49 protein-coding genes (2 of these 49 cut by a window edge) are annotated in these 57671 nt (G+C 72.6%); 17 read left to right on the plus strand and 32 right to left on the minus strand.

The window, feature by feature from the left end; translation table 11 throughout:
- Positions 1-137: the start of a stage II sporulation protein M gene (locus ACICHK_RS16735; protein ID WP_151475026.1), read on the minus strand. Its footprint begins 871 nt before the window's first position; the window shows 137 of its 1008 coding nt (coding positions 1-137); it begins with the start codon at positions 135-137; the stop codon falls past the left edge of the window.
- A gap of 130 nt (positions 138-267) precedes the next feature.
- Here ACICHK_RS16735 and ACICHK_RS16740 point away from each other — a divergent pair, with 130 nt between their 5' ends.
- Positions 268-1176 (plus strand): RDD family protein, encoded by a 909-nt coding sequence (locus tag ACICHK_RS16740; RefSeq protein WP_406837536.1) that lies wholly within the window; start codon positions 268-270, stop codon positions 1174-1176.
- 41 nt (positions 1177-1217) lie between these two features.
- Here ACICHK_RS16740 and ACICHK_RS16745 read toward each other — a convergent pair whose 3' ends face one another.
- The 8 genes from ACICHK_RS16745 to ACICHK_RS16780 form a co-directional block, all read right to left on the minus strand.
- Entirely contained in the window at positions 1218-1874 is a 657-nt protein-coding gene (locus tag ACICHK_RS16745) for a hypothetical protein (RefSeq protein ID WP_406837537.1), read from the minus strand.
- A gap of 100 nt (positions 1875-1974) precedes the next feature.
- A complete protein-coding gene (gene ahcY / locus ACICHK_RS16750; protein WP_151475023.1) occupies positions 1975-3432 on the minus strand; it encodes an adenosylhomocysteinase in 1458 nt (485 codons plus the stop codon).
- Positions 3433-3819: 387 nt separating this feature from the next.
- Complete coding sequence (locus ACICHK_RS16755; RefSeq protein ID WP_406837538.1) at positions 3820-4800, minus strand: cation diffusion facilitator family transporter; 981 nt, start codon at positions 4798-4800, stop codon at positions 3820-3822.
- Positions 4801-4946: 146 nt separating this feature from the next.
- Entirely contained in the window at positions 4947-6098 is a 1152-nt protein-coding gene (gene manA, locus ACICHK_RS16760) for a mannose-6-phosphate isomerase, class I (RefSeq protein ID WP_406837539.1), read from the minus strand.
- A 128-nt stretch (positions 6099-6226) separates the two neighbouring features.
- Positions 6227-7354: an SIS domain-containing protein gene (locus ACICHK_RS16765; protein WP_406837540.1), complete on the minus strand. Its 1128-nt coding sequence runs from the start codon at positions 7352-7354 to the stop codon at positions 6227-6229.
- 306 nt (positions 7355-7660) lie between these two features.
- The gene (locus ACICHK_RS16770; RefSeq protein ID WP_103553626.1) at positions 7661-7831 is read right to left on the minus strand and encodes a Trm112 family protein; all 171 of its coding nucleotides are present in this window, start codon (positions 7829-7831) and stop codon (positions 7661-7663) included.
- Positions 7832-8465: 634 nt separating this feature from the next.
- A complete protein-coding gene (locus ACICHK_RS16775; protein WP_406837541.1) occupies positions 8466-9827 on the minus strand; it encodes a phosphomannomutase/phosphoglucomutase in 1362 nt (453 codons plus the stop codon).
- Positions 9828-10104: 277 nt separating this feature from the next.
- Positions 10105-10581: a DUF3499 domain-containing protein gene (locus ACICHK_RS16780; RefSeq protein WP_192582539.1), complete on the minus strand. Its 477-nt coding sequence runs from the start codon at positions 10579-10581 to the stop codon at positions 10105-10107.
- A 261-nt stretch (positions 10582-10842) separates the two neighbouring features.
- Between ACICHK_RS16780 and ACICHK_RS16785 the strand changes: the two genes are divergently transcribed.
- The gene (locus tag ACICHK_RS16785; RefSeq protein WP_151471235.1) at positions 10843-11286 is read left to right on the plus strand and encodes a metallopeptidase family protein; all 444 of its coding nucleotides are present in this window, start codon (positions 10843-10845) and stop codon (positions 11284-11286) included.
- Between the two features lie 49 nt (positions 11287-11335).
- Here ACICHK_RS16785 and ACICHK_RS16790 read toward each other — a convergent pair whose 3' ends face one another.
- The 3 genes from ACICHK_RS16790 to ACICHK_RS16800 form a co-directional block, all read right to left on the minus strand.
- Entirely contained in the window at positions 11336-12823 is a 1488-nt protein-coding gene (locus ACICHK_RS16790) for a DUF5719 family protein (protein ID WP_406837542.1), read from the minus strand.
- A complete protein-coding gene (locus ACICHK_RS16795; RefSeq protein WP_406837543.1) occupies positions 12820-16566 on the minus strand; it encodes a glycosyltransferase in 3747 nt (1248 codons plus the stop codon). Before ACICHK_RS16795 ends, ACICHK_RS16790 begins: the two co-directional genes overlap by 4 nt.
- 231 nt (positions 16567-16797) lie before the next feature.
- Positions 16798-17061: a WhiB family transcriptional regulator gene (locus tag ACICHK_RS16800; protein ID WP_003975777.1), complete on the minus strand. Its 264-nt coding sequence runs from the start codon at positions 17059-17061 to the stop codon at positions 16798-16800.
- A 730-nt stretch (positions 17062-17791) separates the two neighbouring features.
- Between ACICHK_RS16800 and ACICHK_RS16805 the strand changes: the two genes are divergently transcribed.
- The 4 genes from ACICHK_RS16805 (at position 17792) to ACICHK_RS16820 (ending at position 21927) form a co-directional block, all read left to right on the plus strand.
- Positions 17792-18280, plus strand: a complete 489-nt coding sequence (locus ACICHK_RS16805) for a cysteine dioxygenase family protein (protein ID WP_151471239.1) — start codon at positions 17792-17794, stop codon at positions 18278-18280.
- Positions 18281-18367: 87 nt separating this feature from the next.
- Positions 18368-19351: a 2-phospho-L-lactate transferase gene (gene cofD, locus ACICHK_RS16810; protein ID WP_151471240.1), complete on the plus strand. Its 984-nt coding sequence runs from the start codon at positions 18368-18370 to the stop codon at positions 19349-19351.
- A 5-nt stretch (positions 19352-19356) separates the two neighbouring features.
- The gene (locus tag ACICHK_RS16815; RefSeq protein WP_406841243.1) at positions 19357-20673 is read left to right on the plus strand and encodes a coenzyme F420-0:L-glutamate ligase; all 1317 of its coding nucleotides are present in this window, start codon (positions 19357-19359) and stop codon (positions 20671-20673) included.
- A gap of 240 nt (positions 20674-20913) precedes the next feature.
- Positions 20914-21927 carry a DNA-3-methyladenine glycosylase family protein gene (locus ACICHK_RS16820; protein ID WP_406837544.1) on the plus strand — a complete coding sequence of 338 codons (1014 nt, stop codon included), beginning with the start codon at positions 20914-20916 and terminating at the stop codon, positions 21925-21927.
- Between the two features lie 219 nt (positions 21928-22146).
- Here ACICHK_RS16820 and ACICHK_RS16825 read toward each other — a convergent pair whose 3' ends face one another.
- Positions 22147-23229 carry a sugar phosphate nucleotidyltransferase gene (locus ACICHK_RS16825; protein WP_406837545.1) on the minus strand — a complete coding sequence of 361 codons (1083 nt, stop codon included), beginning with the start codon at positions 23227-23229 and terminating at the stop codon, positions 22147-22149.
- A 197-nt stretch (positions 23230-23426) separates the two neighbouring features.
- On the minus strand, positions 23427-24824 hold the full coding sequence (locus ACICHK_RS16830) for a peptidoglycan recognition protein (RefSeq protein WP_406837546.1): 1398 nt from the start codon (positions 24822-24824) through the stop codon (positions 23427-23429).
- A gap of 128 nt (positions 24825-24952) precedes the next feature.
- Between ACICHK_RS16830 and ACICHK_RS16835 the strand changes: the two genes are divergently transcribed.
- The 4 genes from ACICHK_RS16835 (at position 24953) to ACICHK_RS16850 (ending at position 31077) form a co-directional block, all read left to right on the plus strand.
- Complete coding sequence (locus ACICHK_RS16835) at positions 24953-25708, plus strand: TIGR03089 family protein (RefSeq protein WP_151471245.1); 756 nt, start codon at positions 24953-24955, stop codon at positions 25706-25708.
- A 221-nt stretch (positions 25709-25929) separates the two neighbouring features.
- Positions 25930-27219 carry an LCP family protein gene (locus ACICHK_RS16840; protein WP_406837547.1) on the plus strand — a complete coding sequence of 430 codons (1290 nt, stop codon included), beginning with the start codon at positions 25930-25932 and terminating at the stop codon, positions 27217-27219.
- 246 nt (positions 27220-27465) lie between these two features.
- Positions 27466-29241: an LCP family protein gene (locus ACICHK_RS16845; protein WP_406837548.1), complete on the plus strand. Its 1776-nt coding sequence runs from the start codon at positions 27466-27468 to the stop codon at positions 29239-29241.
- 120 nt (positions 29242-29361) lie between these two features.
- Complete coding sequence (locus ACICHK_RS16850; protein WP_406837549.1) at positions 29362-31077, plus strand: LCP family protein; 1716 nt, start codon at positions 29362-29364, stop codon at positions 31075-31077.
- A gap of 112 nt (positions 31078-31189) precedes the next feature.
- On the opposite strand, the gene ACICHK_RS16855 is transcribed toward ACICHK_RS16850, so the two are convergent.
- A complete protein-coding gene (locus tag ACICHK_RS16855; RefSeq protein WP_406837550.1) occupies positions 31190-32221 on the minus strand; it encodes a glycosyltransferase family 2 protein in 1032 nt (343 codons plus the stop codon).
- A gap of 305 nt (positions 32222-32526) precedes the next feature.
- Between ACICHK_RS16855 and ACICHK_RS16860 the strand changes: the two genes are divergently transcribed.
- Positions 32527-33894, plus strand: coding sequence for an LCP family protein (locus tag ACICHK_RS16860; protein WP_406837551.1), 1368 nt, complete (start codon positions 32527-32529; stop codon positions 33892-33894).
- A gap of 66 nt (positions 33895-33960) precedes the next feature.
- Here the strand turns inward: ACICHK_RS16860 and ACICHK_RS16865 are convergent, their stop codons facing one another.
- Positions 33961-34509 (minus strand): acyl-CoA thioesterase, encoded by a 549-nt coding sequence (locus tag ACICHK_RS16865; RefSeq protein WP_103550675.1) that lies wholly within the window; start codon positions 34507-34509, stop codon positions 33961-33963.
- Positions 34510-34627: 118 nt separating this feature from the next.
- Here ACICHK_RS16865 and ACICHK_RS16870 point away from each other — a divergent pair, with 118 nt between their 5' ends.
- Complete coding sequence (locus ACICHK_RS16870; protein ID WP_406837552.1) at positions 34628-35929, plus strand: LCP family protein; 1302 nt, start codon at positions 34628-34630, stop codon at positions 35927-35929.
- Positions 35930-36026: 97 nt separating this feature from the next.
- On the opposite strand, the gene ACICHK_RS16875 is transcribed toward ACICHK_RS16870, so the two are convergent.
- The 5 genes from ACICHK_RS16875 to ACICHK_RS16895 are packed head-to-tail and all read right to left on the minus strand — an operon-like array spanning position 36027 to position 40938.
- Positions 36027-36974 (minus strand): hypothetical protein, encoded by a 948-nt coding sequence (locus ACICHK_RS16875; RefSeq protein WP_406837553.1) that lies wholly within the window; start codon positions 36972-36974, stop codon positions 36027-36029.
- Positions 36971-38266 (minus strand): protein phosphatase 2C domain-containing protein, encoded by a 1296-nt coding sequence (locus ACICHK_RS16880; protein ID WP_406837554.1) that lies wholly within the window; start codon positions 38264-38266, stop codon positions 36971-36973. The genes ACICHK_RS16875 and ACICHK_RS16880 overlap by 4 nt, the downstream gene beginning before the upstream one ends.
- 10 nt (positions 38267-38276) lie before the next feature.
- The gene (locus tag ACICHK_RS16885; RefSeq protein WP_151471253.1) at positions 38277-38942 is read right to left on the minus strand and encodes a VWA domain-containing protein; all 666 of its coding nucleotides are present in this window, start codon (positions 38940-38942) and stop codon (positions 38277-38279) included.
- Between the two features lie 17 nt (positions 38943-38959).
- Positions 38960-39436 (minus strand): hypothetical protein, encoded by a 477-nt coding sequence (locus tag ACICHK_RS16890; protein ID WP_406837555.1) that lies wholly within the window; start codon positions 39434-39436, stop codon positions 38960-38962.
- The gene (locus ACICHK_RS16895) at positions 39433-40938 is read right to left on the minus strand and encodes a methyl-accepting chemotaxis protein (protein ID WP_406837556.1); all 1506 of its coding nucleotides are present in this window, start codon (positions 40936-40938) and stop codon (positions 39433-39435) included. The genes ACICHK_RS16890 and ACICHK_RS16895 overlap by 4 nt, the downstream gene beginning before the upstream one ends.
- A gap of 203 nt (positions 40939-41141) precedes the next feature.
- Here ACICHK_RS16895 and ACICHK_RS16900 point away from each other — a divergent pair, with 203 nt between their 5' ends.
- The gene (locus ACICHK_RS16900) at positions 41142-41816 is read left to right on the plus strand and encodes a tellurium resistance protein (protein WP_406837557.1); all 675 of its coding nucleotides are present in this window, start codon (positions 41142-41144) and stop codon (positions 41814-41816) included.
- A gap of 90 nt (positions 41817-41906) precedes the next feature.
- Here ACICHK_RS16900 and ACICHK_RS16905 read toward each other — a convergent pair whose 3' ends face one another.
- Positions 41907-43064 carry an acyl-CoA dehydrogenase gene (locus ACICHK_RS16905; protein WP_151471257.1) on the minus strand — a complete coding sequence of 386 codons (1158 nt, stop codon included), beginning with the start codon at positions 43062-43064 and terminating at the stop codon, positions 41907-41909.
- A gap of 191 nt (positions 43065-43255) precedes the next feature.
- Between ACICHK_RS16905 and ACICHK_RS16910 the strand changes: the two genes are divergently transcribed.
- Entirely contained in the window at positions 43256-44599 is a 1344-nt protein-coding gene (locus ACICHK_RS16910) for a UDP-glucose dehydrogenase family protein (protein WP_406837558.1), read from the plus strand.
- Between the two features lie 282 nt (positions 44600-44881).
- Here ACICHK_RS16910 and ACICHK_RS16915 read toward each other — a convergent pair whose 3' ends face one another.
- The gene (locus ACICHK_RS16915; protein ID WP_151471259.1) at positions 44882-45400 is read right to left on the minus strand and encodes a CGNR zinc finger domain-containing protein; all 519 of its coding nucleotides are present in this window, start codon (positions 45398-45400) and stop codon (positions 44882-44884) included.
- Between the two features lie 104 nt (positions 45401-45504).
- Here ACICHK_RS16915 and ACICHK_RS16920 point away from each other — a divergent pair, with 104 nt between their 5' ends.
- A complete protein-coding gene (locus ACICHK_RS16920) occupies positions 45505-45864 on the plus strand; it encodes a VOC family protein (RefSeq protein ID WP_406837559.1) in 360 nt (119 codons plus the stop codon).
- A gap of 94 nt (positions 45865-45958) precedes the next feature.
- Here the strand turns inward: ACICHK_RS16920 and ACICHK_RS16925 are convergent, their stop codons facing one another.
- Genes ACICHK_RS16925 through ACICHK_RS16935 form a run of 3 tightly spaced genes read right to left on the minus strand, consistent with a single transcriptional unit; the run spans position 45959 to position 48839 of the window.
- Positions 45959-47152 (minus strand): dipeptidase, encoded by a 1194-nt coding sequence (locus tag ACICHK_RS16925; RefSeq protein ID WP_406837560.1) that lies wholly within the window; start codon positions 47150-47152, stop codon positions 45959-45961.
- Between the two features lie 5 nt (positions 47153-47157).
- Positions 47158-47682, minus strand: a complete 525-nt coding sequence (gene purE, locus ACICHK_RS16930) for a 5-(carboxyamino)imidazole ribonucleotide mutase (RefSeq protein ID WP_151471261.1) — start codon at positions 47680-47682, stop codon at positions 47158-47160.
- Positions 47679-48839 carry a 5-(carboxyamino)imidazole ribonucleotide synthase gene (locus ACICHK_RS16935; protein ID WP_192582533.1) on the minus strand — a complete coding sequence of 387 codons (1161 nt, stop codon included), beginning with the start codon at positions 48837-48839 and terminating at the stop codon, positions 47679-47681. The genes purE and ACICHK_RS16935 overlap by 4 nt, the downstream gene beginning before the upstream one ends.
- A 209-nt stretch (positions 48840-49048) precedes the next feature.
- Here ACICHK_RS16935 and ACICHK_RS16940 point away from each other — a divergent pair, with 209 nt between their 5' ends.
- Positions 49049-49588 (plus strand): GtrA family protein, encoded by a 540-nt coding sequence (locus ACICHK_RS16940; protein ID WP_151471262.1) that lies wholly within the window; start codon positions 49049-49051, stop codon positions 49586-49588.
- Positions 49589-49619: 31 nt separating this feature from the next.
- Here the strand turns inward: ACICHK_RS16940 and ACICHK_RS16945 are convergent, their stop codons facing one another.
- Together ACICHK_RS16945 and ACICHK_RS16950 are read right to left on the minus strand one after the other, a co-directional pair.
- Complete coding sequence (locus ACICHK_RS16945; RefSeq protein ID WP_406837561.1) at positions 49620-50903, minus strand: ATP-binding protein; 1284 nt, start codon at positions 50901-50903, stop codon at positions 49620-49622.
- Positions 50904-51168: 265 nt separating this feature from the next.
- Positions 51169-51846, minus strand: coding sequence for a response regulator transcription factor (locus ACICHK_RS16950; protein ID WP_406837562.1), 678 nt, complete (start codon positions 51844-51846; stop codon positions 51169-51171).
- 524 nt (positions 51847-52370) lie between these two features.
- Here ACICHK_RS16950 and ACICHK_RS16955 point away from each other — a divergent pair.
- Complete coding sequence (locus tag ACICHK_RS16955; RefSeq protein WP_406837563.1) at positions 52371-53867, plus strand: oligopeptide:H+ symporter; 1497 nt, start codon at positions 52371-52373, stop codon at positions 53865-53867.
- Positions 53868-53984: 117 nt separating this feature from the next.
- Here ACICHK_RS16955 and ACICHK_RS16960 read toward each other — a convergent pair whose 3' ends face one another.
- From ACICHK_RS16960 to ACICHK_RS16975, 4 genes are all read right to left on the minus strand, one after another.
- On the minus strand, positions 53985-55256 hold the full coding sequence (locus ACICHK_RS16960) for a hypothetical protein (protein ID WP_406841244.1): 1272 nt from the start codon (positions 55254-55256) through the stop codon (positions 53985-53987).
- Positions 55257-55318: 62 nt separating this feature from the next.
- The gene (locus ACICHK_RS16965) at positions 55319-56422 is read right to left on the minus strand and encodes a hypothetical protein (protein ID WP_406841245.1); all 1104 of its coding nucleotides are present in this window, start codon (positions 56420-56422) and stop codon (positions 55319-55321) included.
- Positions 56423-56427: 5 nt separating this feature from the next.
- Positions 56428-57393 carry a hypothetical protein gene (locus ACICHK_RS16970; protein WP_406837564.1) on the minus strand — a complete coding sequence of 322 codons (966 nt, stop codon included), beginning with the start codon at positions 57391-57393 and terminating at the stop codon, positions 56428-56430.
- Between the two features lie 30 nt (positions 57394-57423).
- On the minus strand, positions 57424-57671 hold the 3' portion of the coding sequence (locus tag ACICHK_RS16975) for an LPXTG cell wall anchor domain-containing protein (protein ID WP_406837565.1). Its footprint extends 484 nt past the window's final position; only the last 248 of its 732 coding nucleotides appear in the window; its start codon lies beyond the right edge, outside the window; the stop codon is at positions 57424-57426.

The raw sequence follows: 57671 nt of genomic DNA on the forward strand, positions 1-57671 counted from the left end.
AGATGGGTGGCGGTGCGCTGGTACAGGGTGATGAGTTCGTCGGCCTCCGCCCCGGTCAGACGGCGTTGACGGCGCAGCAGGGCGTCGAGTCTGTCCCACTCGGACCGGTGGGCGGAGACGAAGACGTCGAGGTCCATCGGTTTGCCTGCTCCTCGGCTGCGCATCGGGGGCTCATCGTGGATGTCAGCTTGTCCTACTGGGGCGCGATGTGACCTCAGCTTGGCAGACTGGCGGTTGTCGGGGCAGGTCGGGGGAAGGGCGGCGGGCGTGAGTGAGCTGGTGACGGGCGAGGCCGTGGCACTGGAGCTGCGGCCCGCGAAACTGCCGAGCCGGGCGCTCGCCGTGGTGCTCGACCTGGTCGTGGCGTTGACGGTCTACATCGTCGTGACCATCGGTCTGGTCGCCGCGACCGCGGCGCTGGACGACGCGGCGCAGATCGCCGTCTCGATAGCGAGCTTCCTGCTGGTGCTGGTCGGCGGTCCGATCGCCGTGGAGACACTCAGCCACGGCCGCTCCCTGGGGAAGCTGGCGTGCGGGCTGCGGGTGGTGCGGGACGACGGCGGGCCGATCCGGTTCCGGCACGCTCTGGTGCGCGGTGCCGTGGGCGTGGTCGAGATCCTGATGACGTTCGGGATCGTCGCGTGCGTCGCCTCGCTGGTGTCGGAGCGCGGGCGGCGGCTCGGTGACGTGTTCGCGGGGACGCTTGTCGTGCGGGAGCGGATTCCGGTGGAACGCGTGCCGTACGTTCCCCCGCCGCCGCCGCCGTGGCTGGCGGGGCGGTTCGCGGAGCTCGACCTGTCCGCCGTGCCGGACGGACTGTGGCTGGACATCCGGCAGTACCTGACGCGGATGCGGCAGCTGGATCCGCAGATCGGTGGGGCGATGGCGGAACGGCTCGCCGTGGATCTCGCCGCTCGTACCGGTGCTCCGGCGCCGCAGGGTGTACCGGCCGGCGCGTATCTGGCGGCCGTCGTGCACGAGCGCCAGACGCGGGAGGTCCGTCGGACGTTCGGTGCCGCCCCGGACGGTTTCGCGTCCCCCGCACCCGGTGGCCGCCCCTTTCCCCAGCCCGGCGGTCCTGTCGGCAACGCCTTCCGGCCTGCCGACCCTGTTGGGCCGGGCCGGCAGGCCGGTCGGGAGGAGCGTCCGTCGACCGGCTTCGCGCCGCCCGCGTAGCCGCGTGGCCGCCCTCGGTGCCGGCCCTGGACGGCCCTCCGTCAGGTGAACACCGACGGCGGTGATTCGAGGTGCTCCAGTTCGATGCCGGGGGCCGCGAGCACCACGTCCCCCGCGATGTGCACGGCGTGCTGTTCCCCGGTGTCCAGCGCTGTGACCTGGTATTCGTCCACGGTCAGCGGGCCGTTGTCGGTGGCGTGTGTTTCGCTTGCGATCAAGGCCCAGGACTGGTCGAGGGTGCGCGGGGCGAGGACCGGGTCGGTGAAGGCGACGAGGCGGACGCGGGTCGCCGCGGCGGGGGCGGAAGCGGTGAGGCGCAGGAGGCGGGCGGTGGCGACGAGGAAGGCGGGGGAGGTGCCGGTGAAGGCGTGGGCGGGCACGTTGCCTTCGGTCGCCCCGGTTCCGGTGGGGTCGGTGCGGACCCAGGTCACGCCGTCGAGGGCGGCGCCCCTGACCTGCCAGCCCCCGGCGTGCAGTTCGAGCCGGATGGGGCGGCCGAGACCGTCGAGGGCGAGATCGACGGAACCGGTGACGGTCGGCTTTCCGGGCTCGGGGAGGCCGTCGGGCGCGGTGCCGGACGGGGTCGTGAGCTGGGAGACGTAGCGCCAGCCGGAGGGGCCGGGCGCGCAGTTGAAGTGTTCGTCGGCGAGGGGGGTGTGATCGTGCGGGTCATGGAGCGAATAGCGGCCACGGGGCATGGGCGTTCAGGTCCTCATCGGGGACAGGCCCCCGCCGGGAGGGCGGGGGCCTGCTGACATCCGGACGCCGAGCGGTGGTACCGCTGCTCGGCGGGCGTGCTCAGTAGCGGTAGTGGTCCGACTTGTACGGGCCCTCGACCTCGACACCGATGTACGAGGCCTGCTCCGGGCGGAGCGTCGTCAGCTTGACGCCGAGGGCGTCGAGGTGGAGGCGGGCGACCTTCTCGTCGAGGTGCTTGGGCAGCACGTAGACGTCGGTCGGGTACTCCTCGGGCTTGGTGAACAGCTCGATCTGGGCCAGGGTCTGGTCCGCGAAGGAGTTGGACATCACGAACGAGGGGTGGCCGGTGGCGTTGCCCAGGTTCAGCAGGCGGCCCTCGGACAGCACGATGATGACCTTGCCGTCGGGGAACTTCCAGGTGTGGACCTGGGGCTTGACCTCGTCCTTGACGATGCCGTCGATCTTCGCGAGACCGGCCATGTCGATCTCGTTGTCGAAGTGACCGATGTTCCCGACGATCGCCTGGTGCTTCATCTTGGCCATGTCGGCGGCCATGATGATGTCCTTGTTGCCGGTCGTGGTGACGAAGATGTCGGCCTTGTCGATGACCTCGTCCAGCGTCGTGACCTGGTAGCCGTCCATCGCCGCCTGCAGGGCGCAGATCGGGTCGATCTCGGTGATGATCACGCGGGCGCCCTGGCCGCGCAGCGACTCCGCGCAGCCCTTGCCCACGTCGCCGTAACCGCACACGACGGCGGTCTTGCCGCCGATCAGGGTGTCGGTGGCACGGTTGATGCCGTCGATCAGCGAGTGCCGGCAGCCGTACTTGTTGTCGAACTTCGACTTCGTCACCGCGTCGTTCACGTTGATCGCCGGGAACAGCAGGGTGCCGTCACGGTGCATCTCGTACAGACGGTGGACACCCGTGGTGGTCTCCTCCGTCACGCCGCGGATCTCCGAGGAGAGCTGGGTCCACTTCTGCGAGCCGTCCGTGATGGTGCGGTGCAGGAGTTCGAGGATGACGCGGTGCTCGTCGGACTCGGCGGTGTCGACCGAGGGGACCTTGCCGTCCTTCTCGTACTCGACGCCCTTGTGGACGAGGAGGGTGGCGTCACCGCCGTCGTCGAGGATCATGTTCGGGCCGCCGGTGGGGCTGTTCGGCCAGGTCAGCGCCTGCTCCGTGCACCACCAGTACTCCTCCAGGGTCTCGCCCTTCCAGGCGAAGACCGGGACGCCCTGCGGGTTCTCGGGCGTGCCGTTCGGGCCGACCGCGATGGCGGCGGCGGCGTGGTCCTGGGTGGAGAAGATGTTGCAGGAGGCCCAGCGGACCTCGGCGCCCAGGGCGACGAGGGTCTCGATGAGGACGGCGGTCTGCACCGTCATGTGCAGGGAGCCGGTGACGCGGGCGCCCGCGAGGGGCTGCGCCTCGGCGTACTCCTTGCGGATCGACATCAGGCCGGGCATCTCGTGCTCGGCGAGGGTGATCTCCTTGCGGCCGAACGCGGCCAGGGAGAGGTCGGCGACCTTGAAGTCCTGTCGGTTGTCGACAGTCGTCATTACGAGCTGCTCCTCAGGATCGGGGGCGAGGTGGGTAGGGCTGTTCTGCGCGGCGGCGGCACGGCGCGTGCCCGACCGGGGCACGGACGTACACCGGCGGGACACAGGTGTGCCCGGTGCGCGCAGCGCAGTCCGTCGGAGGCCCTCTCTCCCTCGGCCGGTCCGCGGTGGGACCGCCCGACCGCCATCAGCAGCGACGTCTGGCTCAGTCACCAAGCTACACCGGTGGACCTGTCCCTCCCCAGTCCACCTCCGGACAAAGCGGCCTCCACCGGCCTGAACGGAAGGGGTCGGCGCAGGTCACGGCCGTAGGACCTGGACGCCGGAACGCCGCCGGGGCCCGTCCGGGTTCTCGGACGGGCCCCGGCGGCGCGGGAGCGACCGGGATCAGTGACCGGCCGGCGACGGCGTCGGGCCGCCGGGGGTCGCGGCGGGGTCCGGGCCCTTGGCCGCCTCGGCCTCGCTGTAGATGTCCGGCTCCAGGTAGATCACCCGGGCGATCGGGACGGCGGCGCGGATGCGGGCCTCGGCGGCGTCGATCGCCTTGGCGACCTCGGCGGCCGTGTCGTCGTGCTGGACGGCGATCTTCGCGGCGACCAGCAGTTCCTCGGGGCCGAGGTGGAGCGTGCGCATGTGGATGATGCCGGTGACGGTGTCGCCGTCGACCATCGCCGCCTCGATCTTCGCGGTCTCCTCCGGGCCCGCCGCCTCGCCCAGCAGGAGCGACTTGGTCTCCGCGGCGAGCACCAGCGCGATCAGGATGAGCAGGACGCCGATGCAGACCGTGCCGATGCCGTCCCAGACGCCGTCGCCCGTGAGCAGGGCGAGGCCGACGCCGCCGAGCGCGAGGACCAGACCGATGAGCGCGCCGAAGTCCTCCAGGAGGACGACCGGCAGTTCGGGGGCCTTGGCGCGGCGGATGAACTGGGACCAGGAGTGCGAGCCGCGCAGCTCGTTGGACTCCTTGATGGCCGTGCGGAAGGAGAAGCCCTCGGCGATGATCGCGAACACCAGCACCCCGACCGGCCAGTACCAGTGCTCGATCTCGTGCGGGTGCACGATCTTCTCGTAGCCCTCGTAGACGGCGAACATGCCGCCGACGGAGAACAGGACGATCGAGACGAGGAAGGCGTAGATGTAGCGCTCGCGGCCGTATCCGAAGGGGTGCTGCGGGGTCGCCTGGCGCTGGGCCTTCTTGCCGCCGATCAGCAGCAGCGCCTGGTTGCCGGAGTCGGCGACCGAGTGGACGCCCTCGGCGAGCATCGAGGAGGAGCCGCTGAACGCGAACGCCACGAACTTCGATGCCGCGATCGCGAGGTTGGCGCCGAGTGCCGCCACGATCGCTTTGGTGCCGCCTGAAGCGCTCATCTGCTCCTGCTGTCCCTTCGTACGCCGTCCGGACCCGTTCGTACCCTCGTACCCCGCCCGGTCCGGACTTTGCCCGCCCTTTGCGGTGGGCCATTCTTGCAGCCCGGTGCGGGGGCGGGGCGCCTCAGGTGGGTGCAGTCGTCCCGTCAGGCGACCACTGTCGCACGGAAGATCGTGCCGGACCCCGACACTTCGGCCTTTTCGCCCGCCGGTACGAAGACCGAGGTGCCGGGGGTCAGGTCGATGCCGTCGGCGCGCACGGAGCCCGCGGTGCAGAGCAGGATCTGCGGGGTCCCGCGGGTGAGGTCGCGGGGATCGGCGCCCTCGGCGACGACGTACCGGGAGAGGCGGAACTCGTCGATGGGGGTCGCGTAGACCTCCTCGCCGTCGGGGGCCGCCTCCGGACGCAGGACGCCGGGGTCGGACGCCTCGAAGCGGACCACGCGCAGGAGTTCGGGGACGTCGACGTGCTTGGGGGTCAGACCGCAGCGCAGGACGTTGTCGCTGTTGGCCATGATCTCGACGCCGAGGCCGTCCAGGTAGGCGTGCGGGATGCCGGCGCCCAGGAAGAGGGCCTCGCCGGGCTGGAGCCGGACGTGGTTGAGGAGCATCGCGGCGATGACCCCGGGGTCGCCCGGGTAGTGGTGGGCGAGGCCGGCGTACGGGGCGTGGTCGCCGCCGAGGCGTTCGCAGGCGGCCGTGGTCTCGGCGACCGTGCGGGCCATGTCCTCGGGGTCGGCGCTCAGCACCGCCGTGAGGACCTCGCGCAGCGCCGCCTCCTCCGGGTGGGCGCGCAGCAGGTCGACGTACGGCTTGAGGGAGTCGACCCCGAGGGCTTCGAGGAGCGCGGCCGCCTCCTCGGGGGCGCGGAAGCCGCACAGACCGTCGAACTCGGTGAGCGCGCAGATCAGTTCGGGCTTGTGGTTGGCGTCCTTGTAGTTGCGGTGCGGGGCGTCGACCGGGACGCCCCGGCGCTCCTCGTCCTCGTAGCCCTCCCGTGCCTGTTCGAGGTCGGGGTGCACCTGGAGGGAGAGGGGGGCTCCGGCGGCGAGGAGCTTGAGGAGGAACGGCAGGCGGGGGCCGAACTTGGCGACGGCGGCGCGGCCGAGTTCCTTCTCCGGGTCCTCGGCGACGACCTCGTTGAGCGGACCGCGCCCGGTGCGCGAGGGTGCGCCCGGGTGGGCGCCCATCCACATCTCCGCCTGCGGTTCGCCGGTCGGCTCGACGCCGAGCAGCCGGGGGATGGCGGTGGTCGAACCCCAGGCGTAGGGGCGGACGGTGTTGTCGAGGCGGTCCATCGGTGTCTTCTTCTCCATACGTGCGCTGCGCGGCCCGCCGGGTGCGGGTGCCGGTCGGGAGGCGTGGTGTCAGGGGCCCGGGCCGCGGGGTCCGGCGACGGGCGCCGGGCGCGGGGTCCCGCCCAAGATCAGGCCCCCGAGGCGAGCGCCAGGTAAACGGCGGCGAAATCCGTGATGGCGATCAGCTCGGCGAGGGTCTCCAGTTCGCCGCCCTCCTCCGGTTCGAGCTCGCTGATCGCGGTGTCGTGGCTCAGGGCGAGTTCCCGGGCGGCCGGTGCGGCGCTGATCCCGCCGATGGGACGGTCGCGGAGCAGCACCACGCGCGCGTGCAGCGCCTGTGCCTCCTCGACGCGGTCCCGGAAGAAGTCGTCGGGGTCCGCGCCGGCGGCGAGCGCGCCCGCGAGGAGCACGCTGTGCGAGGCGAGCGCCTCGGGGAGTTCGGCGGTGAGCGCGGGGCGGCCGGCGAGTTCGGCGAGCGCGGCGGTGAAGCGGCGGCCGGCCGGTCCCGCCGAGGTGCCCTCCGTCCAGATCACCGGGAGCGCCTCGGCCAGATCGGCGGCGAGCGTCTTGGCGGGGTTGTGGTACGCCGCGATGGCGGGGCCGCAGCGCTCGGCCACGCGGTCGAGGCGGTCGGCGACCTTCTGCAGCGCCTGCGGCGGGGCGGAGACCAGGCCGGTGCGGTCGAGGAGGGCGAGCAGCGGGGTGAGCAGCGCCCAGAGCACGCCGGGGGCCGAGGCTCCCAGGGGCTCCTCCTGGTCGTAGGGGGCGGTCGCCATGGGGACGAAGAGGCCGTGGCTGCCCTGCACCCACTCGGCGAGGGGGGCTCCGGCGGGGGCGACGGCGGCGACGGTGCTGCCGCGCCGGTAGGCCTGCTCGATGAGCAGTTCCAGACCGGGTTCGCTGCCGTCGGGGGTGGCGATCAGCAGGAGGTCGACGGGGCCCGCCCAGCCGGGCAGGTCCCAGCGCAGGGCGCCTCCGGCGGGGGCGACGCCCGTGGGGGTGAGCCGGGTGAGGGGGCAGCTCGCGCCGGCGAGGGTGCCGAGGAGTTCGGCGACGCCGGTGGCGGCCATGCCGGGGCCCGCGATCAGGACGGCACGCGGGCGGCCGTCCGGCTTCAGCTCGGAGATGCCGGCCTCGGTGGCGTGCCGGACCGCGGTGCGCACCCGGGCGCCGGCCTCGGCGGCGCCGCGGAGCAGGGCCCGCCGGTCGGCCCGGGTGAGCGCGTCGGGATCGTCGAGGAGCGATTCGTCGAGCATGGGGTCGGTAGCCTCCGATCACCGGGGCACTTGCGAGTGGGCCGCCGGGTCGCTTGCACGGGGTCGCTCGCGCGAGGTGCCGAGCGGCGCTGGGTCGGACCGGGGCCGGCCGGGTGTGCGCCGGTCACCGGTCGGGACGGCCGCGTCGCCGTGGTCCGTGCGGGTGGCGGTGCCGCCGCTCGTCGTCGGGCGCGTGGCTCGTCGTCGTGCCTGCCGCGCCGTCGGTACGCCCGTGGGCGGGGACGGCGCCGCCTGCGCCTCGCGGGCGGCGGTCGCGGGCCGCTGTGCGCGAGGCGGGCGCGTCGGTTACGCGGGGCGCCGGGCCTCGTCGACCAGGAGTACGGGGATGCCGTCGCGGACCGGGTAGGCGAGGCCGCAGTCCGCTCCCGTGCAGATCAGCTCGCTCTCCTGCTCCTTGAGCGGGGCGTGGCAGGCCGGGCAGGCGAGGATCTCCAGGAGGCCGGCTTCGAGCGGCATGGGGTGTCCTTCCGAAACGGTGGATGCGGCCTGGTCAGGGTACCGCTGCGGGAAGCGGGGCGCCGGGGCGCGCCCACGGTTCGTGAGGCGCGCGGAGCGGGTGCACGGGCCTCCGCGACCGGTGTCCCCGGCCGTGTCCGCGTCCGTCCCGGCCGCCCGGCCACCGCCCGCCGTCCGCCCGTCGGCGGGCCCGGCGTCCGCGGGACGCGGCGCGCGCCAGCGTCCGGCGGCCGGGTCCCCGCCTCCGGGTCCGTCCACGCCGACCGGCCGCCGGCCCGATGGCGACGGCCCGCCGCCCGCGGCACCGCCTGATGACGCCCCGACAGGTGCGACGGCCTCGTCGTCGTGCGGTCGCGCGACGGGGACGGCGGTACGCGGGTGGAGGCATCCCGCGGTGCACCGTGACCCGGCGCGGTGGCGCGGGCGGGGGTGAACCGGGCGCGGGTGGACCAAGCGCGGGTGGGCCGGGCACTGCCGCTCGGGTCTCGCACGGGCCGGGCCTGTCAGCCCCTGCACGGCGGGCCGGCCGGGGGCGCCGGGTTCGCTCCGGCCCGGCGCGGCGGGCGGGATCGGGCCCGGCGGGCCGGGCCGGGTCGGGCGGGAGGCCGGGGCGGCCCGGTCCGCGTGGTCCGGCTCAGCCTCTGATGATCTCCAGGACCTCGTCCCGGAGCCTCGTCATCGTCGCCTCGTCGCGGGCCTCGGCGTTGAGGCGGAGGAGGGGTTCGGTGTTGGAGGGGCGGACGTTGAACCACGCGTCCCCGACGGTGACCGTCAGGCCGTCGAGCTCGTCGATGACGACGCCCTCGCGGCCCTCGTAGGCGGCCCTGACGGCGGCGAGTCGGGCCGTCTGGTCGTCGACCGTGGAGTTGATCTCGCCCGAGCCCGCGTAGCGGTCGTACTCCGCGACGAGCCCGGAGAGCGGGCCGTCCTGGCCGCCGAGGGCGGCGAGGACGTGGAGGGCGGCCAGCATGCCGGTGTCGGCGTTCCAGAAGTCGCGGAAGTAGTAGTGCGCGGAGTGTTCGCCGCCGAAGATCGCGCCGGAGGTGGCCATCTCGGCCTTGATGAAGGAGTGGCCGACGCGGGTGCGGACCGGGGTGCCGCCGTGCTCGCGGACGACCTCCGGGACCGACCAGGACGTGATGAGGTTGTGGATGACCGTGCCGCCGCCGTGCTTGGCCAGTTCGCGGGCGGCGACCAGCGCGGTGATCGCGGACGGGGAGACCGGCTCGCCCCGCTCGTCGACGACGAAGCAGCGGTCGGCGTCGCCGTCGAAGGCGAGGCCGAGGTCGGCGCCCTCCTCGCGGACGCGCTTCTGGAGGTCCACGATGTTCGCCGGGTCGAGCGGGTTGGCCTCGTGGTTCGGGAAGGTGCCGTCCAGTTCGAAGTACATCGGGACGAGTTCCAGCGGCAGGCCGGAGAACACGGTCGGCACGGTGTGTCCGCCCATGCCGTTGCCCGCGTCGACGACGACCTTCAGGGGGCGGATCGAGGTCAGGTCGACGATGGAGCGCAGGTGTGCCGCGTAGTCCTCCAACGTGTCCCGCCGCGTGATCGTTCCGGGCGTCGCGTCCGAGGCCGGGGCGCCGGAGTCGAGCCAGGTCTCGGCGAGTCGGCGGATCTCGGCGAGGCCGGTGTCCTGGCCGACGGGGGCCGCGCCCGCCCGGCACATCTTGATGCCGTTGTACCGGGCCGGGTTGTGCGAGGCGGTGAACATGGCGCCCGGCAGTCCGAGCGCCCCCGAGGCGTAGTACAGCTGGTCCGTGGAGCACAGGCCGATCTCGGTCACGTCGGCGCCGCGGGCCGCGGCGCCGCGCGCGAAGGCGCGGGACAGGCCGGGCGACGAGGGCCGCATGTCGTGCCCGATCACGATGGCGTCCGCTTCGGTCACCTGGACGAAGGCGGCGCCGAACAACTCCGCGAGCGGCTCGTCCCACTGGTCCGGGACCACCCCGCGTACGTCGTACGCCTTCACGAGCTGCGACAGATCAGCAGTCACGGCCAACCCTCCAGAAGTCCACTTCGGTCGCCCCAAACTACCTGTCCGGGCCGATGGCGGGCGGTATCGAGGCCAGGCGGGGAGCACGCGTGACGTGCGGAGCGTTCCCTGTCGTCCGGGGAGGAGCGGCACGGCTCGATACGGCGTCCGCGTACGGTCCCGTCGGGGCACGCGTGTGCGGCGGCACCCGCCAAGGCGGCTTCGGTGTCGGCGAGTTGCCCGGAGGCACGGTCCGAGGCGGTGGAGTCCCGCGGCGGGCGGGCGACTTGGGCGGGGCTCAGTTCTCGGGCGAGCGCAGGATCCGCAGGTGGCCGCGGCGCGCGACCTCCATCGGGTCCGCCGAGCGGGCACTGCCGCCGGCCTCCGCCGCGCGCTTCTGCGGACGGGCCGCCTCGCGCACCGCGTTCGCCAGCGCCTCCAGGTCGTCGCCGCTGGGACGCGCGGGACCGGAGGAGTCGGCGAGACGGACGACCTCCCAGCCGCGCGGCGCGGTGAGGCGCTCGGAGTGCTCGGCGCACAGGTCGTAGCAGTGGGGTTCGGCGTAGGTGGCGAGCGGGCCGAGGACCGCGGTCGAGTCGGCGTAGACGTACGTCAGCGTCGCGACGGCGGGACGGCCGCAAGCGGTGCGCGAACAGCGACGTACAAGGCTCACGAGGTTGGACGGTACCGCACTCTTGAGCGGGCCGCGACGACTCTCCCCCAGGTCACCCCACCGTGTCGTGCTGTGAGACGCCCCACACCGCTTTCCGGGCATCAGAGCCTGACCTGGGGCGACATCGGATGCCGACATACCGAACAGGCTTGAGTCCGGTCACCACTTGGTGCGAATCAGGTCAATTGGCATGCCTGAGACGGTCTTGGAGAGATGCGGAATCGAACTCAATCTCACCTGGAATGGTCATCGGGTGCCATCCGGAAGTCGCTCCGGGCCGGGGACCGGCGATTCGTCCGTCCGTCGGCGACCGGGGCGCGGGACCGGGCGGCCGGGCCGGGCGGGGACTACTCTTCACCAGTGATGGACGACCCCGTACCGCCCCGTGCCGCAGCAGCCGGTCCCCGCCGTCGTGACCGCCACGGCAGGGGCATGCGCGGCCCCGTGGCGCCGCCCCAGGTACCGCTCGCGGCGAGCCGTGCCGAGGTCTTCGCGGACCTGGTGCAGGACTCCGTGGAGCGACTGGAGCGACGCTGGCCGCAACTCACGGACGTCGACTTCGTGGTTCTCGAGGTCCCCCGCCTGGAGGGCGAGGGCTGGAACGACGAGGCGGTGCCGCTGGGCGGCACGGTCCCGGCGCGCGAGGGGCAGCCCGCGCGCGTGGTCGTCTACCGCCGTCCCGTCGAGATCCGCACCAAGGGACGCGACGAGCGCGCCGCCCTGGTGCACGAGGTCGTCGTGGAACAGGTCGCCGAACTGCTGGGCCTGACGCCGGAGACGGTCGACCCGCGATACGACGAGGACTGAGGACGGCCCGGGCCGAGTCGCTCGGCCCGGGCGGGTCAGCGGTCCTGGATCACTGCTCCAGCAGCACCGAGAGGTCCTGTTCGGCGTCCGGCACCGAGACCGTCCCGCGGTCGTCCGGAAGGTTCTGGATCGTGAAGGCGGGAACGCCCTCACGGGTCGCCGAGAGCATCCGGGACGCGTAGACCGGACCTCCGGAGACCGGCTCGACGGTGAGGGCGTACGTGCCCTTGAGGCCGCTCGGGACGGGTGCCTCGACGTCCTGGGTGGTCCCGCCCTTGACGGTGAACGTCTTCGAGACGGCCGTACCGCCCCCGCTGCCCGCGGACGCGGTGACCTTGACCCTGGCTCCCTCCGTGGGGGCGGTCAGGGCGAGCGTGGACCCCTTGGCGCTGTTGTCCGCGACCGTCGCGCGCGCGCCGACCGGAGCGGTGGCCGGGATGAACGCGGTCTCCTGGTCGGCGCCCTTGCCGCGCACCACCCGCAGGGCGGCGACGACCGGCACGGACGAGCCGGTGGGCGTGAGCACCAGGGAGCCCGCCTCGCCGCGGGTGACGTCCCCGAGGTCGACGGCGGCGGTCATCCCGGCCTTCACGTGCAGCGTCTCGTTGCCCGCCGGGGTGATCGTCCCCGAGGGCGAGGCGAGGCGGACCTTCAGGTCGGCGTCCGTGTCGCCGGGTGCGAAGACGACCAGGCGCACGGAGGTGGCGTCCTTGGGGATGCCCGGCATGACGAGACCGTCCGCGGGGTCGGTGGAGGCGGTGAGCCAGTCGCCGCCCGTCTTGGCGTCCAGTGCCTGCACGGCGGCTCCGATCCGGCCGCTGCGGACCTTCACGTGCACGGTGAGATCGGCCTGCGGATCACCGGCCAGCGTGTTCAGCAGGATCGGTTCGCTGGCGTGCGCCTGGACCGTGATCCCGTCGGCCACCGTGGACTTGAGCGTGCCGTCCTTGCCGTACAGATCGATGTCGACGACCGCCGCCGCGTCGTCCGGGTTGGTCAGGTGCACGTAATCGGTGCGCTGCGCCGCGGTGCTGGCACCGGGGAACCAGAACTCGGTGTCGGGCGCGGTGCAGTTGACGCCGAGCAGGCCGCGTCCGACGCCCGCGGCGACCTCCGTGGTCTCCTGGACCGTCCAGCCGGGGGCGAACTTGCCGGACGCGAGGCCGACGAGCGCGGGCGCGTCGGCGCCCGAGGTGTCTCCGGTCGCCGGCTTGCCGGGCTCCTTGGGCGACACGACGGGCTCGGCGGACTTGGCGCCGCCCTTCTTGCCGTCGGCCGACTCCTCGGTGGCGGACTGGAGTTGGGCCTTGCCGCTGCCGCTCGCGCCCTCCACGACGGGTGTGAAGGACGTGTACGCGGTGTCCGCGATGTCGGAGGTGCTCGGCTGCGGGCAGAGCAGGCTGGTGCGCTCCACGGGCAGCCGGGTGGCCGCGGCGGCGGCGCCGCCGGAGGTGCCGGGCGACTCGATGGTCGCGAACCCCGTGACGGCGGCGAGCACGGTCACCGCGGCGATCAGGGACAGGGTGGTGCGGTTCACTGATGGCTCCCGTCGGGGCGCTCACTGTCGGTGCCGTGCGGCTGCGTGGGGTCGTACGCCGGGTCGTAGCCCCGCTCGCCCGTCTCGTAGCCCTGGCCCCGGGAATCGAAGGGCCCGCCGTTCGCGTCGTAGCCCTGGCCGTAGTTCTGGTCGTACGCCGCCGTGCCTCCGTAGGCGTACGGGTCGTACTGGCCGCCCTGGTAGGGATCCGCCTGGTACGGCTGCTCGTAGGTGCCCGCCGGGTACCCGCGCTGCCCCTCGTACTGCTCGCCGCCGTAGTTGTCGTACTCGGCGTTCGCGTAGCTCGGGGTGTCCCATTCGCCGTACGACTGCTGGTGCGGGACGGCGACGGCCGGGACCTCCTGGTCCTCGCCCCCGTCCTCGTCCGTGCCGGCGTCGGTATCGGTGTCGGCGGGGAACTCGTCGTCGAAGTCCCGGTCCTCGTCGGACTGCGCGGCCTCCGCCTCGGCCTCGGCCTGGGCGCGCAGGCGGCGGGCGCGGCGGCCGTCGCCCGTCATGTCCTCGGCGGTCACGGCCTGCTGCTCCTCGGGGAGGTCGTCGTCGACGTCCCGGCGCCGCCCGGGGAGGGCGAGCACCACGAGGACCAGGGCGAGGGCGCCCTGGGCCCACAGCCAGGCCGTGTGGCTCAGCGGGGCGTCGAACGTGACGTCCAGCCTGCCGCCGGCGGCGGGCAGCCGGAAGCCCTGGGCCCAGCCGTCGACCGTGGTGCGGGTGAGCGGCTTGCCGTCCAGGGTCGCCGTCCAGCCGGCCTCGGCGCTGTCGGCCAGGCGCAGGACGCGGCCGTCGTCCCCGGCGGGGATCGTGGTGTGCACCTCGACCGGACCGGCCGCGATGGACTCGGGGTCGCCGGACGCGGGGACGATCGCGGCGCGCGAGACCTGCCGGTCGACGCGCCACAGGGCGCTGCCGTCCTGCTGGCTCAGCCGGGACAGGCCCGTGGTGGCGTCCAGGACCCGGCTCACCTCGCGCGGCGCGCCCTTGCGGACCAGGACGTAGCGCACGGCGAAAGCACCGAGTTCGTCGGCCTGGTCGGCGCCGGAGCCCGCCACGAGGTTGGCGACGACCTTGTCGAGCTTCTTGTTCTCGCCGCCGGCCGAGGCGAGTTCGGCGTCCCCGAGACGGGCGCCGGAGCCGCGGACGAGGACGTAACCGACCTCGGCGGCCGAGCGGCTGTCGAGGACGAGCGTGCGGGCCTGGTCGCGGGTGCCGCTCTCCTCGGCGACGAACGCGGGCACCTGCACCGGGTCGCGGCGCTCCACGGGTCCGTCGGCGCCGCGGATGATCCATCCGGCGGCGACGAGCAGCGGGCCCGCGGCGCAGGCGAAGGCGATGAGCGCGGCCACCGGCTGGCGCCAGCCGAAGCTCTGCTCGGCCACGCGCGCGCGTGCCCCGTCGGAGCCGACGACGGCGGCGGCGAGCAGCGCGAGGCCGTACACGAGGGTCGCGGGTCCCGCCCAGGCGGAACGGTTGGACAGGACCGCGAAGACGAGTGCCACGACGGCGACGACCCAGGCGGTCCGGATCCCCGCCTGGCGCTCGGAGCGCAGCAGGGCGGCCAGCGCGGCGAGCACGATGCCGAAGAGCATCAGCCCGCTGACGGTGCCCGGACCGCCGGGGCTGGCGCCGAGCAGGTCGAACGCGGAGGCCGCGCCGGCGCCGTAGTCCAGACCGGCCTGCCGGAAGAAGCCGAACGGCAGCAGGGTCAGCGACCAGGGGGCGAGGACCAGCAGCGGGGTGCCGAGCTGGGCCAGGAAGCGGAGCCCGTAGGCGGGGATCTCCCTGCGGCGCACCACGAGGAGTGCGACGCCGAGCACCAGCGCGATGGGCCACACGATCGGGGTGAACGCCGTGGTGAACGTCAGCAGCAGGGCGTACGCCCAGGTGGCGCGCCAGCTGCCGCGTGCCCGGGAGCCGTTGGCGAGGCCGCTCGCCGCGATGCCCGCGCGCGCGATGAGCGGCAGCAGGATCGCGAGGACGGCGGTGCCGATGTGGCCGCCCGCGAGCGCGCCGGTGGCGGCGGGCAGGAAGGCGTAGACGACGGACGCCCAGGCGCGCAGCAGGCGGGACTCGACGAGGGGGCGGGAGGCGAAGTACGCGGCGAAGCCGGCCAGCGGCACGGATCCCACGAGGAGCACGGTGACCGCGAGCCCGGTGGAGCCGAGGAGCGTGGAGGCCAGCAGCGCGACGAGCGCGAGGTAGGGCGGGGCGGACTGGGCCCCGCCCGCGCCGACCGGATGCCAGCCGTCGAGGTAACGCGCCCACAGGTCGGAGGCGTCCGCGGGGGCGGGCAGCAGCGCGCCGCCCGCGAGGGCCCCGCCGCCGATCAGCTGGCGGCACGCGAGGAGCGAGACGAACAGGAGCACCAGGAAGAGCATCGGGCCGGGGTTGCGCGCGATGCGCTTGATCCGGGCGAACTGCTCGATCTCCAGGAAGTCCCCGTCGTCGCCGCCCGGTCCGGACTCGACGGCGCCTCCGTGCCGTCCGGCGCCCGTGGCGACGTCGGCGTCGGAGCCGCTCATCAGATTGCCGGCGACCTGCTCGAAGGTGGCCCGCACGGTGGCGCCCGGAGGCGGGAACAGGGCCCGCAGTTCGCCCTTGTCGACCTGCGGCCGGCCGCGCCTGCGCCGTCCGGCGATGATCCGCTCGGGCCGCAGCAGGACGCTCAGGAGGCCGCGGATCTCGTCGACGGCCTGTCCGGGGACCTTGCCCACGAGGTAGGCGACCGTGCGCACCAGGGTGCCGAGGACGAGGCGGATCAGGATCCACGGGAGCTGCGCGGTACGGGCGTTGACCAGGAGGGTGTAGACGGCGCCCGCCTTGTCGACCCGGTGCGGGGACGCGGCGGTGCGGCCCACGCAGTCGACGGCGCGGCGCTCGCGGGAGGCCGCCTCGGCGTGCCGTACGACGGCTTCCGGGGCGACGAGCACCCGGTGTCCGGCGGCCTGGGCGCGCCAGCACAGGTCGACGTCGTCGCGCATGAGGGGCAGTCGGCGGTCGAAGCCGCCGAGCTCCTCGAAGACATCGCGCCGGATCAGCATTCCCGCGGTGGACACGGACAGTGCGGGGTGGACGTGGTCGTGCTGCCCCTGGTCCTGCTCGCGGCGGTCCAGGCCGGTCCAGCGGCGGCCGGAGTTGGCGATGGTGACGCCGACCTCGAGGAGCGCCTTGCGGTCGTACCAGCCGCGGAGCTTGGGTCCGACGACGGCCACGTCCTGGCCGAGCTCCCGCTCGTTCTCCACGACGCGCAGCAGCTGGGCCAGGGCGTCGGGCTCCGGGGCGCTGTCGTCGTGCAGCAGCCAGAGCCACTGTTCGGGCTCGCCGTGCGGGAGGTCCGGCATGTCGTAGGCGTCGTCGCGCCAGCTGCGGGTGACGGGGTCCCAGCCGCTCGGACGCTTGAGGTAGGGCAGGTCGTCCGGGGTCAGCTCGGGGGCGGTGCGGGACGCCTCCTCGACGGCCTGGCCGAATCCGGTGCGCCGCGCCAGGTGCAGCACGCGGTCGTCGCCGAGCGCCTCGGTGAGCAGCTGGGCGGATTCGTCCGCGCTGCCGGTGTCGGCCGCCACCGCGTTCTGCACGGGGCGGTCCTGGCCGAGCAGCCCGGCGAGCGCCTGTGGCAGCCAGCGGGCGCCGTCGTGGGAGACGAGCACCGCGGTCACTACATGGCGCGGAAACTCAGGGGCGGCAGCGGCGTCGTTACTGGCTGCCGAAAGGCTGTGCACGGACATCGAGGTACGGGCCCCGGTTCGATGGACTGCGGTGGACGTCTGTGTCCGGCGGGGACAGCGGGACGTCTCGGACGAGGGCCCACACTAACGGCTGGGAAAGACGACGGTCCGCCGCCTGTGGACAACCCACGGGCGACGGACCGTTCCTTACGCGACGCTGTGTGCCGTTTGGTCGGTGGCACCCGCGGGTGCGGACCGGCGTCCCGGGCCCGCCTCCCCGCGCGACCGTTCTCAGACGGCGGCCTTCTTCAGACGGCGCCGCTCCCGCTCGGACAGACCGCCCCAGATGCCGAACCGCTCGTCGTTGGCGAGCGCGTACTCGAGGCACTCGGAGCGGACTTCACAGGCGAGGCACACCTTCTTGGCCTCACGGGTGGAGCCGCCCTTCTCGGGGAAGAAGGACTCGGGGTCGGTCTGGGCGCACAGCGCGCGCTCCTGCCAGCCGAGTTCCTCGTCCGCGTCGTCGACCAGCAGTTGCTGCACCAGCTCGGTCATGTGCGCCCCTCGTCTGTCTTTCGCGTCCCCGTGATGCTGTCGTTACCGAGTTCGGCTGAACGACACGAGTGAAATTACAAGTGTGCCGATCCGAGCCAGTCAAGCCGAGATCTGCTATTGGGCCCCTTATTCACTCTGCGGAACCAAGGGTATGCGGAAAGTGTTCAAATCGGCATAAACCCTGACAGCCCAAGAGGTCCAGGTCAGACGCCCACCCCCTCACGAAGGAGGACGTCCGGGTGTTCGATCCCGTTCCGACGCAGACCTCGAAGCGAATCGGATCACATTTAGATCACGGGTCCGCGGCGAGGTTTGTTCACCCGGTTGTGCGCCATGTGTCCGGGGAGTCCCCTGAGCAAACCTTTCGCCTGCCAGATGAACCGGATGAGGTGAAACATCTCCCACATTCCGGACATGCAGTTGACAGTCGAGGTGTGAACCGCTCTCCTAGTGGGCATGCTCGCGAACTTGGCACTCACCTCGACCCGCACCGCCGGGTCCCTCGGTGCTGCCCACGCGCGCTGTAGCTGTTGTTGCTGTTCCAGCTGTTGAGCCCTACCCCGCTCCGGCTGCCTCGCCGCCACTGAGGCGAATCCCCGCCCCTCCACCGGGGCCCACCGCCCCCACCAGGGCTCCTCCCCGCCCCCGATCCGGGCGGACCCCGCTCGCGACCCGGGCGGAAACGGCCAGCGACACCCCAGCACTCTCCCGCCGAGGAACCACCGCACCCATGAACAGCGACAGCGACCTCCAGATCGCCGGCGACATCCTCGAAGTCCCGCACCTGCTCCAGCCGCCGCGCGAACACCCCTCCACGGTGGCCGAGTTCGCCGGTCTGGCGCGCTCCATCGCCGCCGACCGCTCCCAGTGGGAGCACCTCGTCCGCTACGACGCCGCCTCGCGCTGGTACCACCGGCTGCGCACGGGACCCGGCTACGAGGTGTGGCTCCTGTCCTGGGTGCCCGGACAGGGCAGCGGACTGCACGACCACGGGGGCTCCTCCGGCGTACTGACGGTTCTGGACGGCGCGCTGACCGAGCGCACCGAGCGGGGCACGCGCGCCCTGGGCGCCGGCGCGCAGCGCGTGTTCGCGCCCGGCTACGTCCACGAGGTCGTCAACGACTCGCTCGAACCGGCCGTCAGCCTGCACGTCTACTACCCGGGCCTCACCGACATGCCGATGCACGCGGCGCGTTGCGCGGTCGCCGAGACCGTGTGACCCGTCCGGGCCGGAGAGCGGCCCGCGGCCACCCGAGTCCCGTGACCGGCTGACACGTCGTCGTCGCCGCCTGCGAGACTGAGCCCCATGCGCATTGTGGTTCTGGCAGGCGGTATCGGTGGTGCACGGTTCCTGCGTGGTCTCCGGCAGGCCGTGCCGGACGCGGACATCACGGTCATCGGCAACACCGGGGACGACATCCACCTCTTCGGGCTGAAGGTCTGCCCGGACCTCGACACGGTGATGTACACGCTCGGCGGCGGCATCAACGAGGAACAGGGCTGGGGGCGGGCCGACGAGACCTTCCACCTGAAGGAGGAGCTCGCGGCGTACGGGCTCGGACCCGAGTGGTTCGGACTCGGCGACCGCGACTTCGCGACGCACATCGTGCGGACGCAGATGATGGGCGCGGGCTATCCGCTCAGCGCCGTCACGGAAGCCCTGTGCGACCGGTGGAAGCCGGGCGTGCGCCTCATCCCCATGTCCGACGACCGCGTCGAGACCCATGTCGCCGTCACGCTGCCGGAGGGCGACCCGGCCGGGGCCGCGGGCGAGCGCAAGGTGATCCACTTCCAGGAGTACTGGGTCCGGCTGCGGGCCTCCGTGCCGGCCGAGGCGATCGTGCCGGTCGGCGCCGAGCAGGCGAAGCCCGCTCCCGGGGTGCTGGAGGCCATCGCCGAGGCGGACGTCGTCCTCTTCCCCCCGTCCAACCCCGTGGTCTCCGTCGGCACCATCCTCGCCGTGCCCGGCATCCGCGAGGCCATCGCCGAGGCGGGCGTGCCGGTCGTCGGCCTCTCCCCCATCGTCGGCGACGCGCCCGTGCGCGGCATGGCCGACAAGGTGCTGGCCGCGGTGGGTGTCGAGTCCACCGCCGCCGCGGTCGCCGAGCACTACGGTTCGGGCCTCCTCGACGGCTGGCTCGTCGACACGGTCGACGCCTCCGCCGTGGAGCGCGTCGAGACGGCCGGCATCCGCTGCAGGGCCGTACCGCTGATGATGTCCGACCTCGACGCGACGGCGCGGATGGCGCGTGAGGCGCTGGCGCTGGCGGAGGAGGTGCGGACGTCGTGAGCTCCGTGGACACGGCGGTGCCCGGCGGCGCGGGCTACCGGGTCTGGGCGCTGGAGGGACTTCCCGAGGTACGCCGGGGAGACGATCTGGCGAAGCTCGTCGCCGCGGCCGAGCCCGGACTCGCCGACGGGGACGTGCTCCTCGTCACCTCCAAGATCGTGTCGAAGGCCGAGGGCCGGATCGTCGAGGCCGCCGACCGGGAGGCCGCCATCGACTCCGAGACGGTCCGGGTCGTGGCCCGGCGCGGGGCGCTGCGGATCGTCGAGAACCGGCAGGGTCTCGTGATGGCCGCCGCCGGGGTCGACGCCTCCAACACCCCTGCCGGGACGGTGCTGTTGCTGCCCGAGGATCCCGACGCCTCCGCGCGGGCGATCCGTGCGGGCCTGCGGGACACCCTCGGCGTCGACGTCGGTGTCGTGATCACGGACACCTTCGGGCGGCCCTGGCGCACCGGGCTCACCGACGTCGCCATCGGCGCGGCGGGCGTCCAGGTGCTGGACGACCTGCGCGGCGGCACCGACGCGCACGGCAATCCGCTCAGCGCGACCGTCGTCGCCACGGCCGACGAACTCGCCGCCGCCGGTGACCTGGTCAAGGGAAAGTCCTCCGGGCTGCCCGTCGCCGTCGTGCGCGGGCTGGCGCACCTGGTGGCCGAGGGGGACGGCACGGGAACGCGGGCGATGGTGCGCGACGCGCGCGACGACATGTTCCGGCTCGGCACCTCGGAGGCGGTACGGGAGGCCGTGACCCAGCGGCGTACCGTACGGGCCTTCACCGACGAGCCCGTCGACCCCGGTGCCGTACGCCGTGCGGTCGCCGCCGCGGTGACCGCTCCCGCGCCGCACCACACCACGCCCTGGCGCTTCGTGCTCCTGGAGTCGCAGGCGTCACGGACGCGGCTGCTCGACGCCATGCGGGACGCCTGGATCGCGGACCTGCGGGGCGACGGGAAGAGCGAGGAGTCCATCGCCAAGCGGGTCCGCCGGGGCGACGTGCTGCGCAGGGCGCCGTACCTCGTGGTGCCGTGCCTGGTCATGGACGGTTCGCACACGTACGGCGACACCCGGCGGGACGGCGCCGAGCGCGAGATGTTCGTGGTCGCCACCGGGGCGGGCGTGCAGAACTTCCTGGTCGCGCTGGCCGGGGAGCGGCTGGGCTCCGCGTGGGTGTCGTCGACGATGTTCTGCCGTGACGTCGTGCGCGAGGTGCTGGAACTGCCGGAGGACTGGGACCCGATGGGGGCCGTGGCCGTCGGGCACGCGGCGGAGGAACCGAGGGCCCGGCCGGAACGGGACGCTGCCGCTTTCGTCGAGGTGCGTTGATCGGGCGGGGGCGCCTTCACCGGGCGGGGGCGCCTCGACCAGGCGGATGCCCTCCGGTCCGGCTTGGGTGCCGGGCCCCTTCGGTGCTGAGTTCCGGGCCGGGCTGGCCGGGGATCTTCCAGGCGGCTGTGGGTGCCCTCGTCGGTCGGTCCCGGAGGGGTGTTTATGGGGTCCTGGCGTCTGGATGGGTGGGAGCGCCTACTCTCGTAGGACAGCCCGCGTACCCCTAGGACCTCACCCGTGTCTGGACGTTTCGCTCCCCGGCCGACGCGTACGACCGTGCGCGGCGGACACGCGGTGGTACCCGGCGGCGCGCCGGGCGCGGTGCCCCGTCAGAACTCCGAGCCCGGACTCGTCCGCACCTGGACGCCCGTGGGCCCGCTCGATCTCGGGCTCGTGCTCGGCCCGCTGCGGCGCGGACCGGGCGATCCGGCGTTCCGCACGACCCCCGACGGCTCCGTGTGGCGGACCAGTCGTACGCCCGCCGGGCCCGGAACGCTGCGGATCGCCCTGCGCGGCGGGGTGGCCCGGGGCGAGGCCTGGGGTCCGGGAGCCGGATGGCTGCTCGACCGGCTCCCCGACCTGCTCGGCGCCGCCGACGACCCCGACGCCTTCGAACCACGGCACCGGCTGGTCGCGCTCGCCCGGCACCGGCGGCCCGGTCTGAGGCTGGTGCGGACCGGGCTCGTGATGGAGTCGCTGATCCCGTCCGTCCTGGAACAGAAGGTCACCACCGACGAGGCGTACCGCGCGTGGCGCTCGCTCGTCCGGAAGTTCGGAGAGCCCGCGCCGGGGCCCGCTCCCGAGCGGATGTACGTCATGCCCGCGCCGCGGACGTGGGCGCTGATCCCGTCCTGGGAGTGGCACCGGGCCGGGGTCGACGACAAGCGGGCCGCCACGATCCTGCGGGCCGTACGGGTCGCGGCGCGGCTGGAGGAGGCCGTCGGGCTCGATCCCGTACAGGCGCGGCGGCGGCTGGAGCTGGTGCCCGGCATCGGGCCGTGGACGTCCGCGGAGGTCGTGCAGCGCAGTCATGGCTGCGCGGATTCCGTGACCGTGGGGGATCTGCATCTGCCGGGGATCGTGGGGTACGCGCTGGCCGGGGACCGGGACGCCGACGACTCCGTCATGCTGGAACTGCTGGAGCCCTACGCGGGGCAGCGGCATCGGGCCGCCCGGCTGATCCTGCTCTCCGGGCGCACTCCGCCCCGGCGGGCGCCGAAGATGCCTCGCGTGGACATCGGGCTGCTCTAGGCGGTCCCGGCAGCCGCACGCCGCGCGCCGCCTCCGCTTCGCGGCACCCTCCGGCGACCGTTCTTCCTCCGTACGGGCGGGATTTCGCCCCCTCCGCCCCTGCCCGTCCCGTAACGAGGGCTCCGCCCCCGGACCCCCGCTCCTCAAACGCCGGAGGGGCTGGACTTTGCCCGGCCGGGGGCGGGTGAGGACTGGTCCTCCGGCCGGGTGGTGCCGGCTCTACTGGTCCGAGGAGAAGCGGAGCGTCGATGCCGGGATGCGGGCGTCGCACCAGACGCGGGCTCCCTCGCGGAGCTCGTTGTCGGGGCCGACGACCGCGCCGTCGCCGATGACCGCGCCGGCCAGGACGGTGCGTGCGCCGATGCGGGCCCCGGCCCCGACGAAGGAGTCGGTGACGACGGCGCCGGGCTCGACGACGGCGCCGGCCAGGACGGTGCTGCCGGTGACGCGGGCACCCTCGCCGATGCGGGCGCCCTCGCCGACCACCGTGCCGCCGGTGAGCTTGGCGTCGGGGGCCACGACGGCCGTGGGCAGGACCAGGCGGTCGCCGCAGCGGCCGGGAACGGCCGGGGACGGGGCGCGGCCGAGCACCAGGTCGGCGGAGCCGCGGACGAAGGCCTGAGGGGTGCCCAGGTCCAGCCAGTAGGTGGAGTCCACCATGCCCTGGAGGTGGGCGCCGTCGGCCAGGAGCTCCGGGAAGGTCTCGCGTTCGACCGAGACCGGGCGGCCCGCGGGGATCGTGTCGATGACCGAGCGGCGGAAGACGTACGCCCCCGCGTTGATCTGGTCGGTGACGATCTCCTCGGGGCTCTGCGGCTTCTCCAGGAAGGCCGTGACGCGCCCGGTGGCGTCGGTGGGGACCAGGCCGAACGCGCGCGGGTCCTCCACCCGGGTCAGGTGCAGGGAGACGTCCGCCCCCGTCGTCCCGTGGGTCGCCACCAGCGCCGGGATGTCCAGGCCCGTCAGGATGTCGCCGTTGAAGATCAGGACCGGGTCGTCGGGCCCCGAGCGCAGCCGGGACGCCACGTTGCGGATGGCGCCGCCGGTGCCCAGCGGCTCCTCCTCGGTGACGTACTCGATGTGGAGGCCCAGTGAGGAACCGTCACCGAAGTACGGCTCGAAGACCTCGGCCAGGTAGGAGGTCGCCAGCACGATGTGCTCGACGCCCGCCGCGCGCGCCCGCGCCAGCTGGTGCGTGAGGAAGGGGACCCCGGCCGCCGGGACCATCGGCTTGGGCGTGCGCACCGTCAGCGGGCGCAGCCGGGTGCCTCTGCCGCCGACCAGGAGGATCGCTTCTGTCACCTGTCGTCTCTGCTTCCTGCCGGGACCGGCCGAACTGTCTTTCGGCCGGCCAGTGTATGCAGACCGTTCGATGGCGCCCTCGATGGCCGTGCGGTGTCCTTCGACGGGCCTCCGCCACGACTTCGGATGATCTCCGCCGGCGGCGGCCCGGCCGGTCCGCCGCCGGCCGGTCCGCTCCGGGGCCCGTCAGACAGGCCCTAACGGCCCTGGTAGCGGGCCGCCGTCGTCCTGGCCGTGCCGAGCTTGCCGTAGAGGAGCCGTCCGGGGCACTCCGTGGCGAACCCGTCCCGATGACCGGAGATCACGTTCAGTCGTACGTTCTTTCCTTTTCGGTAGAGATTGCCACCGGCCGACTTCAGGTATGTCCTGCCACGCGGATCGGCACCGTAGAGACCGAGTTTCCACGCCGTGAGCCGGGAGATGGCCTTGAGCGCGGCGTCGGTCGGCTTCGTGCCGCCGAAACTGCCGATCACGGCGATACCCATGCTGTTCGTGTTGAACCCGCGGGTGTGGGCGCCCATGACCGCCTTCGCGACGCCTCCGGCCCGGCCCTCGTAGATGTTCCCGCACTTGTCGACAAGGAAGTTGTAGCCGATGTCGCGCCAGCCGCTGCTCACCACGTGGTAGCGGTAGATACTGCGGATGATCGACGGGACCTGCGAACAGCTGTACTTGTTGCCCGACGCCGTGTGGTGCACGAAGGCCGCCTTGACCTTCTTCGTGTAGCGGAAGCCGCGCTCGCGCAGGTTCTCGTTCGCGCCCCAGCCGCGCCGCGTGACGATGCTGGGGCGCGGGCCGATGTACGGCGCCGCGCGCCGGTCGCTCATGCCGTCGGGGAAGTACGTGCGCTCCGTCTCCTCCCGGGAGAGCGCGGGGAGCCGGGCGGCTCCCGCGCCGCCCTTGCCGTCCGGCACACCCGCGTGCAGGCTCCTGGCGCGCGGCCCCGAGGGCGCGCCCCCGGCGCGTCCGGCCGTCCGGGCGTCCGGGCCCGGGGGATCCCCGCCGGGGTCGACCAGTTCGAGGCGCAGACCGCCGGGCAGCGGCGCGGCCTCACGCCCGTCCCCGGAACCGTCCCCAGAGCCGTCCTCGGCGCCCTCCTCCAGGTCCTCGGTGGCGTCCCGCGCCCCCCGCTCCGCCTCGACGCGGACCTCGACGCCGTCCGAGTTCCCCACCCACAGGGGGGCGGTGGAGCCGTGGACCCGGCGCGCCTCGCCCTCGTCGGTGCCCGGGTCGGGGGCGTGCTCGTCGTTGTGGGTCTCCACCTCCTGCCAGTCCGACCAGACGCCGGTGCCGGCCTCCCGGGTACGGACCTGGACACGGCCGTCCAGCTCGCTGGCCGGGTCGTCCCAGACCACGCCGACCAGGGAGAACGGCCGTACGTTCCGGCGGGCGAGGCCCTGGGCCCCCGCCGTCGGGCGGAGTGACCGTTCGCGGGTGAGGGGGACGAGGGGCAGGGACTGGGTGCTGCCGGGGGCGGCGGCCTCCGATGCCGCCGTCGACGGCCCGGCCTGCGCCGGGGAGGCGGGCAGGGCGAGCGGAAGGGCGAGAGCGGCCGCGCAGGTGACGCCGACCGAGGAAGCAAGGAATCCACGCATGCCCATGATCCTGGACATAGTCATACATATCTGTCCATCGCGGAATTGACGGACCGTCGGACGCGCTCCGCCGAACCGGTGGCGCGCCCGGTCCGTGCCGCGCGGCGCCCCCGCGTACGCTTGCGCGCGTGAAAGCCACCGACCGCACCCCTGCCGACCTGCTGCGATCCGCGCTCTCCGAGGATCCCGCGCGCCCTTTGGTGACCTTCTACGACGACGAGACGGGCGAACGGGTCGAATTGTCCGTGGCCACCTTCGCCAATTGGGTGGCCAAGACCGCCAACCTGCTCCAGGGCGAGATGTCCGCCGAGCCCGGTGAGCGGGTCGCGCTCCTGCTGCCCGCGCACTGGCAGACGGCGGTGTGGCTGCTCGCCTGCTCCTCGGTGGGTGTCGTCGCGGACGTCGACGGCGACCCGGCGGCGGCCGACCACGTCGTCGCGGGCCCCGGCCGGTTCGAGGACGGGCTCGCCTGTTCCGGTGAGCGCATCGCCCTCTCGCTCGCGCCGCTCGGCCGCCGCTTCCCGACGCCGCCCGCGGGATACGCCGACTACGCCGTCGAGGTGCCGAGCCAGGGCGACCGTTTCGCGGCGTACGCGCCGGTCGGCCCGGAGGAGTGCGCGCTGATCGTCGCCGGGGCCGCGTACACGGGGGCCGAGGTCGTGGAGCAGGCCCGCGCCGACGCCCGCGGCCTGGATCTGACCGGACCCGGTTCACGCATCCTGTCGGCTCTGCCGTACGACACCTGGGACGGTCTGGCCGCGGGCCTGTACGCGCCGCTCGCCACCGGCGGGTCCGTGGTGCTGTGCCGCAACGTCGGCCTGCTGGACGACGACGCGCTCGCCCGGCGGATCGAGAGCGAGCGGGTGACCGCGACGGCCCGCTGACCCGCCGAAGCCTCCGTCCCGGCGGCGTTCCGGAGGTCTCGGCCCGGGCGGAGGCTCCCCTCGGGTGCCGCCGGGACGAAAGCCCGGCACAGGGGCGGACAGCGGCCCGCCCGGACCTCCCCGCACACCGGGCGCGTCCCCCGTTCGGCCCATCACCGGCCCCCCTCGCCCGCCGTGCCGGGACATGGTCGTAGGAGCAGTCAGACACGCTCGTACGCGCCATGAGGGGTGGTGGTCCCGACGTGACCGACACCACGGGCACTCCCTCCCCGGACCCCGGGAAGCCGGAGCGGGGAGCTTCGCCCACCGGGGCCGGGCGCCGGCGGCGGCGCTGGCTGCGCTACACCTCGACCGCGGTGGCCGTGGTGGTCCTGGGCGCCGTGGCGGTCGGCTGGGTCGCGTACGAGAAGCTGAACGGGAACATCACGGCCGACAACGACGCGGCCGCCGAGCTCGCCCGGTACGAGAGGGAACGGCCCACCGCGCTGGTGCGCGGCGCGCAGAACATCCTGCTGATCGGCTCCGACTCGCGCTCGGGCGCCGGGAACAAGAAGTACGGGCGCGACTCGGGGACGGAGCGGTCCGACACCACGATCCTGCTGCACCTCTCGGCGGACCGGGACAGCGCGACCGCCGTGTCGCTGCCCCGCGACCTGATGGTGAAGGTGCCGGACTGCCGGCGCCCCGACGGGACCCGCACCGGCCCGATGTTCGCGATGTTCAACTACGCCTTCGAGGTGGGCGGCTCGGCCTGCACGATCCGGACCGTCGAGAAGCTCACGGACATCCGCGTCGACCACCACATGGTGGTGGACTTCCACGGCTTCAAGGACATGGTCGACGCGGTGGACGGCGTCGAGGTGTGCCTGAAGGAGCCGATCGACGACAAGGCGGCGAAGCTGCGCCTGCCCGCGGGCAAGGTCGTACTGAACGGCGAGCAGGCGCTCGGCTACGTGCGCGCCCGCAAGAGCATCGGCAACGGCAGCGACACCGACCGCATGGACCGCCAGCAGAAGTTCCTCGGCGCGCTGATCAGCAAGGTGCGCAGCGACGACGTCCTGCTCAACCCGGCGAAGCTGTATCCGGTGCTGGACGCGGCCACCTCGTCGCTGACGACCGACCCGGGGCTCGCGAACCTGCGCGGCCTGTACGACCTGGTCCGCGGCATGCGTGACATCCCCACGGAGAGCATCCGGTTCCTGACCGTGCCCCGCACGTCCTACGTCCTCAACGCCAACCGTGATCAGCTCGTGGAGCCCGAGGCGGCCCGGCTCTTCGCACGGCTGCGCGCGGACAGGCCCGTCGCGGTCGCGAAGGAGCCGTCCCAGGGGCCGGGCCGAGGGCGGTCACCCCATTCCGTAAGCCTGTACGGGAACGCGTTCCGCGACCACGAAGAGGAGTCGGACGACGACGGAATGTCGACGGCAATAGGGGTCGTCCGCCTCTCCGGAACCCCCGATCCGGCTCCGACTTTCCGGGGCAGCACGGCGGCCCAGGACGCCTGCGGGTAAAGCATGCGCCAAGGCAGGGAACGGTCCGGCTAAGAAGTCTCTGAAAATAGGGCGGATTGCCCGGTTGTAGGAACGTCGAATTTGTCACGGCCGTCGCTCCGCGCTGAACTGGGCGGATAGTGTGAGCGATCCGGTGCACCCGGCCACGAGGTCCGTCCTGGGGGTCGCGCACTGCTTGACCGAGACCCGAGCGCCTTTTGAGGGGGAAAGGGCGCCGCGTGGCCCCGACGGAGGATTCAGACAACCGTGGACGCGCAAGGCCGTAGGCGGGCGGACAACATCGACCCCGCAGACCAGTGGGTGCTCAACCCGAACACCGGCGAATACGAACTGCGACTGCCCCCTTCCGGAGCGCAATCGGGCGTGCCGCGACCGCGGAGGGGTTCCCCTTCCGCCGCGACGCGCACCCGGAGCGCGCCGGTACGAGACCGCGCCGCACCGGGACGGGACCGCGAGCGCGAGGCGCCGGGCCGGGACCGCGAGGCGGCCGGAACCGACGTGCCGGGGCCGCGCCGCCGGCGTGCCGAGCCGCCGGAGCCCCTTCCGGGGCGGCGGCGCGGGCGCAACAAGCCGCCCAAGAAGTCGAAGGCGAAGAAGATACTGCTCTGGACCGGCGGCACCATGGCGCTGGTCCTGGTGGCCGTCTCGGGCGCCGCGTACGCCTACCTCAAGCACCTCGAGGGCAACGTCCACACCGAGGACGTCGGCGGTTCGGCCAAGGCCGGCTTCAGCAAGGACGAGGCCTTCAACATCCTCATCATCGGCACCGACAAGCGCACCGGTGCGGGCAACGAGGGGTACGGCGACAAGAACAGCGTCGGGCACGCCGACACGAACATCCTGCTGCACGTCTCCAAGGACCGGACGAACGCGACCGCGATGAGCATTCCGCGCGACCTGATCGTCGACATCCCCGAGTGCAGGTCGAAGCAGGAGGACGGCACCGAGAAGGTGATCCAGCCCTCGGAGAACGTCCGCTTCAACACCAGCCTCGGCCAGGAGGGCCGCAACCCCGGCTGCACGATGGACACGGTCAAGGCCCTCACCGGCATCACGGTCGACCACTTCATGATGGCCGACTTCAACGCCGTCAAGACGCTGACCACCGCGGTCGGCGGTGTCGACGTCTGCCTCGCCAAGGACGTCAACGACGCCGACTCGCACCTCAAGCTCTCCGCCGGCGAGCACACCATCGAGGGCGAGCAGGCCCTCGCGTTCGTGCGCACCCGGCACAGCTTCGGCAACCAGGGCGACCTCGACCGCATCAAGGTGCAGCAGCAGTTCATCGGCTCCCTGATGCGCAAGATGAGCTCCGGCGACACCCTCACCAGCCCGACCAAGCTGGTCAAGCTGGCCGAGGCCGCCACCAAGGCGCTCACCGTCGACACCGGCATCGGCAAGGTCAGCACGCTCAAGGACATGGCCCTGGAGCTGAAGAAGGTGCCGACGAAGAACATCACCTTCACCACGGTCCCGGTGATAGACAACCCGGCCGAGAAGGTCCACGCCACGGTCGTGCCCAACCCGAACACGGCCCCGGCGGTCTTCGACGCGATCAAGAACGACGTCTCCTTCACCGCCGTGAAGCAGAAGGAGAAGAAGGAGAAGGCCGCGGTGGCCGCCCGCCTCAAGGGCACCCGTTCCGCCGCGTCCGACATCCGCGTCGACATCTACAACGGCGGCGCCCAGGCGGGCTCCGCACAGGAAACTCTTAACTGGCTGCAGAATGATGAGGGCGTGCTCAAGTCCAGCCAGCTGGGCAACGCCGACGCACCGCTGAGCAAGACGACCCTGGAGTACTCTCCCGACCAGGCCGACCAGGCACGCAAGCTGGCGGATCTCATGGGTCTGTCCGGCTCGGCGATGAAGCCCGGCGAGAGCGAGAAGAACTCACAGGGACTGCCCGCGATCGTGCTGACCCTGGGCAAGGACTTCAAGGGCGCCGGAGTGCCCTTGACCGCTGCGACGAAGGCGCCGGACGTGGAGAAGTCCACGGCGGACAAAACAGTGTGCGCGAAGTGACCTAACGGGTCCGTCAGGCGTCCTACAGGGCGCGAACGGCGTCCGGCCGGGCGTGGGAAACGCCCGGCCGGACGCTCGGCGGACCCGTTTGTCAGGCGCAGGGTGGGGAGAGGCTGGGAGATGGCGCAGAGCAGTGTGCGCGGGGAGGGAGCACGACCACGTGTCCCGGGGGCCGGCGAACTGGGCTGGGACGACAGCATGTACGGCGAGGGCGGCGAGTCCGTCCGGACGGCGGACGGTGTCCGTGACCGGGCCGGCCGTGACGGCGACGGAGCGCGTCCCTCCGAGGACGCCGTACCGCACGGCGGGGACGACGACGGAGGCCACGGGAACACGGGCCGCCCCCGGCGCAGACGTCGAATACTCCGCTGGTCGGCGATGGTGCTGTCGGTCCTGATACTCGGCACCGCGGGCGCCGGTTACCTCTACTACCGGCACCTGAACAGCAACCTCAAGAAGGACGACCTGAACATCGGCGACGCGAAGGACCGCGCCGCGAAGACCAAACCGAACGCGGCGGGCCAGACCCCGCTGAACATCCTCCTGATCGGTTCGGACGCCCGGAACTCCACCGAGAACCAGAAGCTCGGCGGCGCGAGGGACACCTTCGACACACCGCCCCGCGCGGACGTCCAGATGCTGCTGCACCTGTCCGCCGACCGCACCAACATGTCGGTCGTGAGCATGCCGCGCGACACCCTGCTCCAGATACCCAACTGCACCGACTCGAAAACCGGGAAGACCTACACCGCGAGCACGTCGCTGACGATGACGAACGACTCGCTGGGCCGCGGCGGCCCCGGCTGCACGGTCGCCACCTGGGAGAAGCTGACCGACATCCACATCGACCACTTCATCATGGTCGACTTCGCGGGTGTGGTGTCGATGGCCGACGCGATCGGCGGCGTCCCCGTGTGCGTGGACGCCAACATCTACTCGCACACCTCCACCGGCCACGGCTCCGGGCTGAAGCTCGAGAAGGGCACGACGTCCGTCAAGGGCAAGCAGGCCCTGCAGTGGCTGCGCACGCGGTACGGCTTCGAGGACGGCAGCGACATCGGCCGGACCAAGGCCCAGCACCAGTACATGAACTCGATGGTGCGCCAGCTGCGCGAGAACGCGACGCTGAGCAACCCGGGCAAGCTGCGCGGCCTCGCGGAGACGGCCACCACCGCGCTGACCGTCGACCAGGGCCTGGGCACGGTCACCAAGCTCTACGACCTCAGCAAGGAACTGAAGAAGGTCCCCACCAAGAGCATCACCATGACCACCATGCCGTGGGTGTACTCCAGCGACGGCAACCGGGTGCTGCCCAAGCCGACGGACGCGGACAAGGTCTGGCGGCTGCTGCGCGAGGACATCCCGCTGGACGGCAAGGGCAAGAAAAAGAAGAAGGAGAGGACCTCCTCGGATCCGGCCGCGGCGGACGACAAGATCGCGGTGCAGGTGCGGAACGGCACCCGCACGACCGCGCTGGCCCCGGTGTCCGGACGCGCGAGCGCGGTGAGCGAGCTGCTCGTCGGCGAGGGGTTCACGCAGGCGAAGGCCGACCCGTCGACGGTGACCGCCGAGGCGAGCACGGTGATCCGCTACCCGAGCGCCGATCTGGAGGGCGACGCCCTGCGGGTCGCCAAGGCCCTCGGGATCTCGACCTACGCGGTGGAGAAGTCGGAGGACGTCTCCGGGATCACCCTCGTCGTCGGCGCCGACTGGCGGGAGGGCACGACGTACAAGGCGCCCGAGGACGACGACGCGACGCCCGAGTCCGCGAAGCTCGACAAGGGCTCGGACACCGAGGCCTGCATGCACGTCAACCCGGACTACACCTGGTCGTAGGACAGGCCGGCGGCATACGGGTCGGGCCCCTCTCGCGTGCGAGAGGGGCCCGACCCGTATGCGGAGAGCTCCCGCCGGAACCGGCCGCGCGCTCCCGCGCGGCCGGAGGGGATCACTCGGCGCCGCTGAGGACCGCGGGACGCCGGGACGCGATGACCTTCCTGGCCAGCGCCTTCGGGCTGGTGAGGAAGCCCCAGCCCCACGACATGTGCATCGTCGCGAGGGCGACGGGGATCTGCAGCCGGGCCTTCGCCGGCAGCCCCTTGCCCGCGGGCAGCGAGCCGAGTCCGATGGCCGCGAGGTAGCCGGCCGGGACGACGAACCCCCAGGGCGTCAGCGCCGCGCCGACGACCACGCCCGCCGCTATCGCGCAGACGGCGGTCGGCGGGGCGAGGTAGCGCAGGTTGATGGAGCCCTCGTGATAGCGGGCGACGACGTGCCGCCAGCGGCCGTAGTCCTTGTACTGCTTGGCGAGCGCCTTGACGGACGGCCTCGGCCGGTAGGACACCTTCAGCTCGGGCGAGAACCAGATGAGGCCGCCGGCCTCACGGATGCGGAAGTTCAGCTCCCAGTCCTGGGCGCGGATGAACTCCTCGTTGTAACCGCCCTGCTGCTCCAGCGCCTCGCGCCGGAACACCCCGAGGTACACGGTCTCGGCCCGGCCCGCCTCACCGCCCGTGTGGAAGGCCGCGTTGCCCACGCCGATCCTCGACGTCATGGCGGCGGCGACGGCGTGCTCCCAGTCGTTCTCGCCCTCGGCGTGCATGATGCCGCCGACGTTCTGCGCGCCGGTCTCCTCCAGGAGCCGTACCGCGGTGGCGATGTAGTTCTGGGAGAGCATGCCGTGCCCGTCGACGCGCACGACGACGGGGTGCCGGGACGCCTTGATCGCCGCGTTCAGCGCCGCGGGCGTACGGCCGGTGGGGTTCGGCACGGTGTGGACCCTCGGGTCCTCGCGGACGAGTTCGGCCGCGATCTCGTCCGTCCGGTCCGTGGAGGGACCGAGCGCGATCACGACCTCCATCTCGCCGTCGTACCGCTGCGCCAGGATCGCTTGGACGGCCCCGCGCAGATGCCGCTCCTCGTTGAGGACGGGCATGATCACAGAAACGGCGGGGGACCGCACGTCAGACTTCTCGCTCATCGGAGCTCACGTTACCGCGAACGGGGGACACGGTCGCGCGCCGCCCGGCGTAAGGACCGGGCCGCAGATCGTATGGGCCTACGGTGCTCGCGGATCCCCACGCCCATCGGAACGCGGCTCCGTCCGGCCCCGCGGAACGCTTCCCTCCCCCGTCCCGCCTCGCGGAGGTGTCCCCCTTGCCCACACCGCCCCGCTCCCCCGTCCGCCCCCAGCACCCCCCGCGGCCGTCCCCGGCGCGGCGGCCCGCCCGGCGTGCCGACGGGCGCCCCGGGCGGCCCGGGCGCCGCAGGAGGCCGCGCTGGGCCATGCGGGTGCTCACCACGGTCTCCGTGGTGGTCCTCGCCTCGGCGGGCATCGGGCACGCGGTGCTGAACAGCCTGGACGCGGACATCGCCCGGGTCGACCCGTTCAAGGACATGAAGAACCGGCCCGAGGCGGGCCACGGCATGAACCTGCTGCTGGTCGGCACCGACGGCCGGGAGAAGGTCACCCAGGCGGAGCGGCGGAAGTACCGGCTCGGGGGCGCGCCCTGCCACTGCACCGACACGGTCATGATCGTGCACATCTCGGAGGACCGGGAGCGCGCCAGCATCGTCAGCCTGCCCCGCGACTCCTACGCCGAGGCGCCCGCGCACACCGACGCGGTCACCGGCGCGTCGCACGGCCCCCACCCCCTCAAGCTGAACGCGGCGTACGCGGAGGGCGGCCCGACCCTGACCGTGCGGACGGTCGAGAACATGACCCACGTGAAGATCGACCACTATCTGGAGGTCGACTTCACCAGCTTCATGAAGACGGTCGACGTGCTCGGCGGCGTCCGCGTCTGCACCGCGCAGCCGCTGAAGGACAGGTACACCGGCCTCGACCTGACGGCCGGCCCGCATCTGCTGGGCGGCGGACAGGCCCTCCAGTACGTGCGGTCCCGGCACACCGACGGCTCCTCCGACCTCGGCCGGATGAAGCGCCAGCAGCGCTTCCTGGCGGCGCTCGTCTCCCGGGCCACGTCGTCCGGGGTGCTGCTGAACCCGATGAAGTTCCGGGACGTGACGCGGGCGGTGCTGGGCTCGGTGCGGGCCGACAAGGGCTTCGGCACGGACGAGCTGCTGGACCTGGGCCGGGCGATGCGGAACTTCTCCCCGTCCTCGTCCGAGTTCACGACCGTGCCGATCGGGCAGATGGCCTATGCCGTCAAGGGCGTCGGCTCGACCCTGAAATGGGACGGGCCGAAGGCGCGCAAGCTCTTCGAGGCGCTGCGCGAGGACCGGCCGCTCGCGACGCGCGGGGCCGCCCCGCGGCCCAGGGCCGTCCAGGTCGCGGTGGCCCCGCAGCAGATCCGGGTCCAGATCGAGAACGGGACCGCCACGGCGGGGCTCGGCAGGCGGGTCGACGGCGCGCTCGCCGCCACCGGGTTCCGGACGACGGGCCGGCCCACGACGGGCCGCGACTCCGCGGTCCGGCGCACCGTCGTCGCGTACGACCCCCGCTGGGACCGTTCGGCGAAGTCCCTCGCGGCCGCGCTGCCCGGCGCCGAGCTGCGCGCGGTTCCCGGGCAGGGCCCGCTGATGAAGGTGACCGCCGGTGCCGACTTCAAGCGGGTGACGCGGGTACGGGCCGAGGATCCCACCCAGGGCGGGACCGGGGTGGTGACGGGAGACCAGGTGGTGTGCCCCTGATCACGGACACCCGCCGGAGCCCCTCCGGCACGGTCCGCCGGGCGGACGGGAACTGTCAGACAGGTCCTAGTCGTCGAGGCCTTCCGCGGCGCGCTTCTCGCGGAGTTCCACGATCGCCCGGCGGCGGGCGAGACGGTGGGTGCGGCGGATCTGCGCCTCCTGGAAGCGGCGTTCGTCACGCTCGGTCTCGGTGATGACCGGCGGCACCCGGCGGGGCTTGCCGTCGGCGTCCACGGCGGCGAAGACGAGATAGGCCGAACCGACCTGCTGCGGCGGGGTGGACTCGTTCCAGCGCTCGGCCAGGACCCGTACGCCGACCTCCATCGAGGTCCGTCCGGTCCAGTTGACCTGGGCCTTCACATGGACCAGGTCGCCCACGCGGACGGGTTCGAGGAAGGCCATCTCGTCCATCGAGGCGGTGACGGCGGGTCCGCCGGAGTGCCGCCCCGCCACCGCGCCCGCCGCGTCGTCGACGAGCTTCATGATCACGCCACCGTGCACCGACCCCAGGAGGTTCGTGTCGTTGTGGGTCATGATGTGGCTGAGGGTGGTCCTGGACGCGGAGGTCGGCTTGCCCGGGATGTCGTTTTCCGGGTTGGGGGCCTGTTCTGTCATGTCCTCCACCTTATGCCGGTCACGGAGCGGTCGATTTGCATCAGCTCTGCAACAGGCGTGACCCAGATCTCCTCGTTGTCTTGTAAGGCGCCTGGTGGGGGGCGGCACACTGGTCCGCATGAATGACTGGCCCGACGGGCGGACCGACGACAACGGCAGCAACCGCTACGGACGCGGCAGCGCAGGCGCACAGCCTGAGAGCGCCCGCGTCATGCGACAGGTCCGCCGCGGGCCCGCCGCGCCCGCACCGGGCCAGGGCGCGCCGCCGTACGGCGGCGGGGTCCCCCGGCAGCCCTCGTACGTCGACGGCCAGGGCCACGACGCGGGCCAGGGCTACGACAACGGGTACGACTCCGGCTACAACACCGGGCACGTGTACGGGAACGGGTCCGGCGGTCCGCAGGGGCCCGGCGGCGACGGCACGTACGCGCAGCGCCCCGCGCCGAACTGGCGACGCCGGATCAAGTGGACCGCGATCACGCTGGTCACGGCGCTGGTCGTGGTCTCCGTCGGCACGTACTTCTGGGCGGACTCCAAGCTCAACCGTGACGTCGATCTCTCCAAGGTCATAGACCGGCCGGAGACCGGCGAGGGAACGAACTACCTGATCGTCGGTTCCGACAGCCGCGCCGGCATGTCCGCCGAGGAGAAGGAGAAGCTGCACACCGGCTCCGCCGAGGGCAAGCGCACCGACTCGATGATGATCCTGCACACCGGCGACAACGGCTCGACGCTGATATCCCTGCCGCGTGACTCGGACGTCACGATCCCGAAGTTCCAGGGCTCCGAGTCCGGCAAGGTCTACCCCGCCTCGGCCCAGCACGTGAAGCTGAACGCGGCGTACGCCAAGGACGGGCCGACCCTGCTGGTCCGCACGATCGAGGCCAAGACCGGCCTGCACATCGACCACTACGTGGAGATCGGCTTCGCCGGCTTCGCGGGCATCGTCGACGCGGTCGGCGGTGTCGAGATGGACCTCGACCAGGGCTTCAAGGACAAGTGGTCCGGCGCCGACTTCAAGGCGGGCAAGCAGACGCTGAACGGCGAGCAGGCCCTCGCCTTCGTCCGCACCCGGCACGCCTTCGCCGCCTCGGACCTGCAGCGCACCAAGAACCAGCAGAAGTTCCTGGCCGCCCTGGCCCACCAGGTCGCGACCCCCTCGACGATCCTGAACCCGTTCAAGCTCTACCCGACGATGGGCGCGGGCCTCGACTCGCTGATCGTCGACAAGGACATGAGCCTGTGGGACCTGGCCGACATGTTCTGGGCCATGAAGGGCGTCACGGGCGGTGACGGCAAGTCCATGAACATGCCGATCTCCGGTTCCTCCGGCGGCAACCTCGTCTGGGACGAGGCGAAGATGAAGACGCTGGTGAACCAGCTCAAGAACGACGAGAAGGTCACGGTGTCGGGCAACTGACCCGGCACCGCCCGCCCTCGCCGACGGCCTGATCCGGCGTCGCGCGGGGCCACCGGCCCCATGACCCACCGGCACCGCGACGCGCGGTGCCGGTGGGTCATTTGCGCAGGGTGATGCGGCCCCGGGTGCGGGGGCCGTCGAACTTCGAGCGGTCGACGACGGGCCGCGGAGCCGGTTCCGCGGCCATGAGGCGAATCGTGTCGCGGCCCGCCAGGGCGGTGCACCACTGCGCCAGGTGGGGGCGGGTGCCGCGGGGACCCGACGCCTCCTCCCAGAGGTCCCGGACCGCGTCGGCCCGCCGGTCGTCGAGGACGCCGGGCAGCGGCCGCAGGGGCCCGCCGGGCGTCACGTACGCGTCCTGGCTCAGCACACGGCCCGCCACCAGGGCCGCCTTGTAGCGGTCGCTGTCCACCGTGGCGACACCGGCGGCGGCCAGCGGGTCGTGCCAGTCGGGGGTGTCCGCCTGTTCCAGGACCGGGGGCCGCCCGGCCATGCGTACGCCGTCGCAGTCCAGCAGGTACGGGGCGGGCGCGGGCCGGACGGTCCACAGCACGTTCGCGTGCGACACGTCACCGACGACCAGCCCCAGGGCGTGCAGCCACCGGAAGAGTCCGAGCACGGCGACGACCAGCGCGAACCGCTCGGCCGGCGAGGGCTGCGCGACCGCCTGCCAGGCCGGCCTCGGCGGCCGGAGCAGATAGGACAGGTCGGTCAGCCGTGCCTCGCCGCGTGAGGTCCGCCAGGTCATGGAGTCGGGCGCGCGGCGCATCAGGAAGCCGGTCGCCCGGCCGCCGTCCATGACCCGGCACAGCGGCCACGCCGCCTCCCGGTCCAGACGCTCGCGGTCGGCCGGGGCGAGCCCCTGGCGCAGCGCCACGAGCGCCGCGAGTTCCCCGCCGTCGGCCTTCCCCGGCTCGCGGTAGCCCTTGTACAGCAGCCGGCCCGGACCGGCCACGTCGTACACCTCGCCCTGGCCGCCGTCGCCGATGCGTGCTCCGAGGGCGAGCGAGCCGAGCGTCACGTCGGCGCCGTCGTCGGCGCTCACGGCACGGCCTCCCACAGGACGACGGCGGTGCGGTCGTCGTCGTACGACTTCACCCGGTACTGCAGCTGCCACAGGAAGTCGGCCGGCGCCGGCACCGCGCCCCGTCCCCATCCGGCCCCCAGGAAGTCCCGCATTCCCGCGTCACCGGCGAGCGGCGTGGACAGGCCGTCCGTGCACAGCACGAGGACGTCGCCGGGCAGGGCCGGACCCAGGAGCAGGGCGCGGGCCCGGTGGCCGTGCGGCAGCGCGGCGGTGCGGGTCTCGATCATCCCGTCGCCGTCGTGCTCGGGGTCCGTGAGGGACAGGTTCCACTCCCCGGCGCGCAGCAGCGCCGTGCCGCCGTCGCCGACGGCCAGGAAGCCGCGGGTGCGCACCCGGGGGTCGAGCGGCACGAGCAGGGCGCGCAGGGTGGTGGCGTACGCGGCGGGGTCGTCGCCGTGTTCGCGGGCGCGGTGCGCGAGCAGGGTCGCTATCCGGCCCACGGCGGTGTCCACCAGCGCGGCGAACCCTGGCCGGTCGCCGGCGCGCACGGTCTCCGCGAGCTCCGCGGACACGCCCTCCAGCTCCATCGCGGCGAGCCGGCAGGCCTCCTGGGAGCCGACGTGCGAGCGGGCCGCCGATCCCACGCCGTCCGCCACCACGAGCAGCAGCAGCCCGTCCGGGCCGGGCGCCCCGAGGCGCACCACGGCCAGGGAGTCCTGGCGCGGCTCGCCCTGGTACCGGTGCGAGTCCCCGCGCACCGACGCCGCCCGCACCGTCAGGGCCCCGTACCCGGCGCCGTCCACCACCATGTCGGGCGTCAGCGCCGCGGCCGGGTCCTGCCGGACCGAGGGGAGCTCCAGCGGCTCCGGCGCGTACAGCGGGGGCTTGGGACCTGAATGGAACGGCGCGCCGAGCACCGGGACGGCCCCGCCGTACGCGCCGGGACCGTCGGGCGCCGGTGGAGGTGTGCACGGAGGTGTGCCCACGGGGCCGGGCTCGTACGACGGAGCCGACTGCTGCGGGCCCTGTCCGTAGGAGAGGGCCGGGGCCGGGCCGGCGGACGGTGTCGCGGACGGCCCCGGCACGGCGACGGCCGCGCCGGACTCCGGCTCGGCGCTGAAGACCTCGTCCACGCTCTGCCAGGTCTCGTCCAGCGGATCGGGCTCTCGCGCGTCCGGCCAGTGGCACTCCGTCCGCCGGGCGGTCCGCCGGTCCCCGTCCGGCTCCCGCGGCCCGGGCTCGCGCAGGTCGGGCTCGGGCTGCCGCGGGCCGGTCCGGGACGGTCCGGCGGCGTTCATGTCGTTCCCCATCGGCGCGACCTCACAGCTTGTCGAGAGAGACGAGGGAGAAGCCGGGCACGGTGTCGTCCACGGCCAGCGTGAAGCCGTTGCCGCCGTCCGCGCCGATGCTGCCCGCGGACCGGACGATCGACCGCGTGAGGCTGGAGGCGAACTCGCGCAGCGCCTGGGCCGGTGACACCGAGGAATCCTTCTGCATGAACGCCCGGAAGTTCGCGACCCGGGCGATCGTCGACTCCTGCGCCTCGCCGATGCCGAAGGCGATGATCTTCGGGCAGAACCGTGACTGGGTGATCTCCTTGTACGCCTGGTCCCAGTCCGGATCGGTGGGGATGCCGTCCGAGAGGAAGAAGACCACGGGGCGGTACACCTCGTGGCCCTCCGCCTTCAGTCCCGCCACATCGGCCTCGACGCAGCGCAGCAGGGTGCGGAACGCGTCGCCGTACGAGGTGAGCCCGCCCGCGGCGAGCGCGGGGACCGAGTCGATGTCGCTGAGGTCGACGAGCGGCTGCAGCACGGTGGCGGTGTCGGAGAAGCCGATCAGGCAGAAGCGCGTCTTGTCGGCGACGGTCGGGTTGGTGCTGATCTCGTGGTGCAGGTCCGGGAGCGCGCCGTTGATGGCGTCGATCGGCTCGCCGATCATCGACCCGGACTCGTCGCAGAGCAGGTAGAAGGGCAGGATCTGCAAGGTCTCGTACCTCCGGGTCAGTACGTGTAGAAGTAGATCTCGATGTCGGCGTGGCCCGGGGAGGCCCCGCCTTTCCAGAAATCGCGGGTGGTGGCGGCGCGGAACATGTCCGGACGGGCCTTCTCCAGCAGGGCGTTGACCTCGTGGGCGTAGCGGCCCCCGGCGCCCGGGTCGGTGTGGCGTCCGAAGGTCAGCACGAAGGCGGCCTGCCGGCCCCGGTAGCGCGCGGTCGCCCCGCGCAGTGCCCGCACGATGTCCTCGTCGTCACCGGCGGGCGCGTCGACGGCCACCTCGACCGGGGTGCGGACCACAGCCCGCGGGCCGGTGTGCCGGGACTTCTTCCCGGCCGCGGCGGAGGACGAGGCGGCGGGGCGCTTGTCGGCGGCCCCCGGGTCGCCCTGGTCGCCCATGGCCACCAGCGCGAGGACGAGCAGCATGTCGGCGAACAGCCAGCCCGCCATGTGCAGCGGCTGGAGCCTTCCACCCCGCCTCATCGGGTCTCGGTCAGGGACGAGGGGGGCGGCTGCGGGGGCTCGCGGCGGGGGCCGAACGGCCGGGGACCGGCGCGGCCCGGCTCACCGGCCGCGGGACCGTACCGGCCGGCGGGAGCGCCGGACCCGTCGGCGGGAACGTCGGCCTGCTCCACCGCCCGGCCGAGCCGGCCCGCGGGAGTGTGGCCCATGTCGGCGGAGGGGGCGTGGCCGGCGTCTTTGGAGGGGGTCCGGCCCACGTCCGTGGACCGGTCGTGCCGGTGGCCGTGGCCGTCCGTCGCTCCGGCGCGGTCCCCCAGGCCCGCCTGGCCGTCCCGGCCCGGCCAACCCTCCTGGTCCGGCAGGGTGGCGGGCGGCAACCGGTCCGCCCGCAACTCGGCCACCAGACGGGCGAACTCGTCGGCTGCGGCCCTCAACGCGCCGCTCTGGGCGTTCAGTTCACGAACGGCGTGCTGGGACTCCTCGACCGCGCGGGCCGTGCCCTCGGCCACCTCGCCGAACCTGCCCAGGAGTTGGGCGGAGACGTCCGACGCCACCTCGATGCCGGTGGCGTAGGCCCGCTGGGACGCGGCCAGCACGGTGACGGAGTCCTCGACGCGGTCGCCGGCGCCCTGCACGGCGAGCCGCACCTCGCCGTTCACGTCACGGACGTCGTCGAGCGCCTTGCGGACCCGCTCCCCGCCGTCGCTCACGGCGGCCTCGACCCGGCCCACCGCGGTCTCCAGGGGTTTGACGGAGGTGTCGACCCCGGCCAGCGCCCGTTCGGCGCCCCGCACCGCGTCGCCGACGGCCGAGGCCGCCGACGTCAGGTCCTTCTGGACCCGGACCGCCTTGTCGCCCAGCCGCCGGAGCGTCACGGCGGCCTCGGTGAGCTCGGCCGCGAAGCGCCGCGGGGAACTCGACCGCCGCCCGTTCAGCACGAGCTGGGCGCGGGTCAGCACCGGGACGAGCGCCGCCAGCAGTTCCTCGCGGCCGCGATCGGCGTCCTCCTCCCGGCGGGCGACGGCGGACCGCCGCAGACCGTGCACGAGCACCAGGGCGAAGAGCAGCGTGATGGCGACGGTGGCGCTCATCGCCACGTGGCCGAACGTGAAGGCTCCGGTGAGGTGCCCCTCGAAACCCGACTGCCACAGCTGCAGGAAGGGCCGGGAGGCGGCCCCCGGGTCCGCGCCCGTCAGCGCTCCGTACGCGCTCGACGCCCGCGTCAGTCCGTACCAGGTGAGCATCAGCGGCACGAAGACCAGCGCGCCCAGCACTCCCTCGGCATAGGACCAGAGCGGGTGCCCTCCGCCCTGGCCCGTGCCCGCCCGGAGGCTCTCCGGACGGGCGTAGGCGGCGAGGAGATCGAGTTCGGACCACGGGTCGAGCTCGGTGGCGTCCTGGTTCCGGAGCGCCGCCGCGAGCGCGGTCAGCTCTTCCTTCCGGGTCCCGAGCGCCGGCCGCTCCGCGAGTTCCTCGACGCTCTGCGCGATCACATGACGGTCCATCAGGGCGCCTGACGGCATGCCCACCCCCACAACACGACGGACGCGGGGGGTGCGTCGACGGCCCCTTGGATCCCCACCCGTGTCACGTGCCGTCGTGCCCCCGCCGGTTCACGCGCACCGGACGCGCGACCGAGAGCACAGACAGTACTCCAGCGGACACGCTCCGCGCATAAACTCGCGGCACCCGCCACTCTCCCCGACGGCGGCGCGAGGGGGAACAGTTGAGCAACGACGAACGCCCACGGGCGACCATCCGCCTGAGGCCCGCGCCCGGCGCCCGGCAACCGGCGCCACCGGCCCGTGAGGCGCCGCGACTCCCCGCCGCGCGTCCCGAGACGGTGCTGACGCGGTCGGCACCGCACGCCCGCGTCACGGGGCGCGGGGTCCTCCAGGTGAACCTCAACCGCCCGCCGGGGACCGGGGCCGACCTCGACCTCGGCTGCATGGCCGCGTTCACGGACGGCAGCTGCGCGGCCGTCCAGCCGCTGGGGAACAGCTTCGGCTCGCTGTCGGGGTGGCCGTACATGGAGCTCGACCAGGACGACCGCACCGGGGAGTCCGCGGACGGGGAGACGGTCCGGGTGGACCTCGCGCGGCGCGAGCTCTTCCGGCGGCTGCTCTTCCACGTCTACGTGTACAGCGGCGCCGTGGACTTCCGGAGCCTGGGCGCCACGGCCACCGTGACCGCCCCGTCCGGCGGTTTCCGCATCCCCCTCGACGAGTCCCCCGAGGGGGCGACGGGCTGCGCCATCGCCCTGGCCACGCCGGTGGAGGGCGGCCTCACGGTCAGCCGCGAGGTCCGCTGGTTCACCGGCACCCCCCGGCGCTCGGTCCAGGAACAGATGGACGGCGCCTACGGATTCGGTCTCGCGTGGGTCCGCATGAGGAAGGACTGACCCCGGGAAACACGAAACCGACCCCGGGAGACACGAAAGGTGAGAGGCACCCCGGGGCGCCTCTCACCTCTGCTGCCGACGAGCGGCGTACTACGGCAGGTTCCGCGCCATCACGATGCGCTGGACCTGGTTCGTGCCCTCGTAGATCTGGGTGATCTTGGCGTCGCGCATCATGCGCTCGACCGGGTAGTCGCGGGTGTAGCCGTAGCCGCCGAGGAGCTGGACGGCGTCCGTGGTGACCTCCATGGCGACGTCCGAGGCGAAGCACTTGGCGGCGGCGCCCTGGAAGGTGAGGTCCTTGTCGCCGCGCTCCGACTTGGCGGCGGCCGCGTACGTGAGCTGGCGGGCGGCCTCGATCTTCATGGCCATGTCGGCGAGCATGAACTGGATGCCCTGGAAGTCGGCGATCGGCTTGCCGAACTGCTTGCGCTCCTGGACGTAGCCCTTGGCGTAGTCGAGGGCGCCCTGGGCGACACCGAGGGCCTGGGCCGCGATGGTGATGCGGGTGTGGTCCAGGGTCTTCATGGCGGTCGCGAAGCCGGTGCCCTCCTCGCCGATCATGCGGTCGGCGGGGATGCGGACGTTGTCGAGGTAGACCTCGCGGGTCGGGCTGCCCTTGATGCCGAGCTTCTTCTCGGGGGCGCCGAAGGAGACGCCCTCGTCGGACTTCTCGACGACGAACGCGCTGATGCCCTTGGAGCGCTTCGTCGGGTCGGTCACCGCCATGACCGTGTAGTACTCGGAGACGCCCGCGTTGGTGATCCAGCGCTTCACGCCGTTCAGGACCCAGTAGTCGCCGTCACGGACGGCGCGCGTCTTCATGCCGGCCGCGTCCGAACCGGCGTCCGGCTCGGAGAGGCAGTACGAGAACATGCCGTCGCCCTTGGCGAGCGGGGTCATGTACTTCTTCTTCAGGTCCTCGGAGCCGGAGAGGATCACCGGCAGCGAGCCCAGCTTGTTCACCGCGGGGATCAGCGAGGAGGACACGCAGACGCGGGCCACCTCCTCGATCACGATGACCGTCGCGAGGGCGTCGGCACCCGCGCCGCCGTACTCCTCGGGGACGTGCACGGCGTGCAGGTCGTTCGCCACCAGGGCGTCCAGCGCCTCCTGCGGGAAGCGGGCTTCCTCGTCCACCGCGGCGGCGTACGGCGCGATTTTCGCCTCGGCCAGCGAGCGGATCGCGTCCCGGAGCATGTCGTGCTCCTCGGACGGGCGGTACAGGTCGAAATCAGCCGATCCGGCCAAGGTCTCTCACGCTCCAAAAGGTGCTGTGCTGGCGGCGCTAACTACCGTTAAGTAACACAATTTTAAAGGTCTCGCCCGCGAGACGGGTACGTGAGCTTGGCGACAGGGGAAAAACTGCCCGTGAAAGCGCTCCCCGAAGCCCCGACTATGCTCAGGCGCGCACCTACGCGCCGCACACCCCAGGAGCATCCATGGCCCTCAAGATCACCGTGATCGGCACCGGCTACCTCGGCGCCACCCACGCCGCGGCCATGGCCGAGCTCGGCTTCGAGGTCCTCGGGCTCGACGTGGTGCCGGAGAAGATCGAGATGCTCCAGCGGGGCGAGGTCCCGATGTTCGAGCCCGGTCTGGAGGAGCTGCTGCGCAAGCACGTGGCCGGGATCGAGGGCTCCACGGGCCGGCTGCGCTTCACCATGGACTGGGCCGAGGTCGGCGCTTTCGGGGACGTCCACTTCGTGTGTGTGAACACGCCCCAGAAGCACGGCGAGTACGCCTGCGACATGAGTTACGTCGACGCGGCCTTCGAGGCCCTGGCGCCGCATCTGCACGGTCCCGCCCTCGTCGTCGGCAAGTCCACCGTGCCGGTCGGCTCCGCGGAGCGGCTGGCCGCCCGGCTCGCCGAGCTCGCGCCCGCCGGCGCGGACGCCGAGCTGGCCTGGAACCCGGAGTTCCTGCGCGAGGGCTTCGCCGTGAACGACACGCTGCACCCCGACCGGATCGTGGTGGGCGTGCGCAGCGAGCGCTCCGAGAAGCTGCTGCGCGAGGTCTACGTGACGCCGTGCGCCGAGGGCACGCCGTTCGTCGTGACCGACTTCCCGACCGCCGAGCTGGTGAAGACGTCCGCGAACTCCTTCCTCGCCACCAAGATCTCCTTCATCAACGCGATGGCCGAGGTCTGCGAGGCCGCCGGCGGCGACGTCGCCAAGCTGGCCGAGGCCATCGGGTACGACGAGCGGATCGGGAACAAGTTCCTGCGCGCCGGGATCGGCTTCGGCGGCGGCTGCCTGCCCAAGGACATCCGGGCCTTCATGGCGCGCGCGGGCGAGCTGGGCGCCGACCAGGCGCTGACCTTCCTGCGCGAGATCGACTCCATCAACATGCGGCGCCGCGGGCAGATGGTGGAGATGGCCCGCGACGCGCTCGGCGGCGGTTCGTTCCTGGGCAAGCGGGTCGCCGTGCTCGGCGCGACCTTCAAGCCGGACTCGGACGACGTGCGCGACTCCCCGGCGCTGAACGTCGCCGGGCAGATACACCTCCAGGGCGGCCAGGTCACCGTGTACGACCCGAAGGGCATGGAGAACGCCAAGCGGCTGTTCCCGACGCTCGGGTACGCCGGCTCCGCCGTGGAGGCCGTACGGGGTGCCGATGTCGTCCTGCACCTGACGGAGTGGCGCGAGTTCCGCGAGCTGGACCCGGCGGTGCTGGGCGAGGCGGTCACGTCCCGGGTGCTGCTCGACGGGCGGAACGCGCTGGACCCGGAGCTGTGGCGCCGGGCCGGCTGGACGTACCGGGCGATGGGCCGCCCCACCGCCTGAGGCCCCTCACCGGCTGAGGCTCCTCACCGGCGGAGTCCGCCCGGGGCGGCGGTCCCGGTCCGGGCTCCGGTTCGGACCCGTACGGGCTCCGGTTCAGCCCCTTACCGGCTCCGGGCAGGGCGTCGGCCGGGGCCGTGGCGGGTGACGCCGGTCCGGCCGAGGCTCAGTCGGCCGGACCGGCGCCGGTTGCATTCTGCACCACTTCGCTGTGCGATGGCCCGGGACCGCCGGACTCCGTCCGGCTCCCGGCCCCGCTCTCCGCAGGATCTACCGTGTCCGGGGCTATTTGGCGCGGTAGCGGCGCATCTTGGCGCGCGCCCCGCACACCGACATCGAGCACCAGCGGCCACGGCCCGCCGGCGAGCGGTCGTAGTACGCCCAGTGGCAGGTCGGGGCCTCGCAGGCCTTCAGCCGCGGCCAGGTGCCCTCGACCAGCGACTCGGCGATCGCGGTGGCGACGCGGGAGGCCAGGGGGGCCGGGGAGGCCGGATGGGTCTCCTCCGTGGCGGGGACCAGGCGGGCGGCGCCGTCCTCGTCGAGCGTCACCCGCAGGGGCGCGCGGGCGAGGAGTTCCCCGAGGGGGGTCGTCCTCCGGTGCGCCGGATGGCCCGCGTGCGCCAGGCACACCGCCCGCAGCGACTCGCGCAGCTCGCGGGCGCCCTCCGCCTCGTCAACCGCCAGGCCGAACCGGGCCAGTCCCTCGGGCGTGTCCAGGGAGTCGGCGCCCGACTCGATGTCCAGGGTGTTCACCAGTGCCTGGACCAGGGCCAGACCGCCGGGTGCGGGCGCTCGGTCGTTCATGCTTGCGACGTTACCCCTTGTGCGGGAGCATGCAGTAACCGTTACCCTTTGAAGAGACCTACGGGTAACCCATCGGTGTCGCTGGAGATCCCACGGAGGAAGTCATGGCTCTCGCCGAACTGGATGTCGTCGTCCTGGACTGTCCCGACCCGCGCGCGCTGGCCGAGTTCTACGCGGGGGTGCTGGGCGGGACCATCACGGAGGAGACCGACTGGATCGACCTGGACCTGCCCGGCGGCCGGAAGCTGGCCTTCCAGGCCGCGCCCGGGTACGTACCGCCGCGCTGGCCCTCGGCCGACGGCTCGCAGCAGCTCCATCTGGACCTGACGGTCGAGGACCTGGACGTGGCGGAGAAGGGCGTGCTGGAACTCGGCGCGACGCCGCTGGACACCGAGGACAGGTCGCGTTCGTTCCGGGTGTACGCCGACCCGGCCGGGCACCCGTTCTGCCTCTGCGCCGACTGACCGCGCCCGGCCGCGCATGACGAAGGCGCCCGGGCGGTGTGCCCGGGCGCCTTCGTCTGCCCCGGAGTCCGGGGCTCGGTGACTCGGTGGGCCGTCAGCCGTCCAGCTGCTCCAGCGTCGCGTGCGACGGGGACCGCCGGGAGCGGAGGTCGCGCGCCACGTCCTCCGCCGCGCCCAGCACGCGCACGGCGTTCTGCCAGGTCAGCTTGGTCACGTCCGTGGACGACCAGCCGCGGTCGAGGAGCTCGGCGATCAGGTTCGGATAGCCGGAGACGTCGTCGAGACCCGCCGGGGTGAACGCCGTGCCGTCGTAGTCGCCGCCGATGCCGAGGTGGTCGATGCCGGCGACCTCGCGCATGTGGTCGAGGTGGTCGGCGACCGTCGACACCGTGGCGATCGGGCGCGGGTTGTCCTCCTCGAAGGCGCGGTGCACCTTCATGGCCTCGGCGGTCGTGTCGAGGTGGTGGAAGCCGTTCGCGCGCATGTTCTCGTCGGCGGCGGCCGTCCAGTCGACCGCCGCCTGGAGGACGAACTTCGGCACGAACGTCACCATCGCCACCCCCCCGTTGGCGGGCAGCCGCTCCAGCACGTCGTCCGGGATGTTGCGCGGGTGGTCGCACACGGCGCGCGCCGAGGAGTGGGAGAAGATCACCGGCGCGACGGAGGTGTCGAGCGCGTCGCGCATGGTCGTGTCGGCCACGTGCGAGAGGTCCACGAGCATGCCCTCGCGGTTCATCTCCCGGACGACCTCGCGGCCGAACGCGGACAGGCCGCCCACCGCGGGGGAGTCCGTCGCCGAGTCGGCCCAGGCGATGTTGTCGTTGTGGGTGAGGGTCATGTAGCGGACGCCGAGCGCGTACAGGGCGCGCAGGGCGGCGAGGGAGTTGTCGATCGAGTGGCCGCCCTCGGCGCCCATGAGGGAGGCGATACGGCCCTCGGCGCGGGCCGCCTCCATGTCGGCGGCGGTCAGCGCGGCCCGCAGGTCCTGCGGGTACCGGTCGATCAGCCGCTGCACGCAGTCGATCTGTTCCAGCGTCGCGGTGAGGGCGCCGGGCAGGTCGGAGCGGACGTACACCGACCAGTACTGGGCGCCGACGCCGCCCGCGCGCAGCCGGGCCAGGTCCGTGTGCAGGTGGGCGCTCTGGTCGGCGGCGAGGTCACGGGCGCCGAGGTCGTAGCGGACCTGTTCCCGCAGCGCGTAGGGCAGGTCGTTGTGCCCGTCGACGACCGGGTACTCGTCGAGCAGGGCCCGGGCGCGGTCGATCGAGGGCAGGGAGGACGGCGTCATCCGCGTCACTTCCCGAAGCCGAAGCCGCCGGCGGCGCCCTCGACCTTGGCGCGCAGCCGCTTGCCCTTCTCGGTGGCCTGGTCGTTCAGCTCCTGCTGGAACTCCCGCATCCGGCCGAGGAGCTCCTCGTCGTGGGCGGCGAGCATCCGGGCGGCCAGCAGGCCGGCGTTGCGGGCTCCGCCGACGGAGACGGTCGCCACGGGGACACCGGCCGGCATCTGCACGATGGAGAGCAGCGAGTCCATGCCGTCGAGGTACTTGAGCGGAACGGGCACGCCGATGACGGGCAGCGGGGTGACGGACGCCAGCATCCCCGGCAGGTGGGCCGCGCCGCCGGCGCCCGCGATGATCGCCTTGAGCCCGCGCTCCGCGGCCTGCTCGCCGTACGCGATCATCTCGTGGGGCATGCGGTGCGCGGAGACGACGTCCACCTCGTAGGGGATCTCGAACTCGTCCAGCGCCTGGGCGGCGGCCTCCATGACGGGCCAGTCGGAGTCCGAACCCATGACGATGCCTACAACGGGGCTCATTCGGTGATCGTGCCTCTCAGGTAGCCGGCTGCGTGCCGGGCGCGCTCAAGGACGTCGTCCAGGTCGTCGCCGTAGGTGTTGACATGGCCGACCTTACGGCCGGGCTTCACGTCCTTGCCGTACATGTGGATCTTCAGCTGCGGGTCGCGGGCCATGCAGTGCAGGTACGCGGAGTACATGTCGGGGAAGTCGCCGCCGAGGACGTTCGCCATGACCGTCCAACGGGCGCGCGGGCGCGGGTCGCCGAGCGGGAGGTCGAGGACCGCGCGGACGTGGTTGGCGAACTGGGAGGTGACCGCGCCGTCCTGGGTCCAGTGGCCCGAGTTGTGCGGGCGCATGGCCAGTTCGTTGACGAGGATGCGCCCGTCGCGGGTCTCGAAGAGCTCGACGGCCAGGTGGCCGACGACGCCGAGTTCCTTGGCGATGCGCAGCGCCAGTTCCTGGGCCTCCAGAGCCAGCTCCTCGGCGATGCCGGGGGCCGGGGCGATCACGGTGTCGCAGACGCCGCCGACCTGCTGGGACTCGACGACGGGGTAGGCGACGGCCTGGCCGTGCGGGGAGCGGACGACGTTCGCCGCGAGTTCCCGGGCGAAGTCGACCTTCTCCTCGGCGAGGACGGGGACGCCGGCGCGGAAGGGCTCGGCCGCCTCCTCCGGGGAGCGGACGAACCAGACGCCCTTGCCGTCGTAGCCGCCGCGGACGGTCTTGAGGATGACGGGGAAGCCGTCGCCCTCCTCCCCCTCGGCGAGGCCTTCCGCCGCGAACGCGGCCACGTCCGCCACGTCGGCCACGATGCGGTGCCTCGGGCACGGCACGCCGATCGCGTCGAGCTTCGCGCGCATCACGCCCTTGTCCTGGGCGTGCACGAGCGCGTCGGGGCCCGGCCGGACGGGGATGCCGTCCGCCTCCAGGGCCCGCAGGTGCTCGGTCGGGACGTGCTCGTGATCGAAGGTGATCACGTCGCAGCCCCGCGCGAAGTCACGCAGCGTGTCGAGGTCGCGATAGTCGCCGACGACGACCTCGCCGACGACCTGCGCCGCGGAATCCTGTGGGGTGTCACTGAGGAGCTTGAACTTGATGCCGAGCGGGATGCCCGCCTCGTGTGTCATACGAGCGAGCTGACCGCCGCCGACCATGCCGACTACCGGGAACGTCACGCTCCAAGAGTATCGGCCGCGCCACAGTGGCCGGTTTCCGCGGTGATACGCCCGATTTTCCCTGCCGGTGACCGCCTCTTTTCTTACCTGTGAGCACATGCACAGGCACCGTGCGGGGGCGCTGGTTAGCATGGGCTGGATGGCGTATTCCACCGCGCGTTCACCGGCGCGGCAGACGACAAGACCCACCGACGGGGGCTGGCGACACCATGGGCAGTGCTTCATCGGGGCCTCGGACGGGGTCCCTCGGCGCGGTTCGGCAGCGCTTCGACCTGCTCTTCCGTGAGGTCGCCAAGTTCGGCGCGGTGGGCGGTGCGGGGCTGCTGGTCAACCTGCTCGTGTTCAACCTGGTGCGCCACCTCACGGACCTGCAGGTCGTACGGGCCAGTGTGATCGCCACGGTCGTGTCCATCGCCTTCAACTACGTCGGGTTCCGCTACTTCACCTACCGGGACCGCGACAAGGGCGGGCGCACCAAGGAACTGACGCTGTTCCTGCTGTTCAGCGTGGTGGGCCTGGTCATCGAGAACGGCGTGCTGTACGCGGCGACGTACGGTTTCGGCTGGGACAGCCCGCTGCAGAGCAACGTCTTCAAGTTCCTCGGCATCGGTGTCGCGACGCTCTTCCGCTTCTGGTCCTACCGCACCTGGGTGTTCCGGGCGCTTCCGGCCCGGGAGGCGGTTGCCAGCGCCGAATCGTTCCTGGACGAGGCGCCCGGGACGCGCCGCCCGCGGGCCCGCGTGAACTGAGCGGCGGGTCTCCCCCCAGCTGCCCACCCGCCTACCTGACCGTGCGCTCCTCGTCGTCCTCCGGATGCCGGAGCGGGCGCTTGAGCGGGTTGCGGGACAGGAACATGCCGAAGACCGGCGGCTGGGCCTGGAGCATCTCCAGCCGGCCCCCGTCGGCCTCCGCGAGGTCGCGGGCGACGGCGAGACCGATACCGGTGGAGTTGCGGCCGCTGATGGTGCGTTCGAAGATGCGGGCGCCGAGGTCGGCGGGGACGCCGGGGCCCTCGTCGGTGACCTCGATGACGGCCTGGTTGCCGGTCACGCGGGTGCGCAGCGCGACGGTGCCGCCGCCGTGCATGAGGGAGTTCTCGATCAGTGCCGCGAGGACCTGGGCGACCGCGCCCGGGGTGCCCACCGCCTGCAGATGGCGTTTTCCGGAGCTGACGATCGCCCGGCCGGCGCTGCGGTAGGCCGGGCGCCATTCCTCCAGCTGCTGCTTGATGACCTCGTCGAGGTCGAAGGAGACGGCGGAGCCGGTGCGCGGGTCGCGAGCGTTGGTGAGCAGTCGCTCGACCACGTCCGTGAGGCGCTCCACCTGGGTCAGCGCGATCGTCGCCTCCTCTTTCACCGTGTCGAGGTCGTCGGTGAGGGTGATCTCCTCCAGGCGCATGGAGAGCGCCGTCAGGGGCGTCCGCAGCTGGTGGGAGGCGTCGGCGGCGAGGCGGCGCTCGGCGGTGAGCATCCTCCCGATGCGCTCGGCGCTGCCGTCCAGGACGTCGGCGACCCGGTCCAGCTCGGGGACGCCGTAGCGCTTGTGGCGCGGGCGGGGGTCGCCCGAGCCGAGCCGTTCCGCCGTCTCGGCGAGGTCGGTGAGCGGGGAGGTGAGGCGGTTGGCCTGGCGTACGGCGAGCAGGACGGCGGCGATGATCGCCAGCAGGGCGACGGCGCCGATGACCAGGAGCGTACGGCCGACCTCCTTGGTCACCGAGGAGCGGGGCTCCTGGACGGTGACCGTCTCGCCCGACTCGCCCTTGGCGGTGTACTGGATGACGTCGCCGGCGGGCTGGTTGCCGACCTCGATGGGATCGCGGCCCGGGATCCTGATGACGGCGTAGCGCCGGTCGGTGACCTGGTTCTTGAACGTGTCGCCGGAGATGTTCTCGGCGCCGAGGATGCGGCTGTCCACGATGCTGGCCAGGCGCAGCGCCTCGGAGTCCACGCGCTCCTGGGCGCTGTTGCTGATCGTGCGGGTCTCGACGATGACGAGGGAGACGCCGAAGACGGCGATCACCACGAGCACGACGGCGAGGGTGGACTGGATCAGACGGCGACGCACGGGGGCCCTCCGGGCAGATGGCTGTACCGGGACCAGTGTGCACGTTCGCCGCTCCGGCACGTTCGCCGCTCCGGTCCGGGCGGGGCGCCGACCCGGGCGCCGGCCCGGCGGTGCGGGTCTCCCGTCGCCGCCCGGGACGGCCGGCTCCCGCCACCCCGGGTCTCAGCGGTCCCGGAGCCTCGGTCGTTCCGGGGCCCGAGTCTTCCCGGGACCTCGGCCGGCCCGGGGCCCGAGCCTTCCCCGGGGCTTCCGTCGCCGCGGGGCCTCAGCTCTTCTCGAAGCGGAAGCCGACGCCTCGTACCGTCGCGATGTAGCGGGGGTTCGCCGCGTCGTCGCCGAGCTTCTTGCGCAGCCAGGAGATGTGCATGTCGAGGGTCTTGGTGGAGGACCACCACGTGGTGTCCCAGACCTCGCGCATGAGCTGGTCGCGGGTGACGACGCGGCCGGCGTCCCGGACCAGGACCCGCAGGAGGTCGAACTCCTTCGCCGTGAGCTGGAGTTCCTCGTCGCCCATCCAGGCGCGGTGCGACTCGACGTCGATGCGCACGCCGTGGGTGGCGGGCGGCTGCTGGGGCTCGGTGGAGCCGCGCCGGAGCAGGGCCCGTACCCGGGCGAGGAGTTCGGCGAGCCGGAACGGCTTGGTGACGTAGTCGTCGGCGCCCGCGTCGAGGCCGACGACGGTGTCCACCTCGTCGGCGCGCGCGGTGAGGATGAGGATGGGCACGGTGTGGCCCTCGGCGCGGAGCCGGCGGGCGACTTCCAGGCCGTCCATGCCGGGCAGTCCGAGGTCCAGGACGACCAGGTCGACACCGCCCTGCATTCCGGCGTCGAGCGCGGTGGGGCCGTCCTCGCGGACCTCGACCTCGTAACCCTCCCGGCGCAGGGCACGGGCCAGCGGCTCCGAGATGGACGCGTCGTCCTCGGCGAGCAGTACACGGGTCATGGGGTGATGGTAGTCCGCCGTGCACTGCGCCAGGGCAGTGATCCGCCTCCGTGGTTCACACCCTCCGCCCGGACGTTTCTTACCTGCGGGCATGGGATGAGATCGTTACTACGACCTTCGAATGATCGCCTGCGGTTCCACGATCACCTGTGATCCGTGTCTCAAGTCCTTCCATATGGGGCATTGTGATGTCGTATGGTGACCAGACGCCTGATGCACCGCCTCGGGACCTTTGGCGAGAACTTGACGCTGAAGGTCCCCTCTGTGTGCGAGCTGGTGTCAGCCAGCTTTGAAGGAAAGACCTGTGGCCGGGCCCTCACGCACTGATGCGTGACGGGCGTGGATCCCGGTGGTCGCCGTCCGCCGCTCCGGCAGTCCGGAGCGGGCTCCCCGTGGGCGTGGGGAAGGACGCCGGACCCCGCCGGTGCCGGCCGCCCCCCATGGGCGCGTATTCCCCCGGGCTCCCGGCTTGCCGTGAGCCCGGGGACCCCCCAACAGCGCGTCCCGACCAGCAAGGATCGACCATGGCGTCCAGCCTGACGAAGGACTCGGTCTCTCCGGGAATCTCCGGTTCCGAGAAGACCTTCTTCGGCCACCCCCGCGGACTGGCCACTCTCTTCATGACCGAGATGTGGGAGCGTTTCTCCTACTACGGGATGAAGGCACTGCTCCCGCTGTACCTGGTGGCACCGGGCGGTCTGCACCTCAGCGCGGCCACCGCGACCGCGATCTACTCGGTGTACCTCTCCCTCGTGTACCTGCTCGCCCTGCCGGGCGGCTGGTTCGCCGACCGTGTCCTCGGCCCCCGCAAGACGGTCGCCGTCGCGGGTCTGATCATCATGCTGGGCCACCTCACGCTGGCTCTGCCCTCCTCCGGCACCTTCTTCGCCGGTCTCGGACTCGTGGCGATCGGTTCCGGTCTGCTGAAGTCCAACATCTCCACGATGGTGGGCCACCTCTACGACGGCCCGGACGACCCGCGCCGTGACGGCGGCTTCACGCTGTTCTACGTCGGCATCAACCTCGGCGCCTTCGCCGCTCCGCTGGTCATCGGCACCGTCGGCGAGAACGTCAACTGGCACCTGGGCTTCGCCCTCGCCGCGCTCGGCATGGCGCTGGGTCTGATCCAGTACCTGCTCGGCGGCCGTCACCTCAGCGCCCGCTCGCACGAGGTCCCCACGCCCCTGACGGCCGAGGAGAAGTCCTCGACGCTGCGCAAGTCCGCGCTGTGGGCCGCCGTCGCCGTCGTCTTCTACTCGGTCGTCGGCTTCTCGGGCCACTACACGCTGAACTGGCTGCTGGTCCCGATCACGATCGCCGGCCTGGTCATCCCGGTCATGGTCATCGGGCGCATCAAGCGCGACAAGTCCCTGGACCGCGCCGACCAGTCGAAGATGTCCGCGTACATCTGGTTCTTCGTGGCCGCGGCGGTCTTCTGGATGATCTACGACCAGGGCGGCTCGACGCTGTCGATCTTCGCCGACGAGTCGGCGAAGAACACCGTCTTCGGCTGGGAGTTCCCGGTCTCCTGGTACCAGTCGGTCAACCCGGTCATGATCATGGCGCTGGCCCCGGTCTTCGCCTTCGTGTGGCTGTGGCTGAACAAGCGCGGCAAGGAGCCGAGCACGGCGACGAAGTTCGCCTCGGGCCTGATCCTGGTCGGCGCGTCGTTCTTCCTCTTCCTGGCCCCGCTGGCGATCGCCGAGGGCGGTCACAAGGCGGCCGCGATGTGGCTGGTGGCGATCTACTTCGTGCAGACCGTCGGTGAGCTGACGCTCTCCCCGGTCGGCCTCTCGGTCACCACGAAGATGGCTCCGGCCAAGTACGCCTCCCAGATGATGGGTGTCTGGTTCCTGGCCGTCACCGCCGGTGACGCCACGACCGGTCTGCTCTCCATCGCCGAGGTCGACCTCAACAAGACGGGCATCGTCGCCCTGGAGGCGGTGCTCGCCGTGATCGCCGGTGTCGCGGTGTGGATGTACCGCAAGAAGGTCAAGCAGCTCATGGGCGACGTCAACTGACGTCGGCTCCGGCACACGGCGAGGGGCCGCCGCACCGTTCGGTGCGGCGGCCCCTCGCCGTTTCCGCGGCCGGGGCGGAGACCCGCCCGGCGCCGCGGCCGGAACGGGGCGTGCCGGTCACCGGGTCCGGCGTCCCGGCATGAACGTGAAGACCGCGCCGCCCAGCAGGACGACCGTGCCCGCCACCAGTCCGAGCGCCTTCAGGGCGGCATGGCTGTCGGAGCCCGTCTCCGCCAGGCCGCCGGACGCGGTGCCGGTGGAACCGGAGCCGGACGAGGTGGACCCGCCGCCCGAGGCGCCGCTCGCCTGCTCCGAGGTGTCCAGGGTCAGCGAGACCTCGGACTTCGTCGGGGTGCAGGTCGTCGTCGTGCCCAGGGCCATCACCGTCAGCACGCCCGGCGACAGGGTCGAGCTCCCGGTCGCGCCCGGTTTGTAGGTGCCCTTCAGATCGGGGATCTCGATCGGGTCGCCGGACTTGATCGGCGCGGAGTTCGTCGGCCCCTCCACGTGCACCGTGCCCTTGTCGGCGCCGCCCAGGACCACCTCCATCGACGGCTTCACGGAATCCGCGGGGATGTCGGCCGGACTGTCCATCACCGACGCCTTGAACTTCACGGTGAGGCCGAAGCTCCCCCCGTCCTTCTTCGCGTCGATCCGGACGGCCGAGGTGGCGTTCTTGTCCCCGATCGGCGTCTTGCACGCGTACGGGACCGAGACCTCCTTGCCCGTGAAGTCGGTCTGCCCGCCGGAGCCGCCGGTGTCGGCGCCCCCGTCGGTCCCGCCACCGCTCGGCGACGGGGTGACCGACCCGCTCGGGGTCGGCGTCGGCGTGGGAGTCGGGGTGGGGGTCGGAGTCGGCGTCGGTGTGCCGCCCGAACCACCGCTCGTCACCTTGATGGTCGCCGAGGGGTTCACCGTCTCCTTGGGCGTGCACTTGGTGTCGGTGGAGATCGGCTTGCTGACGTTGATGTCGTACGCACCCGGGGTGAGCGTGACGTCGCCCGCCGTCGTCAGCTTCAGCCTGCCCGTCATGTCGGACAGCTTCATGTCGCTGTTCTTGGGGATCGCGGGGTTCGTGCGCGGCCCCTCCATCGCGACGTCCGCCGTCTGGGCGCCGCCGGCCTTCAGCGTGCCGGTGGGCTTGACGGTGTCCTTGTCGAGGTCGAGGACGTCGGGGTTCTTCGAGGCGGCCTGGACGAACTTCCAGGTGATGGTGACCTCGTCCCCCACCTTCGCCTCGGCGGGCGCGGTGATCTGCACCTTCGTGGTGCCCTGCACGGCGGGCAGCCCGGAGATCGCGGGAGGGATGCACTCCGTGCTGTACGACACCTCGGCGGCCTGTGCCGGGACGGCGGCCACCCCCAGCAGGACGCCCGCACCGCCGAGCATCAGCGCGACCCCGGCCGCACCCGCTCTGCGGCCCCGGGCCGGTACCACTCTCCGTAGCGTGCTCACGCGTGCCCCTCTCTCGTCTGCGTCGTCGGACCGTTCTCGTGCGGTGCGGAGAGCCGGCTGTTCGTTCCGGTCCCCGGATCGTCGTCCGGGGTGAACCAGGGCAGGGCCGGGGAGGCCGAGGCGTCCGCCGGTGTCCGGGGGGCGGGAGCCGACCAGGGCAGACGCAGCGTGAGCCGGGCCGGCCCCGGCTTTTCGCGGTGGCCGGCGCGCCCGGTCGACCGGCGCGGGCGCACCCGGTCCACCACGGCCATGCCGACCCGGAACACCGCGGCCGGGACGACCACGCAGAGCAGGATCCAGAAGACGGTGACGCCCCAGGGGCGGCCCACGCCCCACGGCTGCTGGGCGAGCACCTTCCCGCCGTACTTCAGCGAGACCGTGTAGTCGCCGTGCGCTCCGGCCGACAGTTCGACCGGAATCCTGATCCGCGCCTTGCGGCCGGGCGCGATCGTGCCGCGCCACTGCTGTTCCTCCCACTGCGGGGCGAACACCCCGTGGGCGGTGCCGACCTGGAAGACCGGGTTCTTCACGGGAGCGGTGCCGACGTTGCCGACGGTGAGGACGAGGGTGCGCGAGGGGGGCGAGCCGAACCAGGTCAGCAGACCGCTCGACCCGTCGAGCCGGGTGTCGGTCAGGACCGAGATCCGGCCTCCGCCCTCCTCCTTCGGCAGCGGCTCGACCGCGTGGCCCGCCACCATGAAGACGGCGTCGGCCTCGGCCTTCTCGCCGGTGACGGTGGCGACGTGCACCACGCAGGGGCAGGGCTCGGGCGGCTCGGCCACCGGCAACTTCTTGCTGAAGCCGCCCTTCGCGTCGGTGGTGACGGCCCGACCGTCGGCGTTGGCGCAGGAGTTGGTGCCGCCGATCACCCCGCGCGAGGGCACGGACCGCCCGCAGATCAGCATCATCAGCAGCGTCCCGGGCTTCCACCCGCTGCCGGTCACGGTCACCGAACCGCCGCTGCCCGCCTCGGACCTGGACAGCGTGACGCTCGGCTTCCCGGCGGCGGACGCCGGGAACACCGAGGCCGCCACCACCGACGGGACCAGGACGAGTGCCAGCACCGCCCCCAGCGCCGCCGCCCGTATCTTGCCGCCCAGGACGCTCACGACACCGCTCCCGTCAACTCGACTTCCGTGCCGGGCCGTTCACCGGCCCCGCCGTCCCGCTCCCGGCGTCCGCGACGCCACGGCCCCCGCGTCCCGGCCCGCCTCCGCCTCCGCCTCCGTACGGCGAACCAGACGCCCGGCACCGCCACCAGGACCCCTCCCGCCCCGGCCGCCGCCCCCCACGGCACGAACCGGGCCGACACGGTCGCCGTCGAGTGCGCACCGCCCGCCGCCGTCACCGTCAGCCGCACGTCCACCGCGTCGAGGACCGGCGGGTCGGTCCACGGCTCGTGGAGCACGACCCGGCCGCCCGGCGGGAGCTCGACGGGCAGGGCGCGTGGGCCCCGGTCGAGCAGGGTCCCGAGGACCCCGTCGGCGTGCACGGCGAGGCGCGGGGCGAGGACCGTGGTGCCGCGGTTGACCAGCTCGTACGAGATCCGCCCGCCGCCCACCCCGACGTGCTCGACGGTCAGCGCCGACAACGCAGGTCCCGGCACCCGGAGCCGGACCCGGACCGCCGAGGTGCGTCCGCCGCCGCTCGCGACGATCGCGCCGGGGTGGTCACCGGGCGCCGCCCCGGCCGGGACGCCGATGGTGAACGGCACGTCGGCACGGGTGTGCGCCGGCACGCGCACGGACAGCTCCCGCACCGCGGTCCTGCGGCCGCGTGCGTGTCCGGCGAAGGCGATCCACGCGCCCGCGTCCGCGTCCGCCGCCCGTTCGTCCGCGGCGGCGCCGCGCAGCCGGACGGTCAGGGGCCGCGCACCCGGGTTGAGCACGGACACCGCGTCCTGCAGGACCGTGCCGGGGGCGCCCTCCGCGTACACGGAGGGCCGTCCGTCGGCCGCGCCGCCCGCGGCCGGCGCGACGGACCAGCCCTCGGCGGCCGAGGCCGTCGGTGCCGCGCCCAGCAGCACCAGGGTCAGGCCCAGCGCGCGGGCAGCGGGGAGTGCGTACGGCATGCGGCGGCTCCAGGTCGTGGTGCGGGAAGGTCAGCGGCGTACCGCCTGGTGCCTGCGCGTGAGCCACAGCACGCCTGCCGCGCCCGCGAGCAGGACCGTGCCGCCGAGGGTGCCGAGGGCGACCACGGAGTCCTCGGGGCCGGTCTGCGGGAGGGAGCCGCCGGAGCCGCTCTGGGACCCGCCTGAGCCCGAGGTCGACGAGCCCGAGGTCGATGAACCCGAACCGCCGGCCGCCGTGACGTCGAGGGTCAGCGAGGGCCCCGGGCTGTTCGAGGGGG

The organism is Streptomyces sp. AHU1, from assembly GCF_045343905.1.
GTDB lineage: Bacteria > Actinomycetota > Actinomycetes > Streptomycetales > Streptomycetaceae > Streptomyces > Streptomyces triticiradicis.

Coding starts and splice junctions, on each gene's coding strand:
- ACICHK_RS16960 (WP_406841244.1), bottom strand. CDS start 55,256: ATGCTCGGCGGTGCGGGCGTCCTGCTGGGGGTGGCCGCCGTCCCGGCA.
- ACICHK_RS16950 (WP_406837562.1), bottom strand. CDS start 51,846: ATGACCCGTGTACTGCTCGCCGAGGACGACGCGTCCATCTCGGAGCCG.
- ACICHK_RS16880 (WP_406837554.1), bottom strand. CDS start 38,266: ATGGGGAACGACATGAACGCCGCCGGACCGTCCCGGACCGGCCCGCGG.
- ACICHK_RS16805 (WP_151471239.1), top strand. CDS start 17,792: ATGAACAGCGACAGCGACCTCCAGATCGCCGGCGACATCCTCGAAGTC.
- ACICHK_RS16840 (WP_406837547.1), top strand. CDS start 25,930: ATGAGGGGTGGTGGTCCCGACGTGACCGACACCACGGGCACTCCCTCC.
- ACICHK_RS16910 (WP_406837558.1), top strand. CDS start 43,256: ATGGCCCTCAAGATCACCGTGATCGGCACCGGCTACCTCGGCGCCACC.
- purE (WP_151471261.1), bottom strand. CDS start 47,682: ATGAGCCCCGTTGTAGGCATCGTCATGGGTTCGGACTCCGACTGGCCC.
- ACICHK_RS16870 (WP_406837552.1), top strand. CDS start 34,628: ATGAATGACTGGCCCGACGGGCGGACCGACGACAACGGCAGCAACCGC.
- ACICHK_RS16890 (WP_406837555.1), bottom strand. CDS start 39,436: ATGAGGCGGGGTGGAAGGCTCCAGCCGCTGCACATGGCGGGCTGGCTG.
- ACICHK_RS16855 (WP_406837550.1), bottom strand. CDS start 32,221: ATGAGCGAGAAGTCTGACGTGCGGTCCCCCGCCGTTTCTGTGATCATG.
- ACICHK_RS16765 (WP_406837540.1), bottom strand. CDS start 7,354: ATGCTCGACGAATCGCTCCTCGACGATCCCGACGCGCTCACCCGGGCC.
- ACICHK_RS16780 (WP_192582539.1), bottom strand. CDS start 10,581: ATGCCCGGAAAGCGGTGTGGGGCGTCTCACAGCACGACACGGTGGGGT.
- ACICHK_RS16895 (WP_406837556.1), bottom strand. CDS start 40,938: ATGCCGTCAGGCGCCCTGATGGACCGTCATGTGATCGCGCAGAGCGTC.
- ACICHK_RS16785 (WP_151471235.1), top strand. CDS start 10,843: ATGGACGACCCCGTACCGCCCCGTGCCGCAGCAGCCGGTCCCCGCCGT.
- ACICHK_RS16925 (WP_406837560.1), bottom strand. CDS start 47,152: ATGACGCCGTCCTCCCTGCCCTCGATCGACCGCGCCCGGGCCCTGCTC.
- ACICHK_RS16800 (WP_003975777.1), bottom strand. CDS start 17,061: ATGACCGAGCTGGTGCAGCAACTGCTGGTCGACGACGCGGACGAGGAA.
- ACICHK_RS16915 (WP_151471259.1), bottom strand. CDS start 45,400: ATGAACGACCGAGCGCCCGCACCCGGCGGTCTGGCCCTGGTCCAGGCA.
- ACICHK_RS16795 (WP_406837543.1), bottom strand. CDS start 16,566: ATGTCCGTGCACAGCCTTTCGGCAGCCAGTAACGACGCCGCTGCCGCC.
- ACICHK_RS16940 (WP_151471262.1), top strand. CDS start 49,049: ATGGGCAGTGCTTCATCGGGGCCTCGGACGGGGTCCCTCGGCGCGGTT.
- ahcY (WP_151475023.1), bottom strand. CDS start 3,432: ATGACGACTGTCGACAACCGACAGGACTTCAAGGTCGCCGACCTCTCC.
- ACICHK_RS16955 (WP_406837563.1), top strand. CDS start 52,371: ATGGCGTCCAGCCTGACGAAGGACTCGGTCTCTCCGGGAATCTCCGGT.
- cofD (WP_151471240.1), top strand. CDS start 18,368: ATGCGCATTGTGGTTCTGGCAGGCGGTATCGGTGGTGCACGGTTCCTG.
- ACICHK_RS16830 (WP_406837546.1), bottom strand. CDS start 24,824: ATGCGTGGATTCCTTGCTTCCTCGGTCGGCGTCACCTGCGCGGCCGCT.
- ACICHK_RS16920 (WP_406837559.1), top strand. CDS start 45,505: ATGGCTCTCGCCGAACTGGATGTCGTCGTCCTGGACTGTCCCGACCCG.
- ACICHK_RS16860 (WP_406837551.1), top strand. CDS start 32,527: ATGCGGGTGCTCACCACGGTCTCCGTGGTGGTCCTCGCCTCGGCGGGC.
- manA (WP_406837539.1), bottom strand. CDS start 6,098: ATGGACCGCCTCGACAACACCGTCCGCCCCTACGCCTGGGGTTCGACC.
- ACICHK_RS16745 (WP_406837537.1), bottom strand. CDS start 1,874: ATGCCCCGTGGCCGCTATTCGCTCCATGACCCGCACGATCACACCCCC.
- ACICHK_RS16755 (WP_406837538.1), bottom strand. CDS start 4,800: ATGAGCGCTTCAGGCGGCACCAAAGCGATCGTGGCGGCACTCGGCGCC.
- ACICHK_RS16770 (WP_103553626.1), bottom strand. CDS start 7,831: ATGCCGCTCGAAGCCGGCCTCCTGGAGATCCTCGCCTGCCCGGCCTGC.
- ACICHK_RS16970 (WP_406837564.1), bottom strand. CDS start 57,393: ATGCCGTACGCACTCCCCGCTGCCCGCGCGCTGGGCCTGACCCTGGTG.
- ACICHK_RS16865 (WP_103550675.1), bottom strand. CDS start 34,509: ATGACAGAACAGGCCCCCAACCCGGAAAACGACATCCCGGGCAAGCCG.
- ACICHK_RS16850 (WP_406837549.1), top strand. CDS start 29,362: ATGGCGCAGAGCAGTGTGCGCGGGGAGGGAGCACGACCACGTGTCCCG.